The 57,671-nt window shown below is 73.4% G+C and carries 43 protein-coding genes (1 of these 43 running past the window's edge); 15 read left to right on the top strand and 28 right to left on the bottom strand.

The features are described from left to right. Positions 1-953 carry the 5' end (the start) of a ricin-type beta-trefoil lectin domain protein gene (locus ACZ60W_RS20705; RefSeq protein WP_469756786.1) on the bottom strand. Its footprint begins 1,447 nt before the window's first position, so only the first 953 of its 2,400 coding nucleotides appear in the window; its start codon is at positions 951-953; its stop codon lies beyond the left edge, outside the window. Between the two features lie 365 nt (positions 954-1,318). Here ACZ60W_RS20705 and ACZ60W_RS20700 point away from each other — a divergent pair, with 365 nt between their 5' ends. Further along, on the top strand, positions 1,319-4,180 hold the full coding sequence (locus tag ACZ60W_RS20700; RefSeq protein WP_469756785.1) for a PQQ-dependent sugar dehydrogenase: 2,862 nt from the start codon (positions 1,319-1,321) through the stop codon (positions 4,178-4,180). 16 nt (positions 4,181-4,196) lie between these two features. Continuing rightward, on the top strand, positions 4,197-5,951 hold the full coding sequence (locus ACZ60W_RS20695) for a ThuA domain-containing protein (protein WP_469756784.1): 1,755 nt from the start codon (positions 4,197-4,199) through the stop codon (positions 5,949-5,951). 82 nt (positions 5,952-6,033) lie between these two features. Here the strand turns inward: ACZ60W_RS20695 and ACZ60W_RS20690 are convergent, their stop codons facing one another. Continuing rightward, complete coding sequence (locus ACZ60W_RS20690) at positions 6,034-6,630, bottom strand: TetR/AcrR family transcriptional regulator (protein ID WP_469756783.1); 597 nt, start codon at positions 6,628-6,630, stop codon at positions 6,034-6,036. A gap of 63 nt (positions 6,631-6,693) precedes the next feature. On the opposite strand from ACZ60W_RS20690, the gene ACZ60W_RS20685 reads away from it, so the two are divergent. Together ACZ60W_RS20685 and ACZ60W_RS20680 are read left to right on the top strand one after the other, a co-directional pair. Then, the gene (locus ACZ60W_RS20685; protein ID WP_469756782.1) at positions 6,694-7,584 is read left to right on the top strand and encodes an SDR family oxidoreductase; all 891 of its coding nucleotides are present in this window, start codon (positions 6,694-6,696) and stop codon (positions 7,582-7,584) included. A gap of 150 nt (positions 7,585-7,734) precedes the next feature. Further along, complete coding sequence (locus ACZ60W_RS20680) at positions 7,735-8,826, top strand: PP2C family protein-serine/threonine phosphatase (protein WP_469756781.1); 1,092 nt, start codon at positions 7,735-7,737, stop codon at positions 8,824-8,826. 78 nt (positions 8,827-8,904) lie between these two features. On the opposite strand, the gene ACZ60W_RS20675 is transcribed toward ACZ60W_RS20680, so the two are convergent. Next, positions 8,905-11,301 (bottom strand): SpoIIE family protein phosphatase, encoded by a 2,397-nt coding sequence (locus ACZ60W_RS20675; protein WP_469756780.1) that lies wholly within the window; start codon positions 11,299-11,301, stop codon positions 8,905-8,907. A gap of 220 nt (positions 11,302-11,521) precedes the next feature. Next, positions 11,522-12,445, bottom strand: a complete 924-nt coding sequence (locus tag ACZ60W_RS20670; RefSeq protein WP_469756779.1) for a LysR family transcriptional regulator — start codon at positions 12,443-12,445, stop codon at positions 11,522-11,524. Positions 12,446-12,622: 177 nt separating this feature from the next. Between ACZ60W_RS20670 and ACZ60W_RS20665 the strand changes: the two genes are divergently transcribed. Next, entirely contained in the window at positions 12,623-13,822 is a 1,200-nt protein-coding gene (locus ACZ60W_RS20665; protein WP_469756778.1) for a cysteine desulfurase-like protein, read from the top strand. A gap of 245 nt (positions 13,823-14,067) precedes the next feature. On the opposite strand, the gene ACZ60W_RS20660 is transcribed toward ACZ60W_RS20665, so the two are convergent. Both ACZ60W_RS20660 and ACZ60W_RS20655 read right to left on the bottom strand, forming a co-directional pair. Beyond that, positions 14,068-14,451: a DUF6479 family protein gene (locus ACZ60W_RS20660; RefSeq protein ID WP_469756777.1), complete on the bottom strand. Its 384-nt coding sequence runs from the start codon at positions 14,449-14,451 to the stop codon at positions 14,068-14,070. Between the two features lie 201 nt (positions 14,452-14,652). Next, positions 14,653-15,234 (bottom strand): Dps family protein, encoded by a 582-nt coding sequence (locus ACZ60W_RS20655; protein ID WP_469756776.1) that lies wholly within the window; start codon positions 15,232-15,234, stop codon positions 14,653-14,655. Positions 15,235-15,569: 335 nt separating this feature from the next. On the opposite strand from ACZ60W_RS20655, the gene ACZ60W_RS20650 reads away from it, so the two are divergent. Further along, complete coding sequence (locus ACZ60W_RS20650; RefSeq protein ID WP_469756775.1) at positions 15,570-15,824, top strand: DUF6479 family protein; 255 nt, start codon at positions 15,570-15,572, stop codon at positions 15,822-15,824. A 164-nt stretch (positions 15,825-15,988) separates the two neighbouring features. On the opposite strand, the gene ACZ60W_RS20645 is transcribed toward ACZ60W_RS20650, so the two are convergent. After that, entirely contained in the window at positions 15,989-16,366 is a 378-nt protein-coding gene (locus tag ACZ60W_RS20645; protein ID WP_469756774.1) for a DoxX family protein, read from the bottom strand. A gap of 587 nt (positions 16,367-16,953) precedes the next feature. On the opposite strand from ACZ60W_RS20645, the gene ACZ60W_RS20640 reads away from it, so the two are divergent. The 3 genes from ACZ60W_RS20640 (at position 16,954) to ACZ60W_RS20630 (ending at position 21,947) form a co-directional block, all read left to right on the top strand. After that, entirely contained in the window at positions 16,954-17,838 is an 885-nt protein-coding gene (locus ACZ60W_RS20640; RefSeq protein WP_469756773.1) for a LysR family transcriptional regulator, read from the top strand. 1,227 nt (positions 17,839-19,065) lie between these two features. Further along, on the top strand, positions 19,066-20,307 hold the full coding sequence (locus ACZ60W_RS20635; protein WP_469756772.1) for an alpha/beta fold hydrolase: 1,242 nt from the start codon (positions 19,066-19,068) through the stop codon (positions 20,305-20,307). A 14-nt stretch (positions 20,308-20,321) separates the two neighbouring features. Beyond that, positions 20,322-21,947 carry an alpha/beta fold hydrolase gene (locus ACZ60W_RS20630; protein WP_469756771.1) on the top strand — a complete coding sequence of 542 codons (1,626 nt, stop codon included), beginning with the start codon at positions 20,322-20,324 and terminating at the stop codon, positions 21,945-21,947. A gap of 223 nt (positions 21,948-22,170) precedes the next feature. Here the strand turns inward: ACZ60W_RS20630 and ACZ60W_RS20625 are convergent, their stop codons facing one another. The 4 genes from ACZ60W_RS20625 to ACZ60W_RS20610 all read right to left on the bottom strand — a co-directional run bounded on the left by ACZ60W_RS20625 (position 22,171) and on the right by ACZ60W_RS20610 (position 24,176). Next, the gene (locus ACZ60W_RS20625) at positions 22,171-22,437 is read right to left on the bottom strand and encodes a GlsB/YeaQ/YmgE family stress response membrane protein (protein WP_469756770.1); all 267 of its coding nucleotides are present in this window, start codon (positions 22,435-22,437) and stop codon (positions 22,171-22,173) included. 48 nt (positions 22,438-22,485) lie between these two features. Continuing rightward, the gene (locus ACZ60W_RS20620) at positions 22,486-22,692 is read right to left on the bottom strand and encodes a twin-arginine translocase TatA/TatE family subunit (RefSeq protein WP_469756769.1); all 207 of its coding nucleotides are present in this window, start codon (positions 22,690-22,692) and stop codon (positions 22,486-22,488) included. Positions 22,693-22,822: 130 nt separating this feature from the next. Then, positions 22,823-23,863, bottom strand: coding sequence for a sporulation protein (locus ACZ60W_RS20615; RefSeq protein WP_469756820.1), 1,041 nt, complete (start codon positions 23,861-23,863; stop codon positions 22,823-22,825). Positions 23,864-23,957: 94 nt separating this feature from the next. After that, entirely contained in the window at positions 23,958-24,176 is a 219-nt protein-coding gene (locus tag ACZ60W_RS20610; protein WP_046776758.1) for a hypothetical protein, read from the bottom strand. 415 nt (positions 24,177-24,591) lie between these two features. Between ACZ60W_RS20610 and ACZ60W_RS20605 the strand changes: the two genes are divergently transcribed. Continuing rightward, positions 24,592-24,747, top strand: coding sequence for a DUF6924 domain-containing protein (locus ACZ60W_RS20605; RefSeq protein WP_469756768.1), 156 nt, complete (start codon positions 24,592-24,594; stop codon positions 24,745-24,747). Between the two features lie 99 nt (positions 24,748-24,846). On the opposite strand, the gene ACZ60W_RS20600 is transcribed toward ACZ60W_RS20605, so the two are convergent. The 6 genes from ACZ60W_RS20600 to ACZ60W_RS20575 all read right to left on the bottom strand — a co-directional run bounded on the left by ACZ60W_RS20600 (position 24,847) and on the right by ACZ60W_RS20575 (position 29,633). Further along, entirely contained in the window at positions 24,847-25,281 is a 435-nt protein-coding gene (locus tag ACZ60W_RS20600) for a VOC family protein (RefSeq protein ID WP_469756767.1), read from the bottom strand. A 349-nt stretch (positions 25,282-25,630) separates the two neighbouring features. Beyond that, positions 25,631-26,482, bottom strand: coding sequence for a methyltransferase domain-containing protein (locus ACZ60W_RS20595; protein ID WP_469756766.1), 852 nt, complete (start codon positions 26,480-26,482; stop codon positions 25,631-25,633). 355 nt (positions 26,483-26,837) lie between these two features. Further along, positions 26,838-27,398: a hypothetical protein gene (locus ACZ60W_RS20590; protein ID WP_469756765.1), complete on the bottom strand. Its 561-nt coding sequence runs from the start codon at positions 27,396-27,398 to the stop codon at positions 26,838-26,840. Between the two features lie 97 nt (positions 27,399-27,495). Further along, positions 27,496-28,362, bottom strand: a complete 867-nt coding sequence (locus ACZ60W_RS20585) for an anti-sigma factor (RefSeq protein ID WP_469756764.1) — start codon at positions 28,360-28,362, stop codon at positions 27,496-27,498. Next, on the bottom strand, positions 28,359-28,880 hold the full coding sequence (locus tag ACZ60W_RS20580) for a sigma-70 family RNA polymerase sigma factor (RefSeq protein ID WP_469756819.1): 522 nt from the start codon (positions 28,878-28,880) through the stop codon (positions 28,359-28,361). Before ACZ60W_RS20580 ends, ACZ60W_RS20585 begins: the two co-directional genes overlap by 4 nt. A 198-nt stretch (positions 28,881-29,078) precedes the next feature. Beyond that, positions 29,079-29,633, bottom strand: a complete 555-nt coding sequence (locus ACZ60W_RS20575) for an ATP-binding protein (protein ID WP_469756818.1) — start codon at positions 29,631-29,633, stop codon at positions 29,079-29,081. Between the two features lie 437 nt (positions 29,634-30,070). Between ACZ60W_RS20575 and ACZ60W_RS20570 the strand changes: the two genes are divergently transcribed. From ACZ60W_RS20570 to ACZ60W_RS20560, 3 genes are all read left to right on the top strand, one after another. Then, positions 30,071-30,463 carry a hypothetical protein gene (locus ACZ60W_RS20570; RefSeq protein WP_469756763.1) on the top strand — a complete coding sequence of 131 codons (393 nt, stop codon included), beginning with the start codon at positions 30,071-30,073 and terminating at the stop codon, positions 30,461-30,463. Positions 30,464-30,686: 223 nt separating this feature from the next. Further along, on the top strand, positions 30,687-31,196 hold the full coding sequence (locus ACZ60W_RS20565) for an SUKH-4 family immunity protein (protein WP_469756762.1): 510 nt from the start codon (positions 30,687-30,689) through the stop codon (positions 31,194-31,196). Positions 31,197-31,396: 200 nt separating this feature from the next. Further along, complete coding sequence (locus ACZ60W_RS20560; RefSeq protein ID WP_469756761.1) at positions 31,397-32,722, top strand: class I SAM-dependent methyltransferase; 1,326 nt, start codon at positions 31,397-31,399, stop codon at positions 32,720-32,722. Between the two features lie 122 nt (positions 32,723-32,844). Here the strand turns inward: ACZ60W_RS20560 and ACZ60W_RS20555 are convergent, their stop codons facing one another. Beyond that, a complete protein-coding gene (locus tag ACZ60W_RS20555) occupies positions 32,845-32,997 on the bottom strand; it encodes a hypothetical protein (RefSeq protein ID WP_469756760.1) in 153 nt (50 codons plus the stop codon). Between the two features lie 166 nt (positions 32,998-33,163). Between ACZ60W_RS20555 and ACZ60W_RS20550 the strand changes: the two genes are divergently transcribed. Further along, positions 33,164-34,090, top strand: a complete 927-nt coding sequence (locus ACZ60W_RS20550) for a serine hydrolase (RefSeq protein ID WP_469756759.1) — start codon at positions 33,164-33,166, stop codon at positions 34,088-34,090. 81 nt (positions 34,091-34,171) lie between these two features. Here ACZ60W_RS20550 and ACZ60W_RS20545 read toward each other — a convergent pair whose 3' ends face one another. Beyond that, positions 34,172-36,028, bottom strand: a complete 1,857-nt coding sequence (locus ACZ60W_RS20545; RefSeq protein WP_469756758.1) for a SpoIIE family protein phosphatase — start codon at positions 36,026-36,028, stop codon at positions 34,172-34,174. A 252-nt stretch (positions 36,029-36,280) separates the two neighbouring features. Here ACZ60W_RS20545 and ACZ60W_RS20540 point away from each other — a divergent pair, with 252 nt between their 5' ends. Continuing rightward, positions 36,281-38,047, top strand: coding sequence for an Imm49 family immunity protein (locus ACZ60W_RS20540; RefSeq protein ID WP_469756757.1), 1,767 nt, complete (start codon positions 36,281-36,283; stop codon positions 38,045-38,047). A gap of 60 nt (positions 38,048-38,107) precedes the next feature. On the opposite strand, the gene ACZ60W_RS20535 is transcribed toward ACZ60W_RS20540, so the two are convergent. From ACZ60W_RS20535 to ACZ60W_RS20495, 9 genes are all read right to left on the bottom strand, one after another. Continuing rightward, the gene (locus tag ACZ60W_RS20535; RefSeq protein WP_469756756.1) at positions 38,108-38,641 is read right to left on the bottom strand and encodes a 2'-5' RNA ligase family protein; all 534 of its coding nucleotides are present in this window, start codon (positions 38,639-38,641) and stop codon (positions 38,108-38,110) included. Positions 38,642-38,730: 89 nt separating this feature from the next. Next, the gene (ispG, locus tag ACZ60W_RS20530) at positions 38,731-39,888 is read right to left on the bottom strand and encodes a flavodoxin-dependent (E)-4-hydroxy-3-methylbut-2-enyl-diphosphate synthase (RefSeq protein WP_469756755.1); all 1,158 of its coding nucleotides are present in this window, start codon (positions 39,886-39,888) and stop codon (positions 38,731-38,733) included. A gap of 40 nt (positions 39,889-39,928) precedes the next feature. Further along, the gene (locus tag ACZ60W_RS20525; protein ID WP_469756754.1) at positions 39,929-41,749 is read right to left on the bottom strand and encodes a 1-deoxy-D-xylulose-5-phosphate synthase; all 1,821 of its coding nucleotides are present in this window, start codon (positions 41,747-41,749) and stop codon (positions 39,929-39,931) included. Positions 41,750-41,766: 17 nt separating this feature from the next. After that, positions 41,767-42,792 (bottom strand): 4-hydroxy-3-methylbut-2-enyl diphosphate reductase, encoded by a 1,026-nt coding sequence (locus tag ACZ60W_RS20520; RefSeq protein ID WP_469756753.1) that lies wholly within the window; start codon positions 42,790-42,792, stop codon positions 41,767-41,769. Further along, a complete protein-coding gene (locus tag ACZ60W_RS20515; protein ID WP_469756752.1) occupies positions 42,789-46,514 on the bottom strand; it encodes an ABC transporter ATP-binding protein in 3,726 nt (1,241 codons plus the stop codon). Before ACZ60W_RS20515 ends, ACZ60W_RS20520 begins: the two co-directional genes overlap by 4 nt. 50 nt (positions 46,515-46,564) lie before the next feature. Next, positions 46,565-47,188 (bottom strand): 4'-phosphopantetheinyl transferase family protein, encoded by a 624-nt coding sequence (locus ACZ60W_RS20510; RefSeq protein WP_469756751.1) that lies wholly within the window; start codon positions 47,186-47,188, stop codon positions 46,565-46,567. Positions 47,189-47,192: 4 nt separating this feature from the next. Further along, complete coding sequence (locus tag ACZ60W_RS20505; protein WP_148001029.1) at positions 47,193-47,402, bottom strand: MbtH family protein; 210 nt, start codon at positions 47,400-47,402, stop codon at positions 47,193-47,195. A 97-nt stretch (positions 47,403-47,499) separates the two neighbouring features. After that, positions 47,500-48,744 carry a crotonyl-CoA carboxylase/reductase gene (gene ccrA, locus ACZ60W_RS20500; protein ID WP_469756750.1) on the bottom strand — a complete coding sequence of 415 codons (1,245 nt, stop codon included), beginning with the start codon at positions 48,742-48,744 and terminating at the stop codon, positions 47,500-47,502. After that, positions 48,744-57,671 (bottom strand): amino acid adenylation domain-containing protein (locus ACZ60W_RS20495; protein WP_469756749.1); only part of this gene is annotated, 8,928 nt, incomplete at its 5' end. The genes ACZ60W_RS20495 and ccrA, both read right to left, overlap by 1 nt.

Below are 57,671 nucleotides of genomic sequence, written 5' to 3'. Positions count from 1 at the left end.
CCGTTCGTGTCGTTCAGCTCGGTCAGCTCGTGCTTCTGCGACACGTAGAGCTTGCCGTCGACGTGTGTGATCCCCATGGGCTCCTTGAGGCCCGAGGCGATCTTTTTGTACGTCACCTTGTCCCGGCCGGTGGCGCCCGTGACGTTCGACAGGAGGTAGACCTCCCCCGCCGTCTGGTCGCTGCCGCCCCAGGTGGTCACCGCCAGGCGGCCGTCCGGGAGCCAGTCCATCGCGGAGACCTGGGGTTCGAAGCCCGCGGGGCGGAGGTCGGTCAGGGTGTAGTTCGGGTGCACGCCGGTGAGCGGCAGGCCGTCGCCCGGGGAGTCGGTGCCGCCCTCGCACTCCTTGCGGCCGGGGGCCGTCACGCGGACGACGCCGGCGTCCGTGCTGAGGGCGGTCTCGGGCACGACGGTGAAGGCGGAGGCGCCGGGCGGCTTCCACGCGAGCGTCAGCTGTTCGCCGCCTCCCCGCTCGAAGTGCTCGATCCGTAAGGCGTGGGGCCCGGCCGTCAGGGTGAGGGTGGCCTCCTTGGGTTCCGCTCCGTGCAGCCCGCCGTGGTCGATCGCGAGCCGGTCGTCGATCCAGAGACGGCTGCCGTCGTCGCTGGTGAGGCGGAGGGTGTAGCTGCCCGCGGCGGGGGCGTGGAGATTGCCGAGGGTGTGGGTGACGAAGTTGGCGTCCAGGCCGAAGTCGGTGGGCGAGGACCAGTCGATCACCGGCATCCGCTTGTCGATGTTGGGCGTCTGGCCCGGCTTCAGGGCGCAGATGTCGCTGAGCGGCAGCTGGACGTCGAAGACCCGGAGGGTGACGCCCGGTTCCTGCGGGGGAAGGGCGGCGGCCTCGGCGTCGTCCGCGGGCAGCGGCGCTGCCGACAGGGCGAGGGCGAGAAGGGCGACGAGCAGAGGTGGGGCGAGACGTCGGCCCGGCCGGCGGGCGTTCAGCCGTGGATACACGTGACCTCCTGACGCCCCCTCGGGACGAGGGGTGCGATCGGGTGACGGGGGATCCACCGCTGCCGGGGCGCGCCGTCGTCCCGGTCACGGAGGCGTGGGCGGGCGGGAGTCGGGACGCGTCCGCACCGCCGCGCCGGACACAGTAGGGAGTCCCTCCGAGGTCGTCCATACTTTGTCCCGTACGGAGAGAAAGTCATGGCAATTCGTGCGGGCCGGGTTACGGAGTCCGACAAAGCGCGCTAGCTTCCTTGAACTGCACCGGTCAAGCCCCAGCGGGCCGGGCCCACGGCGTGACGGCGCACGCCCGTGAACACACCGGTGGCCCACGCGGCCCCGTCATCCCCCCTCACTCCGGGAGACCATCTGTGCGCACGAGAACGCCCAGACCCCAGCGCCTCCGGTTCCTGACCGCCCTGGCCTGCGCCGCGGGATTCCTGCTGCCCGCGGCCACGGCCGCGACCGCCGCGCCGCTCCACGACGAGCCGGCCCGGGCCGCGGCGGCCGCGCCGGAGTTCCAGCAGGTCACGCTCGCCAAGGGCGTCGCCGAGATGGGCGAGCCCATGACCCTGGCCGTGCTGCCGGACCGCTCGGTCCTGCACACCTCACGGGACGGCACCGTCCGCCTGACGGACGCCGCCGGGACCACCAGCGTGGCCGGCAGGATCGACGTGTACAGCCACGACGAGGAGGGGCTCCAGGGCGTCGCCGTGGACCCCGGCTTCTCCTCCAACCGGCACGTCTACCTCTACTACGCCCCCAAGCTCGCCACCCCGGGCGGCGACGCCCCCGCCGACGGCACGGCCGCCGACTTCGCCCCCTTCGACGGGGTCAACCGCCTCTCCCGGTTCGTCCTGAGGACGGACGGCACGCTGGACGTCGCCGGCGAGAAGAAGATCCTCGACGTGCCCGCCTCGCGGGGCATCTGCTGCCACGTCGGCGGCGACATCGACTTCGACGCCGCCGGCAACCTGTACCTGTCGACGGGCGACGACACCAACCCGTTCGCCTCCGACAGCTACACCCCCATCGACGAACGGCCCTCGCGCAACCCCGCCTACGACGCACAGCGTTCCGCCGGCAACACCAACGACCTGCGGGGCAAGGTCCTGCGGATCAAGGTCGCCGCCGACGGCACGTACACGATCCCCTCCGGGAACCTCTTCGCGCCGGGCACCGCGAGGACCCGCCCCGAGATCTACGCCATGGGCTTCCGCAACCCCTTCCGCATGAGCGTCGACCGGTCCACAGGCATCGTCTACCTCGGCGACTACGGTCCGGACGCCGGCAGCGCGAGCCCCACCCGCGGCCCCGCCGGCCAGGTGGAGTTCAACCGGATCACCGGCGCGGGCAACTACGGCTGGCCGTACTGCACCGGCGACGACGACGCGTACGTCGACTACGACTTCGCCACCGGCGCCTCGGGCTCCGCCTTCAGCTGCGCCGCACCGCGCAACACCTCGCCGCGCAACACCGGCCTGACGGACCTGCCGCCGGCCCGGCCGGCCTGGATCCCCTACGACGGGAACTCGGTGCCGGAGTTCGGCGGCGGCTCGGAGTCCCCGATGGGCGGCCCGGTCTACCGCTTCGACGCCTCCTCCCCCTCCGACGTCAAGTTCCCCCAGGAGTACGACGGCCAGTTCTTCGCGGGCGAGTTCGGCCGCCGCTGGATCAAGCGCGTCGCCTCGGACGCCAGTGGCACCGTCCAGTCCATCAACGCGTTCCCCTGGAGCGGCACCCAGGTGATGGACATGGCCTTCGGTCCGGACGGGGCCCTGTACGTGCTCGACTACGGGACCGGCTACTTCAGCGGCGACGAGAACTCCGCCCTCTACCGCATCGAGCACGTGACCGGCGGCCTCGCGCCCACCGCGCAGGCCAAGGCGAACGTCACCTCGGGAACGGCGCCCCTGGCCGTCTCCTTCTCCTCGGCGGGCAGCGCGGACCCCGAGGGCACGGCGCTCACCTACGCCTGGACCTTCGGTGACGGCGCCACGTCCACCGCCGCCTCCCCCTCCCACACGTACACCGCCAACGGCCAGTACACGGCCACGCTGAAGGTCACCGACGCCACCGGCAAGTCCGCCACGGCCTCGGTCCGGATCACGGTCGGCAACACGGCTCCGACCGTCCGCATCGACCTGCCCGTCGACGGGAGCATCTACGACTTCGGTGCGGCGATCCCGTTCAGGGTGACGGTCTCCGACCCGCAGGACGGCACCATCGACTGCTCCAAGGTCAAGATCACCTTCATCGTCGGCCACGACAGCCACGGCCACCCGCAGACGTCGACCACCGGCTGCTCGGGCACGCTGCAGACGCTGGCGGACGGCGAGCACGACCCCAACGCGAACATCTTCGGCGTGGTCGACGCCGAGTACACCGACAAGGGGGCCAACGGCCAGCCGGCCCTGACCACCCACGACCAGCGCGTCGTCCAGCCCACCCACCGGCAGGCCGAGCACCACGGCGCCTCCTCCGGCGTCCAGGTGGTCACGCACGCCCCCGCCCACGGCGGCAAGACCGTCGGCTACATCGACAACGGCGACTGGATCTCCTTCGCACCGTACGCGCTGGGCAACGTCAGCCGGTTCACGGCACGCGTCTCCTCCGCGGGCGCGGGCGGCACGATCGAGGTCCGCGCCGGCTCCGCCACCGGCACCCTGCTCGGCACCGCGACCGTCCCGGTCACCGGCGGCTGGGAGACCTTCCAGGACGTGACCGCCCCGCTCGCGGGCGGCCCGGCCGGATCGACCACGCTGTACCTCGTCTTCAGGGGCGGCAGCGGTTCCCTCTTCGACCTCGACGAGTTCTCCTTCGCCACCTCCGCGACCGGCGGCACGGGCTCGGGCGAGGTGAAGGGCGTCAACGGCAAGTGCCTGGACGTCGACAACGCCCAGACCGCCGACGGCACCAAGGTCCAGCTGTGGACGTGCAACGGCACCGCCGCCCAGCGGTGGACCGTCTCCGCGAACGGCACCGTCAAGGCCCTCGGCAAGTGCCTGGACGTCTCCGGCGGCGCCGACGCGGACGGCACGAAGATCCAGCTCTGGACCTGCAACGGCACCGCCGCCCAGACCTGGGCCGCCCAGGCCGACGGCACCGTCCGCAACCCGCAGTCCGCCAAGTGCCTCGACGCCTCCGGAGGCGTCTGGAACGACGGCACCGTCGTCCATCTGTGGACCTGCCACGCCGGCCCCAACCAGAAGTGGTCCCTCCCCCAGTCGTAGGAAGGAAGGCAACCCCATGCGCACCGCAGTGAGAACCGTGCTCGGACTCGTCGCCGGCGCCGCCCTCGCGCTGGCCCCGCACGCCGCGGCCCTGCCCGCGGCGGCCGCCCCGGCCGCCGGCACCGTCGACGCACGCGCGGCGGCCGACCCCGCGTACCGGATCCTCGTCTTCTCCAAGACCGCCGGCTTCCGCCACTCCTCCATCGACGACGGCATCGCCGCCCTGCGCGCGCTGGGCACGGCGAACAACTTCACCGTCGACGCCACCGAGAACGCCCAGGCGTTCACGACCGGCAACCTCGCCCCGTACAAGGCCGTCGTCTTCCTGTCCACCACCGGCGACGTCCTCGACGGCGCCCAGCAGACCGCCTTCGAGCAGTACATCCAGAACGGCGGCGGGTACGTCGGCATCCACGCCGCCGCCGACACCGAGTACGACTGGCCCTTCTACGAGGGGCTCGCCGGCGCCCTCTTCCAGTCCCATCCCGCGATCCAGTCCGCCACCGTCCGCGTGGAGGACCGGGCGCACGATGCCACCGCCCACCTGAGCCCCGCCTGGCAGCGCACCGACGAGTGGTACAACTACCGCACCAACCCCCGCACCACCGCCCGCGTCCTCGCCTCGCTCGACGAGTCAAGCTATTCCGGCGGCACCATGGCGGGCGACCACCCGATCGCCTGGTGCAAGAACCACCAGGGCGGCCGGGCCTTCTACACCGGCGGCGGCCACACCGACGAGTCGTACGCCGAACCGGCCTTCCGGCGCCACCTCCTCGGCGGCATCCGCTGGGCGGCGGGCATGACCGAGGCCGACTGCCGACCGGAGACCGGCTACACCGCCCTCTTCGACGGCTCCTCCACCACGGGCTGGAAGCAGGCCGGCCCCGGCGGGTTCACCCTCGCCGACGGCACCCTCACCTCGCAGGGCGGCCTGGGCATGCTCTGGTACTCCGCGCAGGAGCTCACCGGCGACTACTCCGTCAAACTCGACTGGAAGGCCGCCGGCGACGACAACTCCGGCGTCTTCCTCGGCTTCCCCGCATCCGACGACCCCTGGTCGGCCGTGAACAACGGCTACGAGATCCAGATCGACGCCACGGACAGCGCCGACCGCACCACCGGCGCCGTCTACGGCTTCAGGTCCGCCGACATCGCCGCCAGGGACGCCGCGCTGAACCCGCCGGGCGAGTGGAACACCTACGAGCTCAAGGTCACCGGCGAGCGCCTGGAGATCTTCCTCAACGGCCGGAAGATCAACGACTTCACCAACACCGACCCCGTGCGCAGCCTCCGCCAGGGCCACATCGGCCTCCAGAACCACGGCGACGGCGACGACGTGTCCTTCCGCAACGTCCGCGTCAAGCTCGGCGGGGGCCAGCAGCCCGGCCCCCGCACCGGCGAGGTGAAGGGCGTGAACGGCAAGTGCCTGGACGTCGACAACGCCCAGACCGCCGACGGCACGAAGATCCAGCTGTGGACGTGCAACGGCACCGCCGCCCAGCGGTGGACCGTCTCCTCCGACAGCACCGTCAAGGCCCTGGGCAAGTGCCTGGACGTCTCCGGCGGCGGCAGCGCGGACGGCACGAAGGTCCAGTTGTGGACGTGCAACGGCACCGGCGCCCAGAAGTGGGAGCCGCAGTCGAACGGCACGGTCCGCAACCCGCAGTCCGGCAAGTGCCTGGACGCCTCCGGAGGCGTCTGGAACGACGGCACGGTCGTGCACCTGTGGACCTGCCACACCGGCCCGAACCAGAAGTGGGTCCTGCCCTGACGTTCGGCAGGACGACGCACCACCACGACGCAGGCCCGCCGCACGACGTGCGGCGGGCCTGCCGTTCATGGTCGCGTCTGCCTCACGGCAGCCGATCGAACGCGAGGTCGGCGTCGGCCACGGCCTCGGGGTGGACGTCCCTGGCCGTGCGGCCGCCCGCGATCCTGTGCCAGTTGCTCCGGGCCAGCACCCGTTGGACCGCGAGCACCTGGGCGGCCAGCAGCCGTGCCCCGATGTCCTCGCCGAGGGCGGCCGCCAGCGCCTCCTCGTCCTCCAGCCGGTACCGCGTCAGCCGGCCCGCCAGGCTCGGTGTGGTGAACACCAGCCGGTGGAAGGCCACCACCTCGGGGTGGTCGTTGAGCCCGGTGACGGGGTCGTGGCGATCGAGCCCGTCCCGGAAGTGCCGGTGCAGCGCCGCCACCGGCCCGGTGCCGGACGCGCGGTCGCGCACGACGCGTGCCGCCTCGCCCTGGTGGTCCGCGAACCGGTGGAGCACCAGGTCTTCCTTGGTGGGGAAGTACCGGAAGAGGGTCGGCTTGGAGATCTCGGCCGCCGCGGCGACGTCACTGACCGAGACGCGGTCGAAGCCGCGCTCCAGGAACAGCGAGACCGCGGCGTCCCCGATCGCGTCGCGCGTCCGCTCCTTCTTGCGGGCCCGCAGTCCCGTCGGCTCGCTCATCGGACCACAGTAACACTCGTAACCGAGTTGCTTTTTTAACCGAGTAACGTTTTCATGGGCGCCGTGAACGCCACAGCCATTCCCCCCGCCGTTTCCCCCGTCCTGGTCACCGGTGCGACCGGCAGGGTGGGCCGCATCGCGATCGACCTCCTCCTCGACGCCGGCGTGCCGGTCCGCGCCCTCGTCCGCCGCCCGGCCGCGGCGGCGACACTGCCCGCGCGGGTCGACGTCTTCGTCGGCGACCTCACCGTGCCGGAGTCGCTCGACCCGGCGTTGCGAGGCGCCGGCGCGGCCTTCCTCGTCTGGACCGCCCCGCCCGCGACCGCGGAGGCGGTCGTCGAGCGGCTGGCGGCCCACGTGCGGCGGGTCGTCTTCCTCTCCTCCCCCCACCGGACCCTGCATCCCTTCTTCCGGCAGCCCAATCCCATGGCGGTGCTGCACGCCGACATCGAGCGGCTCATCGCGGCCGGCGGAATCGAGTCGACGATCGTCCGGCCGGGCATGTTCGCGTCGAACGCGCTGGCCTGGTGGGCGCCCGCGATCCGCAGGGGCGAGGCCGTGCGGTGGCCCCACGGCGCCGCCGCTTCGGCGCCGGTCGACGACCGCGACATCGCGGCGGTCGTGGCGCGGACCCTCTGCCAGGACGGACACGCGGGAGGGGACTACGTCCTGACGGGCCCCGAATCCCTGACCCAGGCCCAGCAGGTGCGGCTCATCGGCGACGCCCTGGGCCGCGCGATCGCCTTCGAGGAACTGACCCCGGACGAGTTCCGGAGCCTCTGGGAGGGCGCGGCGCCCCGCTCGGCCGTCGACATGCTGCTCTCCGCCTGGGGCGCGGCGGTCGGCCGGCCCGCGTACCTCACCACGACGGTGGCCGACGTGCTCGGGACGGCGCCCCGGACGTTCCGCGCGTGGGCCGCCGACCACGCGCCCGCGTTCACCGGGGGTGCGTGACCGAGGCGTCCGCGATCCGCACAGCGGACCCGGTAGCGGAGCCCGACGGCGGAGGACGGGCGCCGCGTGTCCGACGGCGGAGGACCAGCGGTCACCGGTCGGCCTCTCGTCACGTCGCTGAGCACGCGCCTCGCGGATACCCTGGGATTCATGATCGAGTCCGGACGGCCGCGGCTCCGTCGGGGCCACGGCCACGGCCGGCTGGTGCGGCTGTCGCCGGTGATTCTGACCGTCGTGATCGCCGGCCTGGCCTACGCCACGCCGCCGGAGATGGCCTTCAGTCGTCTCCTGCCCGCGGCGCCCGCGCTGGCCGCCGCCATGTGGCCGGTCCTCCCGACCGTCCTGCTCGGCACCGTCTGTCTCCTCCTGATGATCGGACTCAGCTTCGTCTTCCCCGACCTGGGGACGTGGTGGACGTGCGGCGGGATCGTCGCGGTCACCGTGGCCGCCGCGTACGGAAGTCACGTCCGGCTCCAGCGGGAGCGCACCCTGTTCCAGGTGCGGCTCGTCGCCGACGCGGCCCAGCAGGTGGTCCTGCGGCCCCTGCCGCACCGCTTCCGGAACGTCGAGATCGAATCGCTGTACCTCGCGGCCGCCGCGGAGGCCCGCATCGGCGGGGACTTCTACGAGGTGGTCGACACCCCGTACGGGGTGCGGCTGCTCATCGGCGACGTGCGGGGCAAAGGGCTGCCGGCCGTGGGAGCGGCGGCGGCGATCGTCAACGCCTTCCGCGAGGCGGCCCACGGCGAGGCGGCCATGGCCGACATCGCCCGCAGGCTCGACGCCAGTTGCGCCCGGCACAACGCGGCCCATCCCCCCGAGGCGCCGATGGAGCGGTTCGCCACCGCCCTGCTCGTGGAGATCCCGCACCAGGGCAGCCGGATCACCATCGTGAACTGCGGGCACCCTCCCCCGTTGGTCCACAGCCGCAAGAGCGTCCGCACCCTGGAACCGTCCGCACCGTCGCCCCTGCTCAGCCTCGCGGAACTGATCGGCGACCACTACCGCGCGGACGCGTACGACTTCGCTCCCGGCGAGCTGCTCCTGCTCTACACGGACGGGATCGCCGAGACGCGCGCCCGGGACGGCGAGTTCTTCCCGCTGACGGAGTGGTTGCGCCGCCAGGTCTCCACGCCTCCCCGCGACCTGCTCACCGCCCTGCACCACGAACTCCTGCGGCACAGCAGGGGCAGCCTCGACGACGACATCGCCGCGCTGGCCGTACGCCTCCACACGCCCTGAACCGTCCAGAGCCCACCCCGAGCCGTCCGCACGGATGGGTCCGGTGGCTCCCCGGCACCGTACGGCGCCGGCGGTCGGTCACGCCGGGGGCAGGGCCTGTTCCGCCCAGATCGTCTTCCCCGCCGCCATGTAACGCGTCCCCCAGTGCTCCGTCAGCTGGGCGACCATGAATAGTCCCCGTCCGCCCTCCTCGTCGTTGCCGGCGTAACGGGCGTGCGGTGAGGTGTGCTGCGAGTCGGAGACCTCGCAGATGAGCGTGCGGTCCCGGATCAACCGCAGGCCGATCGGGCCGGAGGCATGACGGATCGCGTTGGTGACCAGCTCGCTGACCACCAGCTCCGTGGTGAAGGCCAGATCGTCCAGTCCCCACCGCCCGAGCTGCTCCGTGGCCATCGCACGCGCGCGGGCGACGAGCGCGGGGTCAGAGGCCAGCTCCCAGGCCGCCACCTGGCGCGCCCCCAGCGCACGGGTCCGCACGACGAGCAGGGTGGCGTCGTCGTGCACCTGGTCCGACGCCAGCTCGGCGACGATCCGGGCGCACAGCCGGTCGGGTGACGATCCCCGTTCCTCCCCGAGGACGGCTGCCAGCCGGTCCAGCCCCACGTCGACGCCCTGTCCCCGGGCCTCCACGAGGCCGTCGGTGAACAGGACGACCAGACTTCCCTCGGTGAGCTCCACCTGCGCGCTCTCGTACGGAAGCCGCCCCCTGCCCAGGGGGGACCCGGGTGGCAGACGGAGGAGGCTGACGGGCCCGTGCGGCTGCACCACCGCCGGCGGCAGGTGACCGGCCGCCGCCCAGGTGCTCGTCCGGGAGGCGGGGTCGTAGATCCCGTAGAGGCACGTCGCTCCGACGGCGCCGCTGACCTCCGCGCTCTGGCCGCTCTGGTCGGGCGCGTCCTTGCCTACCTGGTCGTTGAGCCGTGCCAGGAGTTCGTCCGGCGCGAGGTCCAGCTCGGCCAGGGTGCGCACCATCGCGCGCAGCCGCCCCATGGCGGCGGCGGCCCCGAGGCCGTGGCCGACGACATCGCCCACGACGAGCCCCACGCGTGCCCCGGACAGCGGGATGACGTCGAACCAGTCGCCGCCCGCGCCGAGGTGGCTGTCGGCGGGCAGGTAGCGGCTCGCCGCCTCGACGGCGCTCAGTTCGGGCAGCGAGCGGGGCAGCAGGCTGCGCTGGAGCATCAGCGCGGCGGTGTGCTCCCGGCGGTAGCGCCGGGCGTTGTCGATGCACACGGCGGTCCGTGACGCCAGCTCCTCGGCCACGGCCCGGTCGCCGTCGTCGAAGGCTTCCGAGTCGCCGCCCCGGACGAAGGTGACGAGACCCAGGGGTGTCCCCCGCACGATCAGCGGCACGTACAGCTCCGTCGCCGCGACCTCGGCGTCCGCCGCCGACCGGCCGCTCGCCAGGCTCTCGGCCTGCGCGGATCCCGCGGCGTACGCGACCCGCTCGCCCACCCGGGAAGGCTCCTCGTCGGAGGCCGCCGCGCGCACGAGGTCCCAGGCCGTGACGGGCTTCGGTTCCTCTCCTTCGAGCACCTCGGCCGCCACGTCGACGAACACGGCGTCGGCGTACTGCGGCACGGCGGTCTCGGCCAGCTCCGCCGCCGTGCCGGCCGGGTCGAGCGTCGCCCCGATCCGCGCGCCGGCCTCCGCGAGGAGCGAGAGGCGCTGCTGCGCACGGTAGTGGTCGGTGACGTCGATGGACTGCTCGCAGACGCCCACGGGCTCCCCGCGGCCGTCCAGCAGCCGGAAGTAGGACGAGGACCAGACGTGCTCGCGCCCCGGGTCGGCCGGGGCGCGCCCGCGGAAACGGACGTCGATGACCGGCTCACCGGTGTCGAGGATCTGCTGGACGAGGTCCTCCGGGGGTGCCGGATGCTGGGTGGTGAGGACGTCGCCCGGGAAGAGCTCGGTCATGGAGCGCCCCAGCAGCGCCGCGAGGTCGCCGCCGAGCTCCTGGACGCTGGACTCGTTCGCCCACAGGAGGCGCGCGCCAGGACCGTAGATGGTCAGCGTCACCGGCGACTGGGTGACGAGCCCCTGCAGCATCGCCTGCCGGGTCTCCCACCAGCGGAGCCCCTCCAGCTCGGCGGCCATGAGGACGGCGGAAGGCGCCTGACGGGAGGAATCACCGTCCGGCGCGGGCGTCAGGGGGTGCAGGGACACCGCCACCCGTACGGTGCCCCCGTCGCGGTGGCGCACGTCCACGAGGGCGCTGGGGGCCCCGGCGAGCCTCAGGAGACGGCGGTCCGACCGCGGCTCCTCCGACCGGTCGTGTCCGTGCGCGGGCACGATCAGGTCCGACGCCGGACGTCCCAGTACCTGCGACGCCTGATATCCCAGGAGCGCCTCGGCCTCTCGGCTCCACCCGACGAGCGTTCCCTCCGCCGTCAGCAGGGCGAAGGCGGCCGGGGGCGGGCCGAGGTGCCCGTCCTTGTCGGCCCCGGGAGGAGGCGTGAAGGGTAGCCCTTCCATGCTCCCCATCATCCGTCGGAGCGGTCGCGCGCGCAGGACGCCCGTTCCCGCGAGACGGCCGCGGCCCTTCTGTCCACGTGGTGGCGGCAAGCCTGCTCGGCGGTCGCGCCGCGTGCGGACGCCCCGGCAGGCGCCGCGGTGCGGGCTGTTCCGGCCGACGCGGCGAAGCAGCTGTTCCGGCCGGCGGCGCGGTCCGCTGCTCCGGCCGGCGGCGCGACCGCTACGCGGGAACGTCCTCCAACGCCGCGGCCAGCAGGGCGACCAGCTCGTCGATGACCGGCGGACGGGTTCCGGGCCTGCTCACGGCCAGCACCTCGCGATGCAGCGGCAGGGACTCCGGCGGCAGGGCGACCCGCTGGACCGTGGGCCGGTCGGCCTCGTCTCTCAGGAGGGTGACCGGGATCAGCCCCACGGCCAGTCCTGCCCTGATCATGGCGAGCATGCTGTGGAGGTCCTCGGTCTCCAGCGTCACGTCCGGGGCGATCCCCAGCTCGCCGGCCCAGCGGTGCAGCAGCCGCCGGTCGGCGTTCTGCGGCTGGCCGGAGGTCCATCCCCTCTCCAGGCAGTCCGCGAGTTCCAGCGGACGACGGCCCGGTCGTGCGCCCGCGACGAGGGCCAGCGGCTCGAACCCCAGCGAGGTGGTCACCCACTCCGGGGAGGCGACCGGCGGGTCCTCCGGCAGGTACCGGTAGGCGATGAGCAGATCGAGGTCGCCCGACGTGACCCTGGGCAGCCCCTCGTGGGTCTCCACGATGACCAGACGGATGCGGGCGCCGCGATCACGGCCTTCGAGCGCGGACAGGACTTCGGGCAGCAGGTGGCTCACCGCGCTGGGGTAGGCGCCGACGCGCAGTTCGGCGATCTCACCGCTCGCGATGCCGTCGGCGGCGTCCTGGAACCGGGCGGTCGCCTCGAAGAGCGTCCGTGCCGCCCGCACGAGGGAACGACCCGCGGCGGTCAGGATCAGCCTGCTCCCCGGGCGTCGGACGAGCAGCTCGACGCCCAGGTCGCGCTCCAGCGCGGCGACGTGCTGGGACACCGCGGAGGGGACGTACCCGAGGACCGACGCGGCCTCGGCCATGGAGCCGCGCTCCACCACGGCCATGAACGTGGAGAGGAGCTTCAGATCGGGCTGGGCCTTCACGAACCGTGAACTCTCCCTTCTTGATCCCTCGCTTTACGTGTCCCCGTGCCGATGCCAGAGTCTAGAGAGCCCGCAGGACCACCGCGCCCGCACCCGCACACCCGATCTCGCACCTGCACCCGCACCCGCATCGCCCTGACGCCCGCAGGACCCGTGCTGCTCCCGAAAGCTGAGGCCATGGCCATCGACCTGACCGCTCTGCGAGCCCACTTCCCGTCCCTCGACAGCGGCCTCGCCTTCTTCGACGGCCCGGGCGGTACGCAGACCCCCCGTCCCGTCGCCGACGCCATCGCCGCGACCCTGACCGGCCCCCTGTCGAACCGGGGGTCCGTCAGCCTCTCCGAGCTCAACGCGGAACGCGCCGTGACGGAATTCCGGACCGCCTACGCCGACCTGCTCGGCGTCCCCGCGCAGGGCATCGTCCACGGGCGCAGCGCCACCCAGCTCACCTACGACTTCTCCCGCCACCTGGCCAAGGACTGGAGGGCCGGCGACGAGATCGTCCTCTGCCGCCTGGATCACGACTCCAACGTCCGCCCCTGGATCCAGGCGGCCGAACGCACCGGCGTGACCGTCCGCTGGATCGACGTCGACGGCGCGACGACGGAGCTCGACCTCGACTCCTTCGAGCGGGCCCTGTCGCCCCGGACGCGTCTGGTCGCGCTCACCGCGGCCTCGAACGTACTCGGCACCAAGCCCCCCGTGCGGCGGATCGCCGACCGCGCGCACGAGGTCGGCGCCCTGGTGTACGTGGACGGGGTCCACTACGCCGCGCACTCCCTGGTCGACGTTCCCGCCCTCGGCGCGGACCTGTTCGTCTGCTCCCCGTACAAGTTCCTGGGCCCGCACTGCGCCGTGCTCGCCGGTCTGCCCGACCTCCTCGCAACCGTCCGCCCGGACAAGCTCCTGCCGTCTCCCGACACCGTGCCGGAGCGTTTCGAGTTCGGCACGCTGCCCTACGAGCTCCTGGCCGGAGCCACCGCGGCCGTGGACTTCCTCGCCGCCCTCGACCCGGGCACCGGAGCGACGCGCAGGGAGCGGCTCGCGCACTCCCTGGGCTCACTTCACCGGCACGAGCTGGTGCTGCGCAGCCGCCTGGAAGCGGGCCTGCACGCCCTCGGCGACGCGGTCACCCTGCACGCGAAGGCGGCCGACCGTACGCCGACCCTCCTGATGACCCTCGAAGGCCGAGACGCCCGCGACGCCCAGACCCACCTGGCCGCACGCGGGGTGCTTGCCCCTGCCGGATCCTTCTACGCGTACGAACCCTTCACGGCGCTGAAGCTGCCCTCCCCCGCCCTGCGCGTCGGGCTCGCGCCGTACAACACCGCCGACGACGTGGACCGGTTCCTGGACGGCCTGTCCTCCTTCCTCTGAACGGAGGCAGGACACGCGGCGGGAGCCCCCTCAGTCCAGAGGGGGCTCCCGCCGCGTGCGCACGTGGTGCCGCCGTGCCCGATGCCGGTGCCGGTGCCGGTGCTGCTGTCTCCGTCGGTGCCGATGCCGGCTCGGTGCTGCCGTCTCCGTCGGTGCCGATGCCGGCTCCGGCAGGCGATGGAGGCCAGACGGGCGGTCGGAGGGGCGGCCGGCCGAGGTGGGGTGCCCGACTGCCTCGTACCGGCTCAGTCGCCGTGGCCGGTGCCTCCGCTGCCGAAGCCGCCGCTGGAGATGCCGCGCCACTTGCGCTTCTCCTCGCTCTGGGGTTCGAGGTCGGCCTCGCCCGTGTTCGTGAGGTTGTGCGGCATGAGCCGGTGTTCGCCGTCGGTCCGGGGCATCTCGGAGGGCTTGCGGTACTCCGACACCTCACCCGGCAGCTGGCCGTTGTCAGGGCGATGCGGCTGGGACTCGGGGTCGGGCGGGGGCAGCTCCTTGTTCTTGACCCTGATGCCGAACATGAAGGCGCCGATCAGCACCACGACCACGATCAGTCCGCCGAGCAACTGGGCAAGACCGGACTGCCAGACGCCGGCGGCCAGTACCTGCCCGCCGTAGATGTGCATGTCCATGGGTAATCCCGTCCGTGTGACTGGGTCTCGGGGTGGTGCCTGGCGCCCCTCGGGACACCGTGGCCGGCACCGACACCCCCACTTCCCTCGATGGCCGGGCGGCGGATGCGCGCCTCAGGGGGGCGCGCATCGTCGCCCGCTCCTCCGCGCGCGACCGGCCGGCCGCTGCTACTCTCCGGCCGCCGCCACCGGAACGGTCACTCAGGGCTGAGTGCGGGCCTGATCTGCCGCTTTGCCGGCCGCGGCCTGCTCGGTCGTGGCGCGGGCGGTGCTGAGCGTCCCCCCGCTGTTCTCGAGATGGGCGCGCACGAACCACTGGAACAGCTCCAGGCCGCGCAGTTGCTCGATCAGCATGTCCTGCGTGACCGGGTCGGAGTGCTCGGTGCTCTGCATGGCCGTGCGGTGGTCCTTGATGACCTCGGTGTACACGAGGTCGAGGGCGCCCAGGTGCGCGATGGCTTCGTCGCGCCCGATGGAGTAGTCGTCCCAGGTGCGGTCGGCGACCAGGGCACCGGGGGTCCCGTTGGGTTCCCCGCCGAGGGTCGCGATCCTCTCGGCGAGGTCGTCGGTCATCGCCCGGACCTGGTCCACCTGCGGGTCGATCATCTCGTGCACCGCGATGAAATGCGGCCCGACGACGTTCCAGTGGATGTGCTTGAGCGTGAGCGCGAGATCGTTGAGCGAGTGCAGCCGTTGCTGCAGGACGCCGATGATGTCCTTGCTGTCCTGGGCGGACACGCCCGGAACGGTGTACTGGGGGGAAGACGCAGAAGTCACGGTCATACCTTTCGTCGTTTTCCGATGCGGCTCGTCCCGCCGACGCCACGCAACCACCGGACCCTCCTCCCCCACCCGAACGCCGGCCGCCCCGGCATCCCCAGGGCCGCCTTTGGCGGCGTCTACCCACTCGGCGCGCGTCCACCGTCCCCGTTCCGACCCGACACGCCGGCCCGTGGACCGGTCCTCTGGCCCGGCCCCCTTAGCGCGCTCCGGTCCGTCGCGCACCTCCGGCCGCGACCCATGCGCCCAGTCGGGTGTAATGCCCCTTCTGTTCATCCACCGACCGAACAGCCGCCGTATATGTGCCGTATGCCCCGTCCCTTCGACAGGAGGCTCTCGTGCACGTCATCGGACTCATCATCGTGACCCTGCTGATCGGCGCAGTCGCCCTGGGATCCCGCTTGCAGACGAGCGCGACCCCACCGCCCCGCCCCGAGGAACAACCGCGCCGCCCGCTGACGGCCCGACTGCCGGGCGAGACGTCGGAACGCCGCCGCCCGGTGGCCGTCCCGAGAAGCAGCCAGCGGCAGCGGCTGCGCCCGCATCAACTGCGCGGGCGCACGGAGCCGGCGTCGGCGCCTGAGGAATCGTGAGGGCCGGCTGCGGCCAGACGATCGGCTGGGTCGCGCCCGCGCATGGCTCGGCCGGTGATGGCCGGCCGCGCACGGGCGCGATCCGCGTGGAGACGGGCCCCGAGGGGGCACCGTCCTGCTGCTCGCTCCTCGCCGCGACCCGTCAAGTTCGGCGATTCACCCGCTCACGGCGCGGTGGCCGTGACGGTCGCTGCGGCCAGCCAGACGGTCACCGCCGCGGTGAGCGTGAGCCCGACGTTGAGGGCGATCCGGCGGTCCTCGCCGGTGAGGTGGACCGCGATCGCGCCGACCTGCAGAAGGACGAAGCCGACGGCGGCGGCGGGTGCGAGGCAGGGAGCGATGCCCGTCAGGGGCGGCAAGATCAGACCGATCGCGCCGAGTATCTCGACGCCCCCGAGCGCCCTGACGGCGGGTAGGGGCATGCGGTCGACCCAGGCCATCATCGGCCGGAGTCGGTCACGGCTTCGGGCCACCTTCAACGCACCCGCGTAGAGGTAGAAGAGCGCGAGGGTTCCCGCGACGAGCCAGTAGGCGATGTTCATGGTTTCCGTTCGTGGACCACCGGTTGACGGGGCCGTGGGGTGCGTCGGTTGTCGATGGATCGTTGCGGACTGAGGCACGGGCGGGGTCCTGGTGAGGCGTCGTCCGCCCACGGAGTCCTGGAACCCTCGGCGCGGCACCACCTCTTGGCGCGGGAGACGGCCTCCCGCCCAGGAAGCGGTCCGAGGTACGGGCCACGCCGTACCGTGCCGCGCTGGCGGTCAGCCGCAGTCGGTGGCCGCCACGGTCGCGCATCGGCTCGTCGCCTCGACGTCGGCCGGATGCGGAAGCCCCCGTCGTGTCGGCCGTGGCGGCGGTGCCGCGGCGGCCCCTGGGTGTGCGGAGCGAGGACGGACCCGGCGATCGCGAGCCGCTGTCCGGTGTGCCTGCCGTCCTCCGGAACACGCATGCGGGTGGTTCCCCGCACGATCGCCTCACCCGGCCCGGGACCCACCACGGACAGGGCGGGGGCGGGCTGCGGCTCGTCGGTCTTCGTGTCCTCGGTCATGCCCACGAGTCCACCGCCCAGGCACTTGCCGTGTCCAAGACCGATCCCGCCATGCCGATACCCCACGGGTATCGTTGCAGGGTGGAGCTACGAACCTTGCGTTACTTCGTGGCGGTCGCCGAGGAACTCCACTTCGGCCGGGCCGCGACGCGCCTGCACATGAGCCAGCCGCCGCTGAGCCGGGCGATCAAGCAGCTGGAGACCGAGATCGGAGCCCTGCTGTTCACGCGCTCATCCGCAGGCGTCGCGCTCACTCCGGTGGGCTCGGTCCTGCTCGACGAGGCGCGCGGCCTGCTCGACCACGCCGACCGCGTACGGACCCGCGTGACCGCGGCAGCCGGCGTCGCGACCCTCACCATCGGCATCCTCGGCGACGGCACCGACCCCGGAGTCGCCAGGCTCGCCGCCGCCTACCGCACCCGCCTCCCCGGCATCGACCTCCACATCCGCGAGACCGACCTCACCGACCCCACCTGCGGGCTCCGCGCCGGCCTCGTCGACATCGCCCTCACCCGAGGACCGTTCGACGAGACCGCCCTGACGGTCCGCGCCCTCCGCGCCGACCCGGTCGGCGTGGTCCTCCGCGCCGACGACCCCCTCGCCCGACACGAGCGGCTCCGCCTGGCCGACCTGGCCGCCCGCCGCTGGTTCCAGTTCCCCGAGGGGACCGACCCCCTCTGGCAGGCGTACTGGAACGGCGGCTCGCCCCGCACGGGCCCCGTCGTACGCGCCGTCCAGGAATGCCTGCACGCCGTGCTCTGGAACGGCACGATCGGCCTCGCCCCACTCGGCCACGACCTCCCCTCCGAGCTGGCCGTGGTACCGCTGACCGACATGCCCCCGAGCCGCGTGGTGGCCGTGTGGAACCAGGGCGACACCAATCCGCTCATCCGCTCCTTCATCGACATCGCGACCCGGGCGTACCGCCCCACGGACCTCCGACCGGGTGCGGAAGGGTCGGGGTGACGAACCAGCGGGGGCCGCGGGGCTACGGCGCGGGCTCCTGGAAAGGCGGGCGGGGCTGCGGGCCGTGCCGGCTCCGCGGCCCTGGTGGCCGCGGAGCCGGTGGGACGGGCCGGACCGAGCCTGGTACGACGATCCGTCACGCCACCCGTCCCCGCGACCGCCCGACCCTGTGCGGCGGCAGTGCGTCCAACCCGCATGGGCCGCGCATACGTTGACCAGATGCATGTGACACGGTCGTCGCCGGAGTCTCCGAGGCCGCCCGTCATGGGGAGTCTGTTCGGGGAGCGCGGCCACGGTCAGCACCGTCGGTGCCACCACGCCGACTCCGTTTCCCTCATCGGCTCGTGATGCGTGCGACGGAGGAGCACACCGTCCAGGCGCTCCACCTGCACCCGCAGTTCACCAGCGGCCTTCGACGGAAGCATGAGCTAGGCGTCCTCCAGTCTGTCCCGGGCCCACCCCGCGCCGCAGCACGCACAGGTGAACTCGGCCTCCCAGGGATTCCAGCGGCGTCGGGTGCCGTGGACGCGCACGGACCATACGCGGAGCGCCACTGCCACGATGCCCGGAGACCATCGCTCCCGTTCGAGTACGCGGACGGCGGCGTTCGCCGCTCCGACAGGCCCGGGACATCGCGATACCGCACCCAGGGGCTTCTCCGGACGTGGCCCGCCCGCGGTACGTACCGGGCTGCGCCAAGTGGAGGCCCGGAGTGGTGGACGTCCCTCGGCGAACGCAGGCTGGCATGTGCGCGCCCACCCCGCCGTGCGACGGGCGCAGCCATGCCCATCGCACCCTGGCCGGGACCGGCCCGGGGCGTCAGAGAGACGAGAGCACATGGCGGAACAGGACATCGCTCCCCGACCCGAACCCGGGCCGTCCGGTGACGGCAGAAACCCGCGGAGCCACGATCGGCCGCCTTCCCGGCGCCGCGGGCGGCGGGCGCGTACGAGAGTGGCGCTCCTCGCCGCGGGGCTCGCGGTGGTCGGTGCCGTGGCGGCCGCGCCGGGCGGCGCGCGGTCGTCGCCGGGTGGCCCGCCGGCATCGGAGTACCCCGCGCGGTTCGTGCCGGCGCCGTGCCCGGAGACGCCCGAGCCGGTGCCCGGCAGATGTGGGTTCCTGGAGGTTCCCGAGAACCGCGAGCGGCGGACGGGACGGACGGTCCGGCTGGCCGTGGCCGTCGTCCCGGCTGTGGCGAAGAGGTCGAGCGGGGATCCCGTGGTGTTCATGGAAGGGGGGCCCGGCGGTGACGCGTTCGGGGCCATCCCGTTCCTCGTCGCGTCCGGGGTGAACGGCGACCGGGACCTGATCGTCGTGGCCCAGCGCGGCACGCTTCATTCCCAGCCGAGTCTGGCCTGCCCGGAGATGGACCGTTTCAACGCGGCCGCCGTGGGCCTGCCGTACGACGCGCCCGCCACGGGACGAGGGCTGGTGCGGGCGGCGAAGGAGTGCCGGGACCGGCTGACGTCCGAGGGCATCGACCTCGGGGCGTACAACACCACGGAGAACGCGGCGGACTTCGCCGCGCTGCGCAGGGCCCTGGGCATCAAGAGGTGGAACGTCTACGGGTACTCGTACGGCACCGACCTGGCTCTCACCTATCTGCGCCGGCACCCGCAGGGCATCCGCTCGGTGGCGATCGACTCGGTCGTGCCGCCGCAGATCGTGAGCCTGCCGTGGGCTTGGGACAGCGCCCGTGAGGGGATCGACGCGATCTTCGCGGCGTGCGAGGCCCAGCCCGCGTGCGCGTCCCGGTACCCGGCTCTGTCCCGCACGCTGACCGAGCAGGTCCGGCGGCTGGAGGCGAGCCCTCTGCGGCTGACCGCGGAGCCGCCCGGTGGCGGAACCCCGGTCGAGGTCGTCCTCGACGGCGGCACGCTGGTGAACCTGCTCGTCGCCGACGGCGGACCGGTACCGGCCGTCGACGTCCCGGCGGTGCTGTACGAACTCGCCGCAGGACATCCGGAGCGCCTCGCGCGTGCGCAGGCCGCCGGTGCGACGCCGGCCGTCGGTGAGTTCGCCCACGGGCTGACGCACTCGGTGGCCTGCGCGGAGTGGGCGCCGGGCTTCTCCCAGCGGGACGTCCTGGAGGCGGGGCGCCGCGCGTTCCCGGGGTGGCCGGACTCGGTGCTGGCCCACGCGCCGCAGCTGCCGTTCGAGCACGACCTGTGCCGCGCGTGGAACGTGCCCGACCGTACGGCGGTCCAGCGGGTGACCACCCGCAGCAAGGTGCCCGCGCTCGCCGTCACGGGATCCTTCGACGCGAAGACCGGGGCGAGCTGGGGGCCGTACGCGGCCCGCACCCTGTCCCGGTCGACCGCCGTGGTCGTTCCGGGCATCACCCACTGGGTGGTGCCGCAGCAGCCCTGCGCCGCGTCCGTCCTCCGCTCCTTCCTCGCCCGTCCCTACGCGCCGGACACCGGCTGCGTGGCGGGAGTCACCCCCAAGCCGTTCACCCTCGTTCCCTGACCGGAGTACGCACGATGTCCTCTCGCACGACCTCCAGCCGACGCCCGGCGCGACGGCTCACGGCCGCACTGGCAGCGGCCACGTCCGGCGCACTCGTCGCCTGCGTCGCCGCCACGCCCGCACGGGCCGGGGCCGGGCACGACGCCCCGATCGGCACGGTCGCCCGTACGGTGGGCGACGCACGGTTCGAGCCGGGCCCCTGCCCCAGAACCGCCGATCCGATCCCCGAACTCGGCCGCGCCCGCTGCGGCACGCTCACCGTGCCCGAGAAGCGCTCCGGGAGCGCGCGCCCCGAGGGTCCAAGGGCGGCCGGCGGCCACGGGGGCCGCAGGATCACCCTCGCCGTCGCGGTCATGCCCGCGCAGAGCAGCACGCCCGCGCCCGACCCGATCGTGTGGTTCGCCGGCGGCCCCGGCGACGACGCCGTCTCCGAGATCCCGATGGCGCTCGCCGGCAACCTGAACCGCGACCGCGACGTGGTCTTCATGTCCCAGCGCGGCACGTACTCGGCCACCCCCGAGCTCACCTGCCCGAACATCGACCGGTTCAACGCCCGCGCCCTGGGCCTCGTCTCCAACGCCCCGTCGACCGGCCGCCTGCACGTCGAGGCGACGCGCCGGTGCCGCGACCGCGTCGCCGCCCAGGGAGCCGACCGCAGCACGTACGACGACGTCGAGAGCTCAGCCGACTACGACGCCCTCCGGAAGACCCTCGGGGTCAAGAAGTGGAACGTCTTCGGCATCTCGTACGGAACACACCTGGCGCTCAACTACATGCGCCTGCACCCGAAGGGCATCAGGTCGGTCGGCATCGACGGCGTCCTGCCGCCGTCCATCGCCGGCGGCGCGGTGACGTGGAAGGCCGCGCGCGAGGGCTTCGACGGCCTGTTCAAGGCGTGCGCGGAACAGCCCTCCTGCAACACGCGCTACCCGGACCTCAAGGGCACCTTCCTCCGCCTCGTCAGCGAGCTGGAGGCCGACCCCCTCACCACCACCGTCACCGTCCCGGTCCACCCGGAGCCCGTCAAGGTCGTCCTGGACGGAAGCAGCCTCGTCGCCTGGCTCACCTCCGCCACACACGTCGCCGAGGGCGTGCCGCGCTCCATCGACGAACTGGCCCACGGCAACCCCCAGCGCATCGCCGAACAGCTGGCGGGCGGCAAGTACAGCCCCCAGGCCATCGGCCGAGTGGCCCACGGCCTCGTCTACGGGATCTTCTGCAGCCAGTGGACCCCCTACGAGAGCCGCGCCGACGTCATCCGCGCAGGACACCGGGCCTTCCCGACCTTCCCCCGCTCCATGCTGCCCAACGCCCCGCAGCTCGCCTGGCTCCACGACGACTGCCGCGCCTGGGACGTCCCCCCTGCCCCGTCCTCGATCCGCGACGTCACCCGCAGCGACATCCCCACCCTCGCCCTCTCCGGCGGGTTCGACGCCCAGACCGCACCCAGCAACGGCGCCTACGCCACCCGTACCCTGAGCCGCTCCACCGCCGTCACCATCCCGTACGTCGCCCACGTCGTCTTCGCCGACTCACCCTGCGCCCAGGAGATCACCACGTCGTTCTTCAACCGTCCCACCCACCCGGACACCAGCTGCGTGGCCGGGCTCCAACCCCCTCGGTTCGACGTCACGCCTTAGATCCTGGCCGACGGATCCCATGAAGGTCGGACAGGCGACTCGTTGCCGTTGGTCGGGGACGGACTGATCTGACGGGTTCCGTTGCTGGAGGACCGTCCATGCGCGGCACCGGCGCTGGTGGACGAACGGGACGGCACGCAGGGCTCGACCCCGCGTGCCGTCCGGGCTGACGCCCCTGGCCGGAGCTCGGGCAAGCGGTCAGGGCACGGCTGCGGTGGGGGCGTCAGTCGCGGGAGTTGCCGAAGAGTATGCGGTAGGCGATGAGCAGGACCAGCGAGCCCACGATGGCCGCGCCCCAGGTGGGGAGGTCGAAGAACTGCTTGTCGATGGGCCGGTCGAGGAGCTCGGCGGAGAGCCATCCGCCGAGGGCGGCACCCGCGATCCCGATGACGGTGGTGCCGATGCAGCCACCTGGGTCACGGCCGGGGAGGATGAGCTTGGCGAGGGCGCCGGCGAGGAGCCCGAGGATGATCCAGGCGAGGATTCCCATGATGGCCGCTTCCTTTGGTTGTGTGTCAGTCGGTGCTGTGGGGGGATGCTAGGGCGTGGTCCCACGGCCGGTTGCTTCACCACGGATCGTCTGGGTCGCGGCCTGTGGCGTCGTGTCGTTCTTCATCGCCTTGGCCTCGCTCTTGAGGATGCGGGCGGACTTCCCGAGAGAACGGGCGAGTTCGGGGAGCCGCCGGGCTCCGAGTATCAGGATGGCGACGATGAGGATGATGGCGATCTCGCTGATGCCGAACATGCGGTCCCTCTTCCTTCCTGGCGTGGGCCGGGTCCGTGACCGGGCCTCGTAAATCTACAGGACTGTAGAAAGCATCGGTGATCAGTGGGTGGAGCCGGCTGCGAGCGCCAGGTCGACGGCGGCGGGGAAGCTACTCCTCGTCGCCACCCTCATCGCCGTCGTCCTCGTCATCGTCTCCTTCGAAGAAGTCCCCGATCTCGTCGACGACTTCGGCGGCGACCATCCCGCCGACGACACCGACGGCCAGGCCCGCGGCACCGGCTGCGACGGCGGTGCCCATGCCCGGGCCGGAACGGTGGTGGCCCTCGTCCTTGTGCGTGTACGGGTGACCGTGCGGGGCGTCGCTGTGGGCGCCGTGGTCGGGATGACCGGAGTGGTCGGGGTGGTTGGCGTGGCCCGTTCGGGAGGAGAGCAGGTGGTGGATCCAGGAGTCGACTTCGGTGTTCCAGTCGGTGGTGGCGGCCTGGCCGTGGCTGACGGTACGACGGGCGAGGGCGTCATGACCACTGGAGAAGAGGCCGCCGCGCTGGTCCGCCTCCATGACGACCTCCATGCCCGCGGAGTGGGCGAGGAAGGTGATCTCGACCTCGTTCGCCTGGTGGGCGTACCGGGCGGCGGGGGTGAGCTCGATCTCCTGGTAGAAGGGCAGCTGCTGGCCCGTGCCGGCGATGTGTCCGAGTTCGAGGTCGGCGGACTTGAATCCGAAGCCGAGCTGTCCGAGCGCCTCCAGGACCGCTTCCTGTACGGGCAGAGGGCGGACGGTCAGCGTGTCGAGGTCGCCCGTGTCCTTGGCGCCCGCGACGCCGAGTTCGGTGCGCACGCCGAGGACGACGCCCAGGGGCTGCCCGTACAGCTCCGTGATCGGCGTCTCCCACGGCAGAGTGATGACGAAGGGCACGCTGCACTGCTCGCCTTCGCGGAGGCGGAAACCGCCGCCGACGGTGAAGCGTTCGAAGACGACGGTGCCGCCGTGCTCGCCCTGCTCGGTCTCGGCCTCGACGCGGGCGACGAGTTCGAGCGTGATGCGGTCGATGTCGAAGTCCGCGCGGCCCCCTGTCAGGCGGACCTCGCCTGACAGGCTTCCCCCAGGGGTGGCGCCGGCGTGGCCGAGCACCGTGTCCACGGCCGGGCCTCCGACGCCCATCGATCCGAGCAGACGATGGAACACCATCGTGGCGTTCACTCCTTCAGTCATGGTTCATGAGGATCAGGCGCCCCGACGGCCTGGCGTCGGGGCGCAGGGATGACACGGGCGACGCCGGCTCCTACTTCGCGGCGTCCAGAGCGGCGAGGGCCTGGGCCCACCGGGCGAACTTCAGGTCGGCCAGGTCCGCGACCGTCTTGATCCCGAACGCCTCCTTCAGCAGCTCCCCCTGCCGCTCACTGACGCCCTTGAGCGCGTCCACCGGGGCCGCCAGGACCTCGGCCACGCTCTTGTCCGCCCACGCCTTGTCCAGCACTTTGTCGAGATCGATCGAAGCCATGAAAGGTCCCTCCCTGGGAACGAGCAGCCCGAGCAGATCCACCGACAGCCCTCCCTCCGAGCACGGTTGTCGACCTGCGGGCATGCCGGCAGGGCGGTGTTCGAAGATCAGCGTCAGCAGAATCTACACTCGTGTAGAAGCATAGGAGCAGCGAGGCCGTCGCGGCGCAACGCCACTGGAAAGGCGCAAAGTTGTCCCTGGTCGGATCGCCGACGAGCCCAGCATCCCCACTGATGGGTGCCGGCGCCCATACAGGCGGCGGCGCCTGGGGGCCGCGTCCGGGGATGGTCGGTGCCCGGTCCGGTCGCGGCGTTCACCGAGGTCTGCGCCCGGAGGGTGGACCGACGCCGCATGGCCGTGATGGGCGCGTGTCGCGGCAGGATCAGGGGCAGTCGGTACTGCCTGGCCCCCGACCGTGGACCTCTCGGCCGAACCCGGTCGGACGTTCAGGGTCCCCGCGCGATGGTTCCCTGACGTCTCGACCAATCGCGGCATCGCCGACACGGACTTTGCCGAGTGCGCCGACGCCGCGGACGAATCCAACACCTTCCGCGGCTTCGACGAGGGCTGACCCGCTCAGGGCGGGCTGAGTCACTCTTGTCTCCTGCGGCACGTGGGACCTGTCAGGTCCGAGGGAGAGCGCTCGCCGCGCCGCGGTCTCGGAGGAAGTTCAGTCGAGGCAGAACTCGTTGCCCTCGATGTCCTGCATCACGATGCAGGACTCGTTCTCCCCGTCCGCGAGCATGGTGCGCACATGGGTCGCGCCGAGCGCGACAAGCCGTGCGCATTCGGCCTCCAGCGTGGAGAGGCGCTCCTCCCCCACCAGGCCCAGGCCGGCCCGCACGTCGAGATGCACGCGGTTCTTGACCACCTTCGCCTCGGGAACACGCTGGAAGAGCACCCGGGGGCCGGCACCCGAGGGGTCGCTGCACCCGAAGTACACGACCTGCTCCTCCTTCGGCAGCGATCGGTCGTGTTCCTCCCAGGTCGCGAACCCCTCCGGGACCGGAGGTACGACGTATCCGAGGACTTCGCACCAGAAGGCCGCGAGGCGCGTGGGATTCGCGCAGTCGATGGTCACCTGGAGCTGCTTGATCGTTGACATCGGCGCACGATAGCAGGGGCGCGGTACGTCTCCCCAGGTGAGGCGGCGTGCAGTGGCCTCGATCCCGCACGAAACCAGCACACGAGCCAACGCGTCGAAGGCGCCGTCCGGCTCTGTCCCCCAGGTCGAGTCTCTCCACTCCGTAGCCGAGCGATGATCACCGCCGGCGCGGCTGCGGACAGACCTCTCGGGGGATACCGGGCTGGTACCAGTACCGGTAGATGGTTCCTTCGATGAGACGACGGTGGTCGGCGAACGGGCGCCCTGCCGTCTCCGTTTCGGGGGGAAAGGCAGGGCGCCAGGCGTCCCTCTTGCGCGTCGGTCAGCGGGCGTCTGCGCCCGCTCGTGGTCAGCGGGGCCGGTAGGCGGTGGCCAGCACGGAGACGGTGACCTGGTCGGGCAGGAGGCCGTCGTCGTCCAGGTCCGCGCGGCTCACATGGCGTGCGCTCGGCGTCATCGCCACCAGGTCCAGGACATCCGGCCTGGACAGGACCGCGGGGTACTCGACCTGTTCGGTGGTGACAGCCTCGAAGAAGGGGCTCAGCGCCCGGTGCAGACGCTGTTCCTTGGCCGGATCGATCGTGACCATCGCGGGTACTCGGCCACGCAGCTCGGCCAGGTGCCGACCGGTGGGCCGGATGACGACCAGCCGGCCGGTCGGGCGCAGGACGCGGTGGAACTCGGCCGGGTTGCGTGGCGCGAACACGTCCAGCACGACATCGGCCGCCCCGTCGGCCAGCGGGAACGGGCGAAAGACGTCCCAGGCCACCGCGGCGGCCCGGCGGTGGGCTCGTGCTGCCGAACGCAGCGCGCGCACCGAGGTGTCCATCCCCAGGCCACGAGCGCCGGGCAGCCGGTCGAGCGCGCCGGCCAGGTAGTAGCCCGTGCCGCATCCCACGTCCACCACCGTTCCCTGCTCGGGCACGGCGTCGGTCGCCAGGCGGGCCCCCGCTTCGCGGATGGGCGCGTAGGCGCCGGTGGACAGGAATCGGTCCCGGGCCTGCACCATGGCCGCGTCGTCGCCGCTGGTGGCGCGGGTGCCCGTCAGCAGGCCGGCATAGCCGTGCCGGGCGATGTCGAAGGCATGGCCCAGCGGGCAGCGCAGCGCGCCGCGGTCGGGGTGCAGGCGGCGCGTACGGCACGTCGGGCAGCGCAGCAGATCGAGGGACAGATCGAGGGCAGGGGGAAGCGGCATGGGCACGAGGCACTCCTGGCAAGGGGTGAAGGGAAGGGATCGTGCCTGCGCGTTCAGGGCGTCACTGCCTCGGAAAGGAACGGCAGCGTCGGGCGCGGTGCGCGCGGCAGGCACAGCAAGGAGGGCGGCGCCGTGCGGCGTCGCCCTCAGCGCCTTCCTCTCAGAGGAAGCAGCAGTGCGGGGTGCTCATGAATGCCACGTCGCAAGTCTACGAGCGAGGCGGAGACGGTCATGCCTCGGTGCCCGAGAAGAGGGTGCTGCGGCACGAGATCGGCCACGAGGCTTCTTCGGGTCGTGGCACCAACGGGAGGAGAAGAAGAAGAGCGGTGAGGACGCGTCGGGGCCAGGGGCGCCGAGCGGCTCAGCCGTGGAGGGTGACGTGGGGCAGCGGACTCCCCGTGGCGTCGAACAGTGGGGCTCCGCAATCGCAGTGCTCGTCGGCCAGGTTCTGGTCGGCCGGCAATTCCCAGACGAGCATCTGTGAGCAGTTCGGGCAGTCCAGGCTGACCAGGGTGCTGTCGGGTTCAGCGCCCCAGGCCCGCACCGGCAGACCGTGGTGCATCAACCCGGCCGGCTCCCGCTCGTCGGTGAGCGCGACCAACACCTCGTAGCTGTCGGTGCCGTTCTCCCACACCAAGAGCGTGCAGCGGAGATCCGCCAGCACATCGGAGAGGTGATCCAGCTGACGGACCGGCACATCACCGCGGCGCAGTGTCGGGTCGGTCTCGGCCACGCGGTGGACGGCGTGGGTGTCGACGTCGGTCGGCTCCACCCCGAAGGCCCGTACGCGATCGGCCACGAACTCGGCCAGTCGGCCGGGGTGGTCCTCACCGGACCAGTCCATCGTGAACATCACGCTGTCGACGCGAACCCCGCGGGCTCGTTCGCCAGGGCTCAGGACGAGCTCTTCCAGGTCTGTCACGGCGATCACGCTATCAACCGCCGGGCGGCGGGCGCTGCCGTCGTCGTGCGTGAGGGACGTCAGCCTCCGGACCCTCCTTCGCTGCCTCTGAGCCGCTTCATGTGCCGATGGGGATGATGCCCAGGGGTTCGGAGGTCGGCTGCGCGGAGCCGCCCGCGGGCTCGACGGTGATGCCGACGGCGGCGGCGTCTCCCAGGGGGCCCGAGAGCAGACGGGCGGAGTCCTCGCCCGAGCCGGGCAGGAGGCCGGCGGGGCGCAGGGCGCCCGTGTCTGCGGCGTACCAGAGTTCGTAGACGCGGTCGCCGGTCAGGACGGGGAGGGCGCGGGCGGTGAAGGCCGCGCGGTTCTGGCTGCGGGAGACGACGACGGCGGCGCTGGCGCCGTCGGGGAGCTTCTGGGTGTGCAGGGCAGCGTCGGGGGCCGTGAGGACGGCGGCGAAGGCCGTGCCGTCACCGCGGGCGCGTGTTTCTGCCTGGATCGCCCTCGTGCGGGCGTCGTCGGCCTCGGAGTGCTGCCAGAGGGCGAAGCCGCCGAGCGCGACGGCCACCGCGAGGGATGCGGCCAGCGCCAGCTTCATCAGGCGGCTGGGCGGGCGCGCCGAGCGGGCCGTGGACTTGGGGGCGGGGGCGGGGGCGGCTGCCGGCTCGTCGCGGGCGGTGGGATCCCGGCGGACGCCGTGTTCCTGGGGGACGCCGTGCATGTGACCGGCACTGCGATCTCGGCCGCCGCTCTGTTCCTGGCGGACGGCTCTGATCCGGTCCAGGGTGCGCTGCCGCACCTCGGGGGGTACGGGGATGCTCTCGGCCGCTGCGAGCGAGGCGACGGCCCGGCGGAGGTCATCGGCCTCGCGGCGGCACTCATCACAGCTCGCGAGGTGGTTCTCGAACGCTGCTTCCTCGGCCGGAGGCAGGGCGTGCAGGACGTACGCGCCCACCGCGGCGTGCGGGTCGTCTGCGGACGTCATGATCCCTCCTCCAGGCAGGCGCGGATCTGGCGCAGTCCCGCGCGCATTCTCGACTTGACGGTTCCCGGCGGGGTCGACAGGGAGCGGGCCACTTCGAGATAGGTCAGACCCTCGTAGAAGGCGAGGACCAAGGGGACGCGGTGGACGCTGCCGAGCCGGGCGAGGCATCGGTACACGCGGCGGCGCTCGTCACGGCCCTCCACCGTCTCGGCGACCTCGTCGATCGGTCGCCCCTCGGACAGCGTCGCGACGTGCTGTTCCCGCTCCGCGCTCGCCTGGACGTGGCGCACCCGGTCGACGGCCCGGCGGTGGGCCAGGGTGAGGACCCACGCCTTGGCGGTGCCGCGCTCGGGCCGGTAGCGGTCGGCGGTCCGCCACACCTCGATCATGACGTCCTGGGTCACCTCCTCGGCCAGCGCCGTGTTCCTCAGGATGCGGCAGGTCAGCCCCATGACGGAGCCGGCGAGGGCGTCGTACACGCCCTCGAACGCCTCGTGGTCCCCGTCGGCCGAACGCATCAGCAGCTCCTCCACCGCTGCGTCGTCCGCGTGTCCCTGCGGCACGCGCTGCTCACCGTCCTCTGCGTCAGCCGTCCGCCGCTCCCGCGGCGCGGATCTGGTGCTTCGGCCCTGCCCTCGCCCGACTCTGCCCGTGATCCTCCGGCGTCGCCGGGCGGTGGCGGCAATCGGGTGAGGACGACGGGGACGAGGGGCGACTCACGGCGCGCCGTGCCGGCCGCGGCCAGAGACGTAGCCGGAGCCGGAGCCGTTGCCGTCCGCCTCGTCGCCGCCCTCACTGTCGCCACCGTCTCCCCCATCACTGTCACCCGCACCGTGGGCATCGCCGCCGCGGCCGCCCTCGTCGCCGAAGCCATGGCCGTCGCCATGCAGGGCGAGCACGACGTGCACCGTCTTGCCCCCGAGAGCCGGAACGACCTTGATGCGACCTCCCAGCCCTCTCACCAGGCGGAAGCCGAGTCCACCTCCTTCGACCGGCCCGTCCCACGAGGTCTGGGGCAGTTCCTCGCTCCGGTCGGCGACGGCGATGTCGAGGAGCGCGTCGCGCAGGGTCAGCGTCAGCACGCAGGGGCCGCGCGCATGGCGCACGGCATTCGTCACCAGTTCCGAGACGATCAGCACGGCGTCCTCCGCCCGATCCGGCCGACGGCCGTCCGCCGCCAGCCAGCGTGCGGTCGCACGTCGGGCGCAGGCGGGCGTTCGCAGGCCGTACGGGAGGTCGAGGCTGTGGCGTCTGACGACCGGCACCGGCATCGAAGTCGACGCAGCATCCGATACCGACGCCGACGCCGACGGCGATGCCGATGGCGATGGCGATGGCGATGGCGATGGCGATGGCGACATCGTGGTAGTGATCATGACCGCCCCCAAGGCGACTCGGGTGGGACGCGTGCTCCTGCTGGGTATTCGAAGCCGCGCACCGGTTGGATGACGTACGGGGCACCCCTTGAGAGCGGCATCGCATCCGGCTGTTCCAGAAATCCGGGGAGCAGGTCATCCGCGACGCCCGCTGCTTCGAACCCACCTACGAAGCGCACAGCGGGATCAGGGCTTTCGACCTCGTTCGGCCTCGGCGTCGGAGCTGAAGCCGGATACCGGAAGCCGGAAGCGTGGTCAGGGGAATCGACTCGCTCGCAGACCCTCGCTCCGTGCGTGTCCGCACATCGGATCGTCCGAAGGAGGTGTGTCCCATGACCACGTCCATGCGAGTCCGCCGGCTGGTGGCCGGGGCCGCCGCGTCCGGCCTGCTGGCCGGCGGCGCGGCGCTCGGCATGTCCGGGGCGGCGGCTGCCGCTCCCGCACCGACGTCCGTCGCCACGACCGTGGTGACCGGCCACGGCGACGGGCACGACCGTCACGACCGCTGCGAGTGGAAGAAGGGCCACTGGGAGAAGAAGTGGGTCAAGGGTCACTGGGAGAAGAAGCGGTTCGACCGCGACACCTGGCACAAGGGGCACCACGACCACCACGGGAAGTGGCAGCACGGGTACTGGCAGCACGACCACTTCTACAAGTGGGTGTACGTGCCGGCCCACTGGGACCACGTCTGGGTGAAGGGGCACTGGGACTGCCATCACCGGTGACGCGTACGCAGCTCGTCGGGTGGCGGGAGAGAGCGGGCGGGGCCTGTGACACCACAGGCCCCGCCCGCCTTCCCTGTGCCGTCAAGGCGCCGTCGCAGGCCGGGGCGGGGCGATCCCGGGGCGCCGTGATCACCTCGCCCGCCAGGGGGTGCGCGACGGGCCGTCCGGCTGGTCTGCGAGGATCCGGGCGCAGCCGTCGTACGGGGAGGACAGAGTGATGGACATGGGTGACGCGACCTGGTTGCCGTATGACGAGCACGGTCTCGCCGACTGCGGGGTGAACGGTGGGACGCTGCGTCTCCTCGTCGACCGGGGCCTGCCCGTCGACTGCCACCGGATGTTCGTGCGCGACCCGGACAGGGAGTTGTGGGTCCGGGAGGTCGCCGGCGTTCGGGCGGTGTTCCTCGGTTCCTTCGAGGACGGTGTCAACACGTACTGGCTGAGGTCCGACAGCGGTGAGGTCTGGATGGTCAGGGGCTGTCACGACGGGCCGGAGGAGCAGTACGGCCCGGTCAACGCCTCGGTGGATGGTCTGGCCAGGGTGCTGGAGATCTGGGAGGACTTCGTCCGCTCCGGCAGGAGCGACGAGGACGACGACTACGAGGACTGGGTGGACGAGGTGATCGACCGGGCTCGAAAGGCGGATCCGTCGGCCTTCTCGGACGAGGACTCCTGGTGGTCACGGGTGTTCGAGGACGTCGAGCTGGGTGTGCTGGTGCCGGAGGACGCGTAGTCCTCGCGTCGGACGGCCGACGGCCGCTCGTCTCATTTCTTCCCATCCGGCGGGCCGTCGGCTGCGAAGTACCGGTGAACCGTGCCGCGTCCGCGGCGCGTCGGGTGGCGGGAGCAGCGAGTGGAACAGCACGAGACGGCCGTGACCGGATCCGGGACGGCCTCGGTCGACCAGATGCTCCTCGGTGAAGGGAGCATGCGTTGAGGACGGCCGCCGATCGTCTCGCCGACCTGCTCGGCCGCTTCGTGGCCGGGCCCCTGCCGGTGCGGCTCCGCGCCTGGGACGGCAGCCACGCGGGCCCGGATGACGCACCGCTCGTCACGGTCCGTTCGCCCGCGGCGCTGCGCCGGCTGTTGTGGCAGCCGGGCGAACTGGGTCTGGCGGAGGCGTACGTCACCGGGGACCTCGACGTCGAGGGGGACCTCGCGGACGCGCTGTCCCGGGCCGGTCGCGCGGTGCGTGACCAGGGAGTCGCCCGGCGAGGGCCCGCCGCCCTGGCGGGAGCGGGCGCCCTGGCCGTGGGGCTGGGAGCGGCCGGACCGCCGCCTCGGCGTCCCGACGGCCGGGCACGACTCAGTGGCCGGATGCACAGCACGGGCCGCGACCGGGCCGCGATCAGCCACCACTACGACCTCGGGAACGAGTTCTACGCCCTGCTTCTGGACGCGTCGATGGCCTACTCCTGCGGGTATTGGACGCGGGAGGCGGGTCCGGCGTACGGACTGGCCGAGGCCCAGCGCGACAAGCTGGAGCTGATCTGCCGCAAGGTCGGCCTGCGGGCCGGGGACCGGCTGCTGGACGTGGGCTGCGGCTGGGGTTCGCTGGCGGTGTACGCGGCCGTGGAGCACAAGGCCCGCGTGACCGCCGTCACCCTGTCCCGTGCGCAGCGGGACTTCGTCGTCGACCGGTGCGCGCGCGAGGGCGTGAGCGATCTGGTGGACGTCGAGCTGAGGCACTGGCGCGACATCGACACGGCCGGCTTCGACGCGGCGACGGCCGTCGAGATGGGCGAGCACGTGGGCGACGCCGAGTATCCGGAGTTCGCCGCCAAGCTGTACGGCTGCCTGCGGCCGGGGGGCCGGCTTTTCGTCCAGCAGATGTCGCGCGGGGACGTCGCGCCCGGCGGAGGACGGTTCATCGAGACGTACATCGCTCCCGACATGCACATGAGGCCCGTGGGCCGGACCATCGACGTGCTGGAGACGTCGGGCCTCGAAGTCCGGCACGCCGAGTCCGTCCGGGAGCACTACACGCGGACCATCGACGCGTGGCGCGAGCGGCTGGAAGCCGACTGGACGCGGTTCGAGGCGCTCGTCGGCACCACGACGTGCAGGGTCTGGCGGCTGTACCTCGCCGGTGCGTCGCTCGCCTTCGCCGAGCGGCGCATGGGGGTGGACCACGTCCTCGCCGTGCGTCCTTCCCGGGAGGGGGGCGCGTCCATGGCTCCCACCCCGGCTGCCTGGTACGCGGCGGAGGCTCCGGCCGTCCCCGTGCCCGCGTCCCGGGTGGCCTCCTCCCCCATCTGAGGAGGACGGGGGCCGGGGCGGCGGGCCTGCCCGCTCCTCGGCCGCGCCGCCTCCCCTTCCCCTGACGACCTCGCAGGGTCACCGTCGGCCGCTGCAGTCCGCGTCCGGGGCGTCCGGCCCGATCAGTGGGCCGCGGCTCCCGATTCGGCGTGCTGAGCGCGCAGTTCGTACAGCGACTCGTCGTCGGCCGCCACCGGGGGCAGGGAAACCCTCCGGGCTTCCTCCTTGGCCTCGGCGAGGAGCCGGAGGAACTCTTCCTCGGACATCGGATCCACCGCCTCTCTCCTCCCTTGTCTGTTCTTCGTAGCGGACCCCCCGGGCGGATGCCTCGCGCGTCCCCCGACCCCGGCTCTCTTGGGTCGTACAACCATCCGTACGCTCATGAGTCCTATAAGGCGAGTGCGCCGCGGGCGCGTTCGCTTCGTTTCCAGGGGGACCCACATGAATCACCACATATCGATGCGCGCCCGCGTGCTTCCGGCGGTGGCCGCCGCCGGAATGCTCGTGCCGGTCGTCGCGGGCGCGACGCCCGCCGCCGCGGCCACCGTGCCGCAGGTCAGCTGCACGTCCGGCAAGGCGGGGCTCGCCACCAAGCTGCAGCGGGACATCACGGCCGCGCTCGCCACGCGCTCCGGCACCGTCGCCGTCGGTCTGCGGGACCGCACCACCAACACGACCTGCACCCTGCGGGCCACGACCGCGTACGACTCGGCCAGCGTCGTGAAGGTGACCGTCCTCGCCACGCTGCTGTGGGACGCGAAGAAGACGAACCGGTACCTGACCGCTCGCGAGTCCGGCCTCGCCACCGCGATGATCACCAAGTCGGACAACGCGGCCACCACCTCCCTGTGGAACCAGCTCGGCGTCACCAAGGTGAAGGGCTTCCTGGCGGCCGCCGGCATGACGCGGACCGTTCCGGGATCCGGCGGGTACTGGGGCCTGACCCGGATCAACGTCACCGACGAGCAGCGGCTGCTCTCGCTGATCACCGGCAAGAACACGGTCCTGAGCGACAACGCCCGCACCTACATCCAGAAGCTCATGGGCCAGGTCGTGACCTCGCAGAAGTGGGGCACCCCCGCCGGCGCGCCCGCCTCCGTGTCCGTGCACGTCAAGAACGGCTGGCTGCAGCGCGCGACGCGCGGCTGGCGCGTGCACAGCGTCGGCACCTTCCAGGGCGGCGGCCACGACTACACCATCACGGTGCTCACCGACGGGAACGGCTCGATGAGCTACGGCGTGAACACGATCCAGGCCGTGTCGAAGGTGATCCACCGGGACCTCACCCCCACCGCCCCGGCGGCGACGCGCTACGCGCCGACCACGGTGCCCAGGGAGGCGCACGTCGCGGTGCCGCCGCAGGGCTGACACCTTCCTCACACGCCGTCCGCGCGGGCAGGGGCGCGGGGGCGGGTCTCTCCCGTCGCCGATCTCCGCCGGGCCGCGTGGTCAGGGGAGGTTCTGTTCGGTCCAGATGATCTTCCCGTTCTCGGTGTAGCGCGTGCCCCACCGCTGGGCGATCTGTCCGACCAGGAAGAGGCCGCGTCCGCCTTCGTCGGTGTCCGCGGCCAGCCGGACGCGCGGCGAGGTGCTGCTGCCGTCGGCGACCTGGCAGATCAGCGTCCGGGCGTGGACGAGGCGCACGCCGATCGGGCCGGCGCCGTAGCGGATGGCGTTGGTGACGAGCTCGCTGAGGATCAGTTCCGTGCCGAGGGCCAGTTCCTCCAGGCCCCAGCGACGCAGGTGCTCCGTGGCCGCGGCGCGGGTAGCGGCCACGGCCGACGGGTCGGGCGGGACGTTCCACTCGGCGATCCGGTCGCCCGGCAGGGCGCGGGTGCGTGCGACCAGCAGGGCGATGTCGTCGGCCGAGTCCGCCGGAAGCATCGCGCCCAGTACGGCCTGGCAGGTCTGCTCCGGGCTGTCCCCGGGGCGGGACAGGGCGGCGCGCAGGCGGTCCAGGCCGACGTCGATGTCGTGGCTCCGGGACTCCACCAGACCGTCGGTGTAGAGGACCAGGCGGCTGCCCTCGGGAACGTCGAACTCGATCGTGGTGAAGGGCAGTCCGCCCAGGCCCAGGGGCGGACCGACGGGGGTGTCGGGGATGTCCGTGACGCCGGCGGGGCTCACCACGATGGCGGGCAGGTGGCCGGCGCGGGCGAGCTGGCAGCGGCAGGTGACCGGGTCGTACGTGGCGTAGAGGCAGGTGGCGCCGATGATGGCCTCCGCGCGGCCGCCGGCGGTCTGCTCCTCGTCGATGCGGGCGACGACCTCGTCGAGGCGGGTGAGGAGTTCGTCGGGCGGCAGGTCGAGCATGGCGAGGTTGTGCACGGCGGTGCGGAGCCGTCCCATGGTGGCGGCGGCGTGCAGGCCGTGCCCGACGACGTCGCCGACCACGAGGGCGACCCGTGCGCCCGACAGCGGGATCACGTCGAACCAGTCGCCGCCCACCCCGGCGTGGGCGGGGAGGTAGCGGTGGGCGGCCTCGACGGCGTCCTGTGCGGGCAGCCCGCGGGGCAGCAGGCTCTGCTGGAGGGTCACCGCGAGGGGGTGGCCGCCGCTGATGGCGGCCGCGAGCTGCTCCTGGCTGGTGTACCGGGCTTCGAACTCGCCGCCGTTGGTGCCCAGCCGGAGCACGGTGATGCGGTCGGCGACGGCCTGGACGTCGTCGAGATTGTGGCTGACCATGATCACGGCGTGGCCTTCGTCCCGCAGCCGGCCGATCAGGTCGAGCATGCGGGAGGTCTGTTCGACGGTGAGCGTGGCCGTCGGCTCGTCGAGCACGATCAGCTGGGGCTCGTCCAGCAGGGCGCGGGCGATGGCGACGGTCTGCCGCTCGCCCAGGGTGAGTGCCTTCACCGGGGTCCGGATGCCGGGAGTGCTGATGGCGAGTCGTTCGAACAGCGCAAGGGAACGCTTCTCTATCTCGATCTGGCGCAGGACGCCGAACCGGCGCAGTTCGCGGCCGAGATAGAGGTTGGAGACCACGTCGAGCCGGTCGACGAGGGACGGATCCTGGTAGACCGTGGCGATGCCGAGCCGCTGGGCGTCGGCGGGCCGGCGCAGGTCGACGGGGGCACCCCGCCACTCGATGGTGCCCGCGTCCGGCGGTGCCACCCCGGAGACCGCTTTGACCAGGGTGCTCTTGCCGGCCCCGCTGTCGCCGACCAGACCGAGTACCTGCCCCCGGTCCACCCACAGGTCGACCGCGTCGAGGGCGACGACGCCTCCGAAGTGCTTGGTGATCCCCCGCAGGGACAACAGCGGACCCCTGGGCACGCGCCCACCTCCACCCTCTCCGCGGCCCATCGGTTCGCGCTCGGCCCGCCGCCCGCCCGCGTGACTCCTCCGAGCACCCCGTGGCGCAGGGTGTCCAGCCTGGCACCGGCCCTTCGGAAGGCGCGGACGGGACACGCGAAAGCGCCCCGTTCGGCGGCACCGGCTCCCCCGGTACCTCCTCCTCGGTGGAGGACGACCGGCCCCGGGCTCCCTCGTCACGCCGGACGCCGGGCTGTCAGTGGCCGCCTCTAGTCTGGATTCGGATCGATCAAGGAGCGGGCAGTGCAGCAGATAGAGCGTCACCAGGTCAGCCAGGCCGCCGTGTCGGCGGCTCGGGAGGACTTCGCGAACCGCGTCGGGGGCATGGTGCGGTCCATGTCGAAGGGCGGCCGGATGACGACCTACGAGTGGGACAGGATCTCCGAGGAGTTCCTCGACTACCTGGGCGCGCTCTCGGTGGCCACTCCCGCTCTCGACTTCCCGGAGGCCAGGGCCGCCCTCAAGGACGCCGCCGAGGCCGCGGCCGGCGCCGTCGCCTACGCCGCGTACTCCCCGCACTGCAGCTTCCACGTCTTCCTGGACTACGTGAACTTCGGCATGGGGTACGACCCGGAGCCGGGCGAGGACATTGCCGAGGAGAGCGTCTCCGCCGGAGGATGGACCGACGCGCTCTGCCTGGCGCTGCTCACGGACAGGGCGACGTGGCACGGCGAGGCCTTCCACTTCGCCCGGCTGAAGTTCGTGGAGAAGGCGCAGGGAACGCCCGGGGGCGAGCTCGCCACGGGGCTGACGGCGGTGGTCCTGGACGACACCGGGAACGACGAGGAGTACCCGCCGACCGCGCAGGCCAAGCTCGCCGCACTCGACGCGGCGCTCGACCGCGTCCGCGTCCGCGCCGAGGAGACCGGCAAGCCCCTCCTGGACGGACCGGACACCGTGGCACTGCGCGCGCTGCGCGCCGTGACCGCCGCGGACCGGCCGGCCTTCGACACCGCGCTGACGGACCTCCTCACCCACGAGGCCGGCCGGAACCGGTACTCCGCCTCCCCCGGCGGCCTGCTGCCGCTCGTCCCCCTCGCCCTCGCCGCCCTGGCGTACCGCACGTGGGGCTGGACGCCGGCCGTCCGCACCGACTACCTCCCGCACGCGCTGGTCACGGGCTTCGAGTCGCGGGGCCCGCGGGTCGGCGCCTTCGGGCGGGACAGGCGGCCCGACGCGGTCGCCGAGCTCGCCGCCGGGCCGCTGGTCGTGGAGCGGCCCGGCGACGAGAGCCCCCTGGACCCCCGGCTGGAGGCCCTGTACGACCGGCACGTCGAGGAGGCGTTCACGCAGGTCGGCGACGAACCCCTCTCGCTCCGGCGGCTGGAGGGGGTGATGGACGACCAAGAGCGCCTCTTCCAGTGGCGTTCCGCGAGCCCCGGCGGCGTCACGGACGGCCAGTGGGCGGGGCTCCGCCTCGCCTCCCAGGCCGGGGCGGCCCTGTTCCGCGCCGCCCTCGCCGAGCCGGGCAGTGACGCCGAGGTGACCGTCGACGGACGCACGCTGCGCTACCCGGGCGGCGGCACGGCGACCGCCGGCGCGCACAACTGGCAGACGGCCACCGCCCTGGCGCTGATCACCGGCGCACGGGAGGACCTCGCCCCGCTGGTCCTCACCGGCCCCGCCTTCACCGGCGAGGACCGTTCCGCCTTCGGCCCGTACCGCACGGCCCTCCACGCGTACCTGAAGGGCGTCGAGCCCGAGGCCGCCGTGCAGCGGGCCCTGCAGTACGCGGAGACGGCCAAGAACTGGGGCTTCGCGATGCCGCCGGTCGTGCTGCTGTCGCAGCTCGTCGAGGGCGACGAGGAGAGCTTCGGCCTGGCCCTCGCGGACGCCCTCGAAGCACACCGCGCCTACTACCAGGTCGCCGACCGCGCCGACGACCCGGACGCCTCCGTCAACCTCGACGTCCTCGCCCTGGCCTGCCACGCGCGCCGCCGCGGCTGGGCCGTCCGTGTCGAGTCGCCCTACCTTCCGCCGGCGATCCTGAAGGGCGCCGAGCCCTTCTAGGAGGGGTGGGGCCCGACCGGCCCGCACGGGTCCCCACCGAGCGGTCGGGCGCCGCGGGTGTCAGGAGCGAGGCTCCAGCACCTCCAGGGATCCGGTCTCCGTGTCGTAGCTGCGGAGCGTGACGAGCCGGGCCGAGAGCGGCGGTACGGGCAGCAGTTCGGGGACGCGTCGGCCGGCGAAGGCGCCCGCACGGCGGGTGCGACCGAGGGTGATGTGGGGGCTCCAGCGCTCGGGCGCGTGGAACGGGTTGAGGGTCTCGGGCGGGCTGTCCGAGGTCACCGCTTCCCAGACGCGGCGCTGGAGGCCGGTCAGTGCGGGGTCGGGGTCCAGCCCCCAGGCGAGTACCGAGGTGGGCCGCTCGAAGCGGACGACGCCGGTGAAGCGCACCGGCAGGGGCAGGGCGGCGACCACCTCGTCGAGCTCCCAGCGGATCGGAGCGGTCAGCTCCGGGCAGGCGGCCAGGGTGAGATGGGGACTGTTGGTCGGCGAGCGGTGGCGTGCCTGACTGGGCAGACCCGCGTCCGCGAGACGCCGCCAGGCCTCCCGTACCGCGAGATCCGCCGCCTCGTCCAACAAGAGCTCGACCGTGCGCACCGCCGCAGCCTACCGGGCAGGTCAGGGGCCGGGGCGGGACCGCACCGGGTGGGCGGGGCCCGGCCGGACGGCCGGGCCCGTGGACGGCGTCAGCCCGCGGCCACGACCTGGGGCGTGCCCGTGCCGAGGGCGGCGGTGTCGAACCCGTCGGCGAGCCGCAGCGCCTCCTCGATGAGGGTCTCGACGATCTTCGACTCGGGGACGGTCCGGACGACTTCGCCCTTCACGAAGATCTGGCCCTTGCCGTTGCCGGAGGCGACGCCCAGGTCGGCCTCGCGGGCCTCGCCGGGGCCGTTGACGACGCAGCCCATCACGGCGACGCGCAGCGGGACCTCCATGCCCTCCAGGCCGGCGCTCACCTCGGCGGCGAGCTTGTAGACGTCGACCTGGGCGCGGCCGCAGGACGGGCAGGAGACGATGTCCAGCTTCCGCGGGCGCAGGTTGAGCGACTGGAGGATCTGGTCGGCGACCTTGACCTCCTCGACCGGGGGTGCGGAGAGCGAGACGCGGACGGTGTCGCCGATGCCCTGGCGCAGCAGCGCGCCGAAGGCGACGGCGGACTTGACGGTGCCCTGGAAGGCCGGTCCGGCCTCGGTGACGCCGAGGTGCAGGGGGTAGTCGCATGCCTCGGCGAGGAGTTCGTAGGCACGGACCATGACGACGGGGTCGTTGTGCTTCACGGAGATCTTGAGGTCGTGGAAGTCGTGTTCGGCGAAGAGGCCCGCCTCCCACAGCGCCGACTCCACCAGGGCCTCCGGGGTGGCCTTGCCGTATTTCTTCAGCAGCCGGGCGTCCAGGGAGCCGGCGTTGACGCCGATGCGGATGGGGGTGCCGTGGTCCTTGGCGGCGCGGGCGATGTCCTTGACCCGGTCGTCGAACTTCTTGATGTTGCCGGGGTTGACGCGGACGGCGGCGCAGCCCGCCTCGATGGCGGCGAAGACGTAGCGGGGCTGGAAGTGGATGTCCGCGATCACCGGGATCGGCGACTTGGCGGCGATGGCGGGCAGGGCGTCCGCGTCGTCCTGGGAGGGGCATGCCACCCGCACGATGTCGCAGCCCGCGGCGGTGAGTTCGGCGATCTGCTGGAGGGTGGCGTTGACGTCCGAGGTGAGGGTGGTCGTCATGGACTGGACGGAGATCGGGGACCTGCTGCCGACGCCGACCCTGCCGACCTGGAGCTGGCGGGTGGGGCGGCGGGCGCCGAGGACCGGGGCGGGCATCGGCGGCAGGCCGAGGGCGACCGTCATGGGGTGTCTCCTGCTCTGGTACGGGTGAGGGGCGGGCGGTTCACTGGTCGGCGCCGACGGGCTGGGGGTCCAGGTCGCCGATCGAGACGGAGTCGTCGCGGCCGGCGAGGGCCTCGACGACGGCCCGGGCGATGTGGCGGCCGGTCAGGCCGTGGGCGGCGAGGATGTCGTCGCGGCGGCCGTGGTCGAGGAAGCGCTGGGGCAGTCCGAAGGTGCGGACGGGGGTGCGGGCGCCCGCGTCGGCGAGGGCCTGGGCGATCGCGGCGCCGGCGCCGCCGCTGCGGCCGCCGTCCTCGACGGTGGCGACGAGGGAGTGGCCGAGGCCGAGTTCCACGAGGGCGGAGGGGACGGGGGCGATCCAGCGCGGGTCGACGACGGTGACGCCGAATCCGTGCTCGGCGAGGCGGTCGGCGGCCTCCAGGCAGACCCCGGCCATGGCGCCGACGGAGACGAGCAGGACGTCCTGGGCCCGCGAGCCCGAGCGCCGCAGGACGTCCATGCCGTCGAGGGTGGCGACGGCGGGGATGTCGCGGTCCGGGGAGCCCTTGGGGAAGCGCAGTGCGGTGGGGCCGTCCTGGACGGCGAGGGCCTCGCGCAGGGCGCGGCGCAGGGTGGCGGCGTCGCGCGGGGCGGCCACGCGCAGGCCGGGGACCATCTGGAACAGCGACAGATCCCACATGCCGTTGTGGGAGGCGCCGTCGTCGCCGGTGACGCCGGCCCGGTCGAGGACGAAGGTGACCGGGGCGCGGTGCAGGGCGACGTCGAGCAGCATCTGGTCGAAGGCGCGGTTGAGGAAGGTGGCGTAGACCGCGACGACCGGGTGCAGGCCGCCGAGGGCGAGGCCGGCCGCGGACGTGACGGCGTGCTGCTCGGCGATGCCGACGTCGAAGGTGCGGTCGGGGAAGCGCTCGGCGAAGGCGGTGAGGCCGGTGGGGGCGAGCATGGCCGCGGTGAGGGCGACCACGTCGGGGCACCGGGCGCCGAGGGCGGCGAGTTCGTCGCCGAAGACGTCGGTCCAGGCGGGTTCGGGGGCGGGGCGGGGCGTGGTGCGGTCGGCGGGGCGGGGGCGTACGGCGTGGAAGCGGTCGGCCTCGTCCTGTTCGGCGGGGGCGTGGCCGCGGCCCTTCTCGGTCAGGCAGTGGACGACGACGGGCCGGCCGAGTCCGGCGGCGTGGCGGAGCGCCTCTTCGAGGGCTTCGATGTCGTGGCCGTCGACGGGGCCGACGTACGCGAGGCCGAGGTTCTCGAAGACGGAGTGCGGGGGGCGGTCCTCGGTGCGCAGGCGGGCCAGGTGGGCGGGGATGCCGCCGACGGTGGGGGCGTAGGAGCGGGTGTTGTCGTTGAGGACGACGACGACCGGGCGGTCGGCGCCGTCGGCGAGGTTGTTGAGTGCCTCCCAGGCCATGCCGCCGGTCAGGGCGCCGTCGCCGATGACGGCGACGACGGCGCGGTCGGTGGCACCGGTCAGCCGGTGGGCCTTGGCGAGGCCGTCGGCGTAGGACAGGACGGTGGAGGCGTGGGAGTTCTCGATGACGTCGTGCGCGGACTCGGCGCGCGAGGGGTAGCCGGAGAGGCCGCCCGGCTGGCGCAGGGTGCCGAAGGCGTCCGCCCGGCCGGTGATGATCTTGTGGGGGTAGGTCTGGTGCCCGGTGTCCCACAGGATCTGGTCGCGCGGGGACTCGAAGACCCGGTGCAGGGCGAGGGTGAGCTCGACGACGCCGAGGCTGGGGCCGAGGTGGCCGCCGGTGCGGGTGACCTCCTCGACGAGGAGGCGGCGGATGTCCGCGGCGAGCTCCTCGGTCTGCGCGGGGGTGAGGGCGCGGAGGTCGTCGGGTCCGTGGACCGATGCGATCGACGTCATGACAGATCCTGTTCTGGTCACAGGGCCTCATCGGCCAGAGGGGTCCGGGGTACCCGGCCGGTGACCGGGTCGGCCAGCCGGGCGGGCATGGAGAAGACGACGTCCTCGGCGATGCCGTCGTCCAGTTCGACGTCGTGCCAGCCGAGTGCGGCGAGCCGGTCGACGAGGCCGCGGACGAGGATCTCGGGGGCGCTGGCTCCGGAGCTGATGCCGATGCTGGAGACCCCGGCGAGCCAGGTCTCGTCGAGGTGGCCGGCGTCGGGGACGAGGTGGGCGGCGCTGCCGTGTTCGCTGGCGACCTCGACCATCCGGATCGAGTTGCTGGAGTTGCGGGAGCCGACGACCAGGACGAGGTCGTTGTGGCGGGCGAGGGACTTGACGGCGTTCTGGCGGTTCTGGCTGGCGTAGCAGATGTCGCCGTCGGCGGGGCCGGCGAGGTCGGTGAAGCGGGCGCGCAGGGCGTCGACGACCCGGCGGGTCTCGTCGAAGGAGAGGGTGGTCTGGGTGAGGTAGGCGACGGGTGTGTCGTCCGGGAGGTCGAGGGCGGCGACGTCGTCCTCGTTCTCGACGACGATGGTGCGCTCGGGGGCCTCGCCGCGGACGCCTTCGACCTCCTCGTGCTCGGCGTGGCCGACGAGCAGGATCGTCCGGCCGTCGCGGGCGTAGCGGACGGCGGCCTGGTGGACCTTGGAGACCAGGGGGCAGGTGGCGTCGATGACTTCGAGGCGGCGGTCGGCGGCGCCGCTGCGGACGGCCGGGGAGACTCCGTGGGCGGAGAAGACGCACACGGCGCCTTCGGGCACCTCCTCCTCGCTGTCGACGAAGCGGGCGCCGCGCTTCTCCAGCTCGGCCACGACGTGGTGGTTGTGGACGATCTCCTTGCGGACGTACACGGGGGCGCCGTGGAGGTCGAGGGCGCGTTCCACGATGCCGATGGCACGGCGCACTCCGGCGCAGAAGCCGCGCGGCTGGGCGAGGACGACGCGCGGGGGCCGGTGGTCGGCCGGGGCGTCCGGGCCGGCCGGTCGGATGGTGGCGCTCATGAAGCGTTCCGTTCGTAGGAGTCGTGGGTGAGGGTTGCGGGGCGCGGGGCGGGGACCGCCGCGGGTGGGTGCCCCTGCGAGGCGCGCCACAGCGCGGCGTAGATCCCGTCCAGGGCGAGGAGTTCGTCGTGGGTGCCGTCCTCCCGGATGCGGCCGTCGTCGACGACGACGACGCGGTCGGCGCGGGAGGCGACGCTGAGGCGGTGGGCGACGATCAGGGCGGTGCGGCCGCTGACGAGGCGTTCGGTCGCCCGGTTGACCAGGGCCTCGGTGGCGAGGTCGAGGGCGGCGGTGGCCTCGTCGAGCAGGAGGACGTCGGGGCGGACGAGTTCCGCGCGGGCCAGCGAGACGAGTTGCCGCTGTCCGGCGGAGAGGTTGTGTCCGCCTTCGGTCACGCGGTGGTCGTAGCCGGAGTCGAGGGCGCTGAGGGTGTCGTGGGCGCCGACCCTGCGGGCCGCGTCGGTGACCTCGGCGTCGGTGGCGTCGGGCCGGCCGTAGGCGATGGCCTCGCGGACGGTTCCGGCGAAGAGGTAGGGCTCCTGGGGGACGACGCCGAGCCGTTTCCGGTAGGCGGTGAGGTCCAGGTCGCGCAGGTCGGTCCCGTCGACGCGGACGGTTCCGCGGGTCGGGTCGTGGAACCGGGCGGCGAGCTTGACGAGGGTCGACTTGCCGGCGCCGGTGGTGCCGACGAAGGCGACGGTCTGGCCCTGCGGGATGCGCAGCCGGATCGCGGTCAGCGCCGGACGGCCGTCGCGGTAGTGGAAGTCGACGTCGTCGAAGACGAGTTCGCCGCGCAGGGAGCGGACGGGGCGCGCGTCGGCGGCGTTCGGGGTGGTGCTGCGCAGCCGGAGGAGGTCCCGGATCCGCAGCAGGGACACCTGGGCCTGCTGGTAGCCGTCGAAGAGCTGGGAGAGCTGCTGCACCGGGACGAAGAAGAGGTCCAGGTAGAGGAGGTAGGCGACGAGGGCGCCGACCGTCATGGTGCCCGCGGCCACCCGGTGCGCTCCGACGGCGAGGACGACGGCGGTGACGCAGGCGGCGAGGAGCTGGATGAAGGGGAAGTAGCGGGCGGACAGGAGCTGGCCGCGGACGCGGGCGCGCCGGTAGGCGTCGCTGTGCCGGGCGAAGGTGGTGACGACGGATTCCTCGCGGCGGAACGCCTGCACGGTGCGCATGGCGGCCGCGCTCTCCTGGAGGGCTCCGTTGACGACGGCGAGCCGTTCCCGGGCGTCCGCGTAACTGCGGGCGGAGGCCCGGCGGAAGACGACGGTGGCGAGGGCGATCGGCGGGAGGACGGCGAGCACGACGAGGAGCATCCCGGCATCGGCGGCGCCGAGCGCGACGAGCACGCCGACCAGGGTGAGGAGGCTGACGAGGACGCCGATCAGACCGGTCTGGAGGAAGGAGGAGAGCGAGTCGACGTCCGTGGTCATCCGGGTGAGGGTGCGGCCGGACGCCTCGTTCTCGAAGTGGTCCAGCCCCAGGCGGTGCAGATGCGCGAAGACCCGGATGCGCAGGCCGTACAGAAGCCGCTCCCCCGTGCGTCCGGTGACCCGGACCGCGGCCCACTGGACGGCGTACTGGGCGAGGACGAGCGCCAGCGCGGTGAGGGAGGCCGTGGCGACGACGCCGAGGGCGAGGCGGTGGGCGCCGCCCTCGATGCCCTGGCGCAGGACGAGGGGCAGGGTGAGTCCGGCCAGCGCGTCGGCGACGACGAGGGCGAGGCCGAGGGCGAGCGGCAGGCGGTGGCCGCGCAGCAGGTGGCGCAGTCCGAACTCTCCGTCGCCGTGGGTCCGGGGGTCGCGGGCGGCCTCCGCCTCGTCGACGCCGGGGACGTCGAGGGCCGGCGGGAGCGCCGCGACGCGGGCCTGCATGCGCGCGGCCGCGGAGTGCGGGGCGGTGGCGGTCTTCGGGGTGGTCGGCGCGGGGCGCTTCCGGTGCCCGGCGGGGGCCTGCGGCGGGGCGGCGGCTTCGGCGGCCGGAGCCGTGGTCGGCTCGTGCTGGAGGATCGTGCGGTAGAGCGGGCAGCGGGCGGTGAGTTCGTGGTGGGTGCCGTGGTCGACGATCCGGCCGTGGTCGAGGACGGCGATCCGGTCGGCGAGGGCGAGGGTGGAGCGGCGGCGGGCGACGATCAGGGTGGTGCGGTCACCGGCCCGGTCGCGCAGGGCGTCGTGGATGCGCTGTTCGACGCGGGCGTCGACGGCGGAGGTGGCGTCGTCGAGGACGAGGACGCGGGGGGCGGCGGCGAGGGCGCGGGCGAGGGCGAGACGCTGGCGCTGGCCGCCGGACAGGGCGCCGCGTTCGCCGAGGACCGTGGCGTAGCCGTCGGGCAGGGCGGTGACGAAGGCGTGGGCCTGGGCGGTGCGGGCGGCGGCGTGGATCTCGGCGTCGGTGGCGTCGGGCCGGCCGTAGGCGATGGCCTCGCGGACGGTTCCGGTGAGGAGGGCCGTGTCCTCGGGGACGCCGGCGACGGCGCCGCGCAGGGAGGCGTAGGTCAGGTCGCGGACGTCGGCGCCGCCGATCCGCACGGCTCCCTCGGAGACGTCGTGGAACCGGGAGAGGAGCAGGGCGAGGGTGGACTTGCCCGATCCGGGGGCGCCGACGAGGGCCAGGGTCTCGCCGGGTTCGACGCGGAGGGAGAGGTCGGTGAGGACGGGCCGGCCGGCGCCGTAGGCGAAGGTGACGTGGTCGAACTCGACGCCGAGGGGGCCCTCTTCGGGGAGCCGTGCCGTGCCCTCGGTCAGCAGCGGGCGGGTGTCGATCACTTCGAGGACCCGCTCGATCCCGGCGCCCGCCTGCTGGCCCATGGTGAGCAGCGCGGCGAGGGTCTTGACGGGGCCGACGAGCTGGGCGAGGTAGGAGGAGAAGGCGAGGAGGGCGCCGAGGCTGAGTTCGCCGCGTGCGGCGAGCCAGCCGCCGACGGCGAGGGCGCCGACCTGTCCGAGGGAGGGGACGCACTGCAGGGCGGGCCCGTAGCGGGCGTTGAGCCGTACGGCGCGCATCCTGCCGGCGAAGAGCCGCCGGGCGGCGTCGGCGAGCCGGTCCCTCTCCCGCTGTTCCTGGCCGAATCCCTTGACCACGCGGATGCCGGCGGTGGAGCTGGCGACCACTCCGGCGACGGCGGCGGCCTGGTTCTGTGCGTACCAGGTCGCGGGGTAGAGCCAGGTGCGGCTGCGTCGGCCGATGAACCACAGGGCGGGGACGAGGGCGAGTGCGACCAGGGCGAGGAGCGGGGAGAGCAGCGCGATGAGGACGAGGGAGACGAGCAGGAGGGCCGCGCTGGAGATGGCCGTGGGCAGGGTGGAGACGAGTCCGAAGACCATGTTGAGGTCCCCGGAGGAGCGGCCGAGGAGCTGACCGGTGCTCAGTTCGTCGCGGCGTGCGCCGTCCAGGCGGGAGAGCGAGCGGATCAGGTCGACCCGCAGGTCGTGCTGGACGTCGGCGGCGAGCCGTCCGGCGTGGTGGCGGCGGAGGTGGGCGGCGAGGTAGCCGAGCGCGGCGACGGCGAGCAGGGCTCCGGTCCACAGGGCGGCGGATCGGGCGGGGCGCAGGACGACGTCGTCGACGATCACCATGGTGACGAGGGGGACGAGGGCGCTGGTCGCGGTTCCGAGGAGCGCGGCGAGGACCGCGACGAGCACGCTGCGCCGGTGGCGCAGACAGCGGCGGGCGAGCCGCCCGGTCCAGGAACCCCGGTCGGTGTCGTCGGTGGGGTGCGTCATCCCGGGGCCTCCTCTCGTGAGGGTGGTGGTGGGTGGGGTCGCGGTGGGGGTCATGCGTCGCAGCGGCGCAGGTCGACCGGGGTGCCCGGGGGGCCGAGTCCGGCGACCGCGAGGACGTGCGCGCCGGTGCCGGTGGGCAGGACCGTGCAGGCGGCCCCGGTCGTGCCGGGCAGGGCCCGCAGGGCGGGTGGCGTGTCCTCGGCGGGTGGCGGGGGCCAGTGCGCGGGGTGGGGCAGCGGCTGGGTGAGCCCGCCGCGGGCGAGTCCGTGGCCGCGAGCCTTGCCGACGGCCTCCTTCTGGGTCCAGAGCCAGTAGAAGGCGGGGCCCCGGTCCGCGGCGGGGAGGCGGCCGACCCAGTCGGCGTCGCCGGGGGCGAGCCAGCGCCGGGCCATGGCGAGGGCGGGCAGCGGCCGTACGGTCTCGATGTCGACGCCGACCGGGGTCCGGGCCAGTGCCACGGCCCGGGCTCCCGGACTGTGGCTCACGCTCACGTGGAGCCGGGCTGCGTCTCCGGTGAGCCGGGGGCGGCCGCCGGGGTCGTGGGCGAACCCGATGCGGTGGAGCGGGCTGCCGGTGAGCTCCGCGGCGGCGCGCAGCAGCGTGGTGTGCGCCGCGCGCCGTTCGCCGGAGGCGACGGGGCCCCAGAGCACCGTGACGGCGTCGGGGCCGGTCACCGGGTCAGGACGCCATCGCGCGGACGAGGCTCTTGGGGCGCATGTCCGTCCAGTGGGCCTCGATGTGGTCGAGGCACGCCTGGCGGTCGCTCTCCCCGAGAGCGACCTCCCAGCCGGCCGGGACCTCGGCGAAGTCCGGCCACAGGGAGTACTGGCCCTCGTCGTTCACGAGGACGAGGTAGCGGCCGTCGGCGTTCTCGAACGGGTTCGTCATTTCTTTTCCCTTTTCCTTTTCCGAAGCAATTTCTTGTTTCCGTCGCCATTCTTTCTAACCAACCGGAGAAAGATCGGCAACCCTTTTCCAAGAGAATTCAGCGCATGTCCGTGAGACCGGGTTCCGGCGCGTTCACGAGGACCGCCACGTTGCCGGGCGGCTGCTTGTTCTCGTAGACCATCTGGTGCGCCCGGCCGATCTCGTCGAACGGCAGCGCGAGGCTGAGGCAGGGGTCGATGTGGCCGGCCGCGACGAGCTCGATGATCGCCGCGGTCTGGCGTACGTTGGCGGCGTGCGAGCCCTGCAGCCGCTTCTGGAACATCCAGAGGAACCGCAGGTCGATGTCGCCGTTGTAGCCGCTGGTGCCGGCGCAGGTGACGACCATGCCGGCGCGGTCGCAGACGTAGACCGAGGTGGGGAGGGTGGCCCGTCCCGGGTGCTCCAGGACGATGGCGGGGTCCCTGCGCTCGCCGAGCGCATCCCAGAAGGCCCGGCCGAAGGAACGGACCCCCGAGAGCCATTCCCGGTAGGCGACGGTGTCGCTCGAATCGGGCAGCCGACCCCAGTGGTCGAATTCATTCCGATTGATGACGCCGTGCGCCCCCAGGCGCTTACAGTAGTCGAATTTGTCGTCGTCCGACACCACGGCGACGGGAATTCCGCCGAAGTATTTCACGATCTGTATCGCCATGGAGCCGAGGCCGCCGGCGCCGCCCCAGACGAGGACGGGGTCGCCCGGCCGGACCGTGTGCGGGTGCCAGCCCATGAGCATGCGGTACGAGGTGGAGCCGCCGCCGAGGAAGCAGCCGGCCTCCTCCCAGGAGAGGTGCGGGGGCTTCTTGTGGCACTGGTACTCGTCGGCCACGGTGAACTGGGCGAAGGAGCCGTGGTTCGACTCGTAGCCCCAGGCACGCTGGGAGCGGGAGGCGGTCGGGTCGGTGCCGAGGCGGATGTCGGGGGCCGACTCGTCCCAGGCGACGCCGCCGACGATGACGTGGTCGCCGACCTTCAGCTGCTTCACCCCCTCGCCGACGGCCCAGACCACGCCGGCTCCCTCGGACCCGGCGATGTGGAAGTCGAGCGGGTCGCCGGCCCGTCGGCGGTCGGCGATGACGTCGGCGGGGGTGCCGAGTCCGGCCCAGACGCCGTTGTAGTTGATCCCGGCGGCCATCACCCAGATGAGGACCTGCCCGCGGCCGACCGGGGGCACCTCCACCGTCTCGACCTGGATCGACTGCTCGGGCGGCCCGTAGCGCTCGCGGCGGATCACGCCGGCGTGCATGTAGCGGGGCACCTCGCCCAGGGGCGGAGTCTCCCCCAGCGCGTACAACTCCCGGGTCATCAGATGTCCTTCCGTGTGGTGCGGTTGTTCAGATGGGCGGCGATCGCGCCGCCGACGACGGCCAGCGGTTCGGGCCGCAGCATGTCCTCGTGACGGCAGCCGACCGGGTGGACGGCGATGGTGCCGGCGACGTACGGGCGCCAGCGGTCGGCCTTCTCGGCGGCGGCGGCCGCGGGGAGGGGCACGGGGTCGGGCCGGGAAGCCCGGCCGCCCGCACCGCCGTTCGCGACGAAGAGGAGCAGGTCGCCCCCGAAGCGGCGCGGGGCGAAGCCCGCCCGCAGCTCGACACCGGTGCGGTACGCGTCGACGAGGGCGCCGACGCGGTCGGCGAGCAGAGCCGCGAGCGGTCCGCCGCGGGCCCGCAGGAGCGCGGCGCCCGCCTCGGGGGTGAGCTCCTCGTCGCCCCGGTCCGGGCCGACGCCCGCCGCGTCCAGGAGGGCGCCGAGGACCTGCGGCGCCGGGGGAACGGTCACCGGGTCGCCCGGCCGCGCCGGGTAGGAGTCCAGGACCGCGACGGTCGCGACCTCCTCGCCGGCCTCCTCCAGGAGGACCGCCGCCGCCTGGGCGACCAGGCCGCCGAGCGACCAGCCCACCAGGTGGTAGGGGCCGGTCGGCCGGACGGCGCGGATCTGCTCCACGTAGTCGGCGGCCGCCTCCTCCAGGCTCGCCGGGCGGTGGCCGGGCTCGGCGAAGGCGCGGGCCTGGAGGCCGTACACCGGGTGGCCGGCCGGCAGGTGCCGCAGCAGGGCCGCGTACCGCCAGCTCAGACCGCCCGCGGCGTGGAAGCAGAAGACGGGCGCAAGGTCGCCCCGGGTGCGCAGCGGCAGCAGGACGTCGAGCGCTCCGGCGGCGGCCGGGTCCTCGTCGTCGAGGGCGGCGGCGAGTCCGGCGACCGTGGGGGCCAGGAACAGGGCCTGGATGCCGAGTTCGACGCCGAGGACGGCGCGGACGCGGCTGACGAGTCCGGCCGCGAGCAGCGAGTTGCCGCCCAGGGCGAAGAAGTCGTCGTCGATGCCGGCCCCCTCGACGCCGAGGACGTCGGCGAACAGGCCGCACAGCAGCTCCTCGCGCGGCGTGCGGGGGCCGCGGCCGGAGCGCGCGGCGCCGTCGGCGGGGGCGGGCAGCGCAGCCCTGTCCAGCTTGCCGTTCGCGGTCAGCGGCAGGACGTCGAGCGGGACGATCCGGGCCGGGACGAGGTAGTCCGGCAGCGTCTCGGCCAGCCGGGCGCGCAGCTCCGCGGGGTCCGGGGCGGGTCCGTCGGGCGCGGGCACGGCGTAGGCGACGAGGCGCTTGTCGCCGGGCCGGTCCTCACGGACCAGGGAGACCGCGTGGGCCACGCCGGGCAGGGCCGCGAGGGCGCCGTCGACCTCGCTGAGCTCGATCCGGAACCCGCGCAGCTTCACCTGGTCGTCGGCACGGCCGACGAACTCCAGGGTGCCGTCCGGGCGGCGGCGGGCCAGGTCTCCGGAACGGTACATCCTCGCCCCCGGGCTCCCGAAGGGGTCGGCGACGAAGGACCGGGCGCTGAGCGCGGGGTCGTTCTCGTAGCCGCGGGCGAGCCCGGAGCCGGCGAGGTACAGCTCGCCGACGGCCCCGGCGGGCACCGGCTGCAGCTCCGGGGAGAGCACGTAGGCGGACATCCCGTGCAGCGGGACGCCGATCGGCACGTTGTCCGGGACCGGGTCGCCCGCCCGCATGATGTGGTGGGTGGCGAACACGGTGGTCTCGGTGGGCCCGTAGCCGTTGCTGACGACGGTGCCGGGGCAGGCGGCGAGGACCTTGCGGACGGCGTCGGCGGGGACGACGTCACCTCCGGTGCGCACCTCGCGGACGCCGGCGAAGCAGTCCGGCTCCTCCTCGGCCAGCCAGCGGAACAGGCCGGCCGTCAGCCAGAGTCCGGTGACGCGCTCGTCGACCAGGAGCCGTGCCAGCTCCTTCAGGTCGGTCTCGCCGGGCGGGGCGACGACGACCGTGCCGTGGTTCAGCAGCGGCCCCCACAGCTCCAGCAGGGCGGCGTCCCAGGCGTGCGACGAGTGGAACAGCATCCGCTCCCGGGCACCCGGGGCCCAGCAGGGCTCGTCGGCGAGCTCGACGACGTCGCGGTGGGTGACCGCCACGCCCTTGGGGACGCCGGTGGAGCCGGAGGTGAACATGACGTACGCCAGCCGCTCCGGCTCGACGGTGACGCCCGGGTCCGTGGGGTCCTGGCGGGCCGGACGCGGGTCGGTGTCGACGGCGACGGCCGTCACGCCGTCGGGCGCGCCGGCCCGTTCGGCGGCGCGGGCCGCGTCGGTCAGCAGCAGGCGCGCGCCGGCGCGTTCCAGGACGGTCCGCTGCCGCTGCGCGGGGTGGGCGGGCGCCAGCGGGACGCAGACCGCGCCCGCCTTGAGGACGGCGAGGAAGGCGACGACGAGCAGCGGCGACCGGTCGAGCAGGATGCCGACCCGCTCCTCGGGGCCGGTGCCCAGCTCGCGCAGCAGCCGTGCCAGCCGGTTGGCCCGCTCGTCCAGCTCCCGCCACGTGAGCCGCTCGTCCCCCTGGGAGACCGCGGTGGCGTCCGGGGTGCGGGCGGCGAGGGCGGCGACCCGGCCGTGGATCGTGTCGCCGGGGTCGCCGGCCGCGAGCGGGGTCCGCGCGCCGCCGTCGGCGAGCGCGCGCCGCTCCTCCCGGGAGAGCCCCGAGACGCGTCCCACCGGCTGCTCGGGATCGGCGGCCACCGACTCCAGGACGCGGGTCAGCCGCTCCAGCAGGGCGGGGGCGGTCGCCTCCCCGAGCACGTCGGGCCGGTGGTCGAGACGGAACCGCAGGCCCTGCGAACGCAGCGACGCGACGAGCAGCAGCGGGTAGTGGGCGGCGTCGCGGCCCTGCACCGCCGTGGCGCGGAGCCGGGACGGGGAGCGCTCGGTGTCCTCGGGCAGCGGGTAGTTCTCGTAGACGAGGGCGGTGTCGAACAGCGGCCGGAGGCCCGCGATCCGGTGCACGTCGGCGAGGCCGAGGTACTGGTGGGTGCGCAGGGCGGTCTGTTCGTCCTGGACGCGGGCCAGGGCGGCGCTCCAGCGTTCGGAGCGGTCGAAGCGGACCCGTACCGGCAGGGTGTTGATGAACAGGCCGATCATGTTCTCGGCGCCGGGGAGCTCCGGCGGCCGGCCGGAGACGGTGGTGCCGAACAGGACGTCGTCGCGGCCGAGGTGACGGCCGAGGACGAGCGCCCAGGCCGTCTGGACCACGGTGTTCATGGTGACGCCGGCCCGGGCCGCGTGCCCCTGGAGGGTGGCGGTGAGCTCCGGCGACAGGTCGTGCACGAGCTGCTCGGGCAGCGCGGGCGCGGCCGGTCCCCGGCCGGGGGCGAGCAGGGTGGGCTCCTCGACCCCGGCGAGGGTGTCGCGCCAGGCCCGCTCGCTGACCGTGCGGTCCTGCGCGGCCAGCCAGTCGACGTACGCGCGGAACGGGGCGGGGGCGGGCAGGGTGGCCGCGTCGCCGCCGTTCTCGTACAGGGTGACCAGTTCGCGCAGGAACAGCGGCATGGACCAGCCGTCGAGCAGGATGTGGTGCTTGGTGATGACCAGCCGGTGGCGCTCGTCGCCGAGGCGGATCAGCAGGAACCGGACCAGGGGCGGCCGGCTCAGGTCGAACCGGTGGGCACGGGCGGCCTCGGTGAGCGCGACGAGTGCGCTCCGCGCGGCGTCGTCGGGCAGCGCGCCGAGGTCCGTCTCGGTCCAGGGCAGGGCCGCGGCGCGCGGCACGACCTGGACGGCCGCGCCGTCCGCGCGGTGGTGGAAGCCCGCCCGCAGGTTGGGGTGCCGGTCCAGGACGGTCTGTCCGGCGGCGCGCAGGGCCGCCGGGTCCAGCGGGCCTTCGAGGTCGAGGACGAGCTGGACGGTGTAGACGTCGGTGCCGCTGTCGTCCGCCTGGAGGGCGTGGAAGAACAGGCCCTCCTGGAGCGGGGTGAGCGCGAAGGCGTCCTCCAGACCGCCGGGGGCGGCGGCGAAGCCGTCGATCTCGGGCTGGGTCAGCCCGGACGTCGGCAGATCGCCGGGGGTGAACGCGTCGCCGCGCTCGGACTGGCCGGGGTCGGCGAGGGCGCGCAGGGCGGTGAACCACAGCTCGGCGAGCTCCGCCATCTCGGCGCGGTCGAAGAGTCCGGCGGGCCAGGAGTACGTGACGTGGAGCCGCGGCCCGTCGTCGCCGTCCCGGGTGACCGCGTTGATCTCGACCGCGTGCCCGAACGGCATGCCCGGGTCGGCGGGGAGCAGCGGGATGCGCAGGTCCGACGCGCTGGACCAGCCGGCGGGGCCCGCCTCGCCGAGGGTGTCGGCACCGCTGCCGACCCGGCCGAGGTAGTTGAAGCCGATCTGCGGGGTGGCGGCGCCCGCCAGGGCGAGCGCGGTGTCCGCGTTGAGGTGGCGGAGCAGGCCGTAGCCGAGTCCGTTGTCGGGGAGGGCGCGCAGTTGCTCCTTGACCCGTCCCAGGGCGGCGACGGTCGCCGCGCCGCCGTCCAGCGCGTCGTCCAGGTCGACGGGGCCCGGGTCGAGCCGCACGGGGAAGCGGCTGGTGAACCAGCCGACCGTGCGGGAGAGGTCGAGGGTCTCGTCGAGCTCCTCGCGGCCGTGGCCCTCCATGTCGACGAGGACCGCGTGGGACGCTTCCTGGGTCCAGCGGCGGCGCCAGCGGGCGACGGCGAGGGTCAGGCCGGTGAGCAGCACGTCGTTGATCTGGGTGCGGAACCGGGCGGGCACGTCGGTGAGCAGCGCCGTCGTCAGGTCCGCGGGCAGGGCTGCCGTCAGGTGCTCGGCGGTCTCCCGGGTGTCGACGGCGGGGTCGAGGCGGCGGGCTCCGAGGAGCGGATCGTCGCCCTGCGTCTGCTGCCGCCAGAGCGGGAGTTCGGCGATGCGGGCCGGGTTCTGCGCCTCTATGACGAGGGCCTGCGCCCAGCGGCGGAAGGTGGTGCCGACCGGCGCGGGCCGGGGGTCGCGGCCCGCGCGGGCCGCCTGCCAGGCGTCGGCGAGGTCGGGCAGCAGGATCCGCCAGGACACGCCGTCGACGACGAGGTGGTGGAGGAGGACGAGGAGGAGGCCCTGCTCGTCCGGTCCGGCGTCGAACCAGACGACCTGGAGCAGGACGCCGTTCTCCGGGTCGAGCCGGCGCCGGGCTTCCTCGCCGTGCGCGGAGACCGCGGCGGCGAGGTCGGCGGCGTCGGCCGCCGTGTCCCGGACGTCGACGCGGGTGACACAGGTCCGGGCGTCGACGGTGCCGCGCGGAGCGGTCTCCAGGTTCCACGGCAGGCCGAGCGCGGCGCCGGTGAGCCGGGCGCGCAGCACGTCGTGGTGGTCGACGACGGCCTGGACGGCCCGGGTCAGTGCGTCCTGGCCGAGGCCGCCGGGAACCCGGAGCACCACCGACTGGTTGAGGCCCTGGAACGGGCCGCCGAGCTGGTGGAGCCAGCGGACGACCGGGGTGCCGGGGACGGCGCCGACGCCGTCGTCGGCGACGGGCGCGGCCTCCGCGGCGGCGGGACGGATCGCGGCTGCCAGCTCCGCGACGGTCTGGTGCCGGAAGATGTCCCGCGGGGTGAGGACGAGGCCGGCCTGGCGGGCGCGGCCGGCGACCTGGATGGCGTTGATGCTGTCGCCGCCCAGGGCGAAGAAGTTGTCGTCGGCGCCGACGTCGGCCAGGCCGAGGACGTCTCCCACGATCCGGCGGAGCAGGGCACGCGGGTCGTCGCCGGCGGACGGCTCCGGAGACCCGTTCGCCGCCGGGGCGGCCGGGGCGGTCCCGGGCTGCTCGGGGGCGGGCAGCGCCGCCTTGTCGGTCTTTCCGTTGACGGTCAGCGGAACCCGCTCGATCTCCATGAGCACGGACGGCAGCAGGTGCGCGGGCAGGGTGGCCCGCAGGTGGGTCCGCACCGCTCCGAGGTCGAGTCCGGCCCCGGCGTCCGGCACGAGGTAGCCGACGAGCTGACGGACGCCCGGGCGGTCCTCCCGTACGGTCGCCACGGCACGCGCGACACCCGGCGCGCCCGTCAGGGCGGCCTCCACCTCGCCGAGTTCGATGCGGAAGCCGCGCAGCTTCACCTGGCCGTCGGCGCGGCCGACGAACCGCAGCCGGCCGTCGCGCATCCGGCTGACGACGTCGCCGGTGCGGTACATCCGGCTGCCCGGCGTCCCGAACGGGTCGGCGACGAACCGCTCGGCGCTCAGCCCGGGGCGCCGCAGGTAGCCCCGGGCCACGCCGATCCCGGCGACGTACAGCTCGCCGGGGACGCCGACCGGGACCGGACGCAGCCGGTCGTCGAGCACGTACACCCGGGTGTTGGGCAGCGGGCCGCCGATCGGCGGCACACCGGCCTCGGGTGCGAGCGGCCCGGCCATGGTGCAGGAGACCGTGGTCTCCGTGGGACCGTACGCGTTGAACATGCGGCGTCCGGGCGCCCACGTGGCGACCAGACCGGCCGGGGCGGCCTCGCCCGCCGTCACGAGGGTGCGGACCGTCCGCAGGTTCGCGGGCGTGAGCTGGGCGAGCACCGCGGGCGGCAGCGTCGCGTGGGTGACGCGCTGCTCGCGCAGCAGCACGGGCAGCTCGGCGACCTGGAGCAGCATGTCGGCCGGACCGAGGACCAGGCACGCTCCGGCGGAGAGCGGGGTGCAGATCTCCGACATCGCGGCGTCGAAGCTGAGCGACGCGAACTGCAGCGCCCTGCTGCCGGGGCCCATGGCGTACGGACCCGTGCGGGCCAGGACGATGTTGGGGATGCCGCCGTGCTCGACGACGACGCCCTTGGGGCGGCCGGTGGAGCCGGAGGTGTAGATGACGTAGGCGGGCGTGCGGGCCGTCAGCGGGGCGGTCCGGTCGGCGTCGACCGGGTTCCGCACCTCCTGGGCGGCGAGCGCGGCCACGGTGTCCGGCGCGTCGACGACGATCCGGCCGGCGGCGGCCGCGGCCGGCACCCGCTCCTCGGCCCCGGTGCTGGTGACGACCAGGCAGGGCCGGGCGTCCTCGAAGAAGTACGCGATGCGGTCGGCGGGGTACTCGGTGTCGACGGGCAGGTAGGCCGCGCCGGACTTCAGCACGGCGAGCACCGCGACGATCATCTCCGGCGACCGCGGCACCGCGATCGCCACGACCGACTCCGGACCCGCGCCCCGCCCGACGAGCAGATGCGCGAGGCGGTTCGCCCGCGCGTTGAGCTCCGCGTAGGTGAGGGTCACGTCGCCCGCGGAGAGGGCGGGCGCGTCGGGGGTGCGGGCGACCTGGGCCTCGATCAGTTCCGGGACCAGGAGGTCCGGGAGCGGGCGGGCGGTGTCGTTCCAGCCGTGGAGCAGCAGCTCGCGCTCGGCGGCGCCGAGGATGTCGAGATCCTCGATCCGGCGGTCGGCGTCCGCGACCACGGCCTTGAGGACGGTGACAAAACGCTCCGCCATCGCCTCGACCGTCGCCCGGTCGAACAGGTCTGCCGCGTAGGCCACGGTGCCGTGCAGGCCGGCCGGTCCGTCCTCGTCGGAGCGCTGCTCGGAGAGCCGCACCGACAGGTCGAACTTGGCCCGCCCGGCCCCGTCACCGGCCGGCTCGCCGACGGCGTCGACGGTCAGCCCGGCGAGGCTCACGTCGGCCCGCGAGACGTTGTCCAGGGAGAGCATGACCTGGAACAGCGGGTGGTGCGCGGCCGACCGGCGCGGCGCGACCGCGTCCACGACCCGCTCGAACGGCACGTCCTGGTGACCGTAGGCGGCGAGGTCGGTCTCCCGGACCCGGGACAGCAGGTCGCGGAAGGACGGGTTGCCGGACGTGTCCGTACGCAGCACCAGCGTGTTGACGAAGAAGCCGACGAGGTCGTCGAGGGCCTCGTCACCGCGCCCGGCCACCGGCGTGCCCAGCGGGATGTCCTCCCCCGCGCCGAGCCGGGTCAGCAGCGTCGCGAGCGCCGCCTGGAGGACCATGAAGACCGTGGTCCGGCTGGAGCGGGCGAGGTCGAGCAGCCCGGCGTGCAGCTCGCCGTCGAGCGTGAGCGGCACGAGTCCGCCCTCGTGGCCCGCCTCCTCCGGGCGAGGCCGGTCGGTGGGCAGCGCCAGCACCTCGGGCAGGCCGGCGAGGGTCCGCGTCCAGTGGGCGAGGTGGCGTGCGATCTCGCTGTCGGGGTCGGTCTCGTCGCCGAGCACCTCGCGCTGCCACAGCGCGTAGTCCGCGTACTGGACCGGGAGCGGCACCCACTCCGGCGCCGCGCCCTCGGCGCGCGCGGTGTACGCGGTGGCCAGGTCCCGGATCAGGGGCCGCATCGAGGAGGCGTCGCCGGCGATGTGGTGCAGCACCAGGACGAGGACGTGGTCGTCCGTGCCCACCTCCAACAGCTGCGCGCGCAGCGGCAGATCGGTGTCGAGGGCGAAGTCCAGGCGCTGCGCCGCGGCCACGGCCGCCTCGACGTCGGACTCGGCGACCGGGACGACGTGCAGGTACGGGCGGGCCTCGGCCGGGTCGAGCACGACCTGCGTGGGCGTGCCGTCGGACGTCGCGGGGAACACCGTGCGGAGCGACTCGTGGCGGGTCACCACGTCGGCGAGCGCGGTCTCCAGCGCGAAGGCGTCCAGCGGGCCGCGGAGCCGGGTGACCATCGGGATGTTGTATGTACCTGCCGTCGCACCGAGCCCGCTCAGGGCCCAGAGGCGCCGCTGCGCGAAGGACAGCGGGACGTCGGCGGGCCGCTGCCGCGCGACGAGCGGGGGCCTGCTCTCCCCTCCCCGCTCCAGGCAGGGAGCGAGGGCGGCGACGGTGGGTGTCTCGAACAGTGCGCGGACGGGGAGCTCGACGCCGAGGACCGTGCGGATCCGGGAGACGAGCCGCGTCGCGAGCAGCGAGTGGCCACCGAGGTCGAAGAAACTGTCGTCGATACCGACCCGGGACAGACCCAGGATCTCCGCGAACAGACCACAGAGGAT

Source organism: Streptomyces sp. NPDC104202 (assembly GCF_055584185.1).
The sequence above is the reverse complement of the archived record's forward strand: the minus strand, read 5'-3'. Positions and strand labels throughout refer to the sequence as shown.

What these genes read in the sequence shown, in the direction of transcription:
- ACZ60W_RS20550 (WP_469756759.1), top strand. Translation starts at nt 33,164, where the DNA reads ATGAATCACCACATATCGATGCGCGCCCGCGTGCTTCCGGCGGTGGCC.
- ACZ60W_RS20655 (WP_469756776.1), bottom strand. Translation starts at nt 15,234, where the DNA reads ATGACCGTGACTTCTGCGTCTTCCCCCCAGTACACCGTTCCGGGCGTG.
- ACZ60W_RS20630 (WP_469756771.1), top strand. Translation starts at nt 20,322, where the DNA reads ATGTCCTCTCGCACGACCTCCAGCCGACGCCCGGCGCGACGGCTCACG.
- ccrA (WP_469756750.1), bottom strand. Translation starts at nt 48,744, where the DNA reads ATGACCCGGGAGTTGTACGCGCTGGGGGAGACTCCGCCCCTGGGCGAG.
- ACZ60W_RS20620 (WP_469756769.1), bottom strand. Translation starts at nt 22,692, where the DNA reads ATGTTCGGCATCAGCGAGATCGCCATCATCCTCATCGTCGCCATCCTG.
- ACZ60W_RS20660 (WP_469756777.1), bottom strand. Translation starts at nt 14,451, where the DNA reads ATGGACATGCACATCTACGGCGGGCAGGTACTGGCCGCCGGCGTCTGG.
- ACZ60W_RS20690 (WP_469756783.1), bottom strand. Translation starts at nt 6,630, where the DNA reads ATGAGCGAGCCGACGGGACTGCGGGCCCGCAAGAAGGAGCGGACGCGC.
- ACZ60W_RS20625 (WP_469756770.1), bottom strand. Translation starts at nt 22,437, where the DNA reads ATGGGAATCCTCGCCTGGATCATCCTCGGGCTCCTCGCCGGCGCCCTC.
- ACZ60W_RS20695 (WP_469756784.1), top strand. Translation starts at nt 4,197, where the DNA reads ATGCGCACCGCAGTGAGAACCGTGCTCGGACTCGTCGCCGGCGCCGCC.
- ACZ60W_RS20520 (WP_469756753.1), bottom strand. Translation starts at nt 42,792, where the DNA reads ATGAGCGCCACCATCCGACCGGCCGGCCCGGACGCCCCGGCCGACCAC.
- ACZ60W_RS20570 (WP_469756763.1), top strand. Translation starts at nt 30,071, where the DNA reads ATGACCACGTCCATGCGAGTCCGCCGGCTGGTGGCCGGGGCCGCCGCG.
- ACZ60W_RS20615 (WP_469756820.1), bottom strand. Translation starts at nt 23,863, where the DNA reads ATGGTGTTCCATCGTCTGCTCGGATCGATGGGCGTCGGAGGCCCGGCC.
- ispG (WP_469756755.1), bottom strand. Translation starts at nt 39,888, where the DNA reads ATGACGGTCGCCCTCGGCCTGCCGCCGATGCCCGCCCCGGTCCTCGGC.
- ACZ60W_RS20515 (WP_469756752.1), bottom strand. Translation starts at nt 46,514, where the DNA reads ATGACGCACCCCACCGACGACACCGACCGGGGTTCCTGGACCGGGCGG.
- ACZ60W_RS20525 (WP_469756754.1), bottom strand. Translation starts at nt 41,749, where the DNA reads ATGACGTCGATCGCATCGGTCCACGGACCCGACGACCTCCGCGCCCTC.
- ACZ60W_RS20545 (WP_469756758.1), bottom strand. Translation starts at nt 36,028, where the DNA reads ATGGGCCGCGGAGAGGGTGGAGGTGGGCGCGTGCCCAGGGGTCCGCTG.
- ACZ60W_RS20610 (WP_046776758.1), bottom strand. Translation starts at nt 24,176, where the DNA reads ATGGCTTCGATCGATCTCGACAAAGTGCTGGACAAGGCGTGGGCGGAC.
- ACZ60W_RS20675 (WP_469756780.1), bottom strand. Translation starts at nt 11,301, where the DNA reads ATGGAAGGGCTACCCTTCACGCCTCCTCCCGGGGCCGACAAGGACGGG.
- ACZ60W_RS20635 (WP_469756772.1), top strand. Translation starts at nt 19,066, where the DNA reads ATGGAAGGGGGGCCCGGCGGTGACGCGTTCGGGGCCATCCCGTTCCTC.
- ACZ60W_RS20575 (WP_469756818.1), bottom strand. Translation starts at nt 29,633, where the DNA reads ATGCCGGTGCCGGTCGTCAGACGCCACAGCCTCGACCTCCCGTACGGC.
- ACZ60W_RS20565 (WP_469756762.1), top strand. Translation starts at nt 30,687, where the DNA reads ATGGGTGACGCGACCTGGTTGCCGTATGACGAGCACGGTCTCGCCGAC.
- ACZ60W_RS20505 (WP_148001029.1), bottom strand. Translation starts at nt 47,402, where the DNA reads ATGACGAACCCGTTCGAGAACGCCGACGGCCGCTACCTCGTCCTCGTG.
- ACZ60W_RS20585 (WP_469756764.1), bottom strand. Translation starts at nt 28,362, where the DNA reads ATGACGTCCGCAGACGACCCGCACGCCGCGGTGGGCGCGTACGTCCTG.
- ACZ60W_RS20645 (WP_469756774.1), bottom strand. Translation starts at nt 16,366, where the DNA reads ATGAACATCGCCTACTGGCTCGTCGCGGGAACCCTCGCGCTCTTCTAC.
- ACZ60W_RS20600 (WP_469756767.1), bottom strand. Translation starts at nt 25,281, where the DNA reads ATGTCAACGATCAAGCAGCTCCAGGTGACCATCGACTGCGCGAATCCC.
- ACZ60W_RS20665 (WP_469756778.1), top strand. Translation starts at nt 12,623, where the DNA reads ATGGCCATCGACCTGACCGCTCTGCGAGCCCACTTCCCGTCCCTCGAC.
- ACZ60W_RS20580 (WP_469756819.1), bottom strand. Translation starts at nt 28,880, where the DNA reads ATGCGTTCGGCCGACGGGGACCACGAGGCGTTCGAGGGCGTGTACGAC.
- ACZ60W_RS20680 (WP_469756781.1), top strand. Translation starts at nt 7,735, where the DNA reads ATGATCGAGTCCGGACGGCCGCGGCTCCGTCGGGGCCACGGCCACGGC.